At 67.2% G+C, this 56675-nt stretch carries 53 protein-coding genes, 2 tRNA genes and 3 pseudogenes (2 of these 58 running past the window's edge); 33 read left to right on the forward strand and 25 right to left on the reverse strand.

Annotated elements, in window-relative coordinates:
- The 5 genes from BJ982_RS10890 to BJ982_RS10910 all read right to left on the reverse strand — a co-directional run.
- Nucleotides 1–989: the 5' portion of a hypothetical protein gene (locus BJ982_RS10890; protein WP_221482295.1), read on the reverse strand. Its footprint begins 40 nt before the window's first position; only the first 989 of its 1029 coding nucleotides appear in the window; the start codon lies at nt 987–989; its stop codon lies off the left edge, out of view.
- An 80-nt stretch (nt 990–1069) separates the two neighbouring features.
- Nucleotides 1070–2665 (reverse strand): AAA family ATPase, encoded by a 1596-nt coding sequence (locus tag BJ982_RS10895; RefSeq protein WP_184879069.1) that lies wholly within the window; start codon nt 2663–2665, stop codon nt 1070–1072.
- 72 nt (nt 2666–2737) lie between these two features.
- Nucleotides 2738–4249: a class I SAM-dependent DNA methyltransferase gene (locus BJ982_RS10900; protein ID WP_184879071.1), complete on the reverse strand. Its 1512-nt coding sequence runs from the start codon at nt 4247–4249 to the stop codon at nt 2738–2740.
- Complete coding sequence (locus tag BJ982_RS10905; RefSeq protein ID WP_184879073.1) at nt 4246–5556, reverse strand: restriction endonuclease subunit S; 1311 nt, start codon at nt 5554–5556, stop codon at nt 4246–4248. The genes BJ982_RS10900 and BJ982_RS10905 overlap by 4 nt, the downstream gene beginning before the upstream one ends.
- A gap of 35 nt (nt 5557–5591) precedes the next feature.
- A complete protein-coding gene (locus BJ982_RS10910) occupies nt 5592–8654 on the reverse strand; it encodes a DEAD/DEAH box helicase family protein (protein WP_184879075.1) in 3063 nt (1020 codons plus the stop codon).
- A gap of 531 nt (nt 8655–9185) precedes the next feature.
- Between BJ982_RS10910 and BJ982_RS10915 the strand changes: the two genes are divergently transcribed.
- Nucleotides 9186–9395 carry a hypothetical protein gene (locus BJ982_RS10915; protein ID WP_184879077.1) on the forward strand — a complete coding sequence of 70 codons (210 nt, stop codon included), beginning with the start codon at nt 9186–9188 and terminating at the stop codon, nt 9393–9395.
- A 533-nt stretch (nt 9396–9928) separates the two neighbouring features.
- Here the strand turns inward: BJ982_RS10915 and BJ982_RS10920 are convergent.
- Together BJ982_RS10920 and BJ982_RS10925 are read right to left on the reverse strand one after the other, a co-directional pair.
- Nucleotides 9929–11380, reverse strand: coding sequence for a hypothetical protein (locus tag BJ982_RS10920; protein ID WP_184879079.1), 1452 nt, complete (start codon nt 11378–11380; stop codon nt 9929–9931).
- Between the two features lie 420 nt (nt 11381–11800).
- On the reverse strand, nt 11801–12085 hold the full coding sequence (locus BJ982_RS10925; RefSeq protein WP_184879083.1) for a hypothetical protein: 285 nt from the start codon (nt 12083–12085) through the stop codon (nt 11801–11803).
- On the opposite strand from BJ982_RS10925, the gene BJ982_RS10930 reads away from it, so the two are divergent.
- From BJ982_RS10930 to BJ982_RS10950, 5 genes are all read left to right on the forward strand, one after another.
- Nucleotides 12068–12268, forward strand: coding sequence for a hypothetical protein (locus BJ982_RS10930; RefSeq protein WP_184879086.1), 201 nt, complete (start codon nt 12068–12070; stop codon nt 12266–12268). The two genes, BJ982_RS10925 and BJ982_RS10930, sit on opposite strands and share 18 nt — an antisense overlap.
- A gap of 335 nt (nt 12269–12603) precedes the next feature.
- On the forward strand, nt 12604–13503 hold the full coding sequence (locus BJ982_RS10935) for an IS5 family transposase (protein ID WP_311772216.1): 900 nt from the start codon (nt 12604–12606) through the stop codon (nt 13501–13503).
- Nucleotides 13504–13726: 223 nt separating this feature from the next.
- Entirely contained in the window at nt 13727–14071 is a 345-nt protein-coding gene (locus BJ982_RS10940; RefSeq protein ID WP_184879089.1) for a hypothetical protein, read from the forward strand.
- Complete coding sequence (locus tag BJ982_RS10945; protein ID WP_239123796.1) at nt 14068–14583, forward strand: GntR family transcriptional regulator; 516 nt, start codon at nt 14068–14070, stop codon at nt 14581–14583. Before BJ982_RS10940 ends, BJ982_RS10945 begins: the two co-directional genes overlap by 4 nt.
- Before the next feature lie 74 nt (nt 14584–14657).
- The gene (locus tag BJ982_RS10950; protein WP_184888670.1) at nt 14658–15320 is read left to right on the forward strand and encodes an HD domain-containing protein; all 663 of its coding nucleotides are present in this window, start codon (nt 14658–14660) and stop codon (nt 15318–15320) included.
- Here the strand turns inward: BJ982_RS10950 and BJ982_RS10955 are convergent.
- Together BJ982_RS10955 and BJ982_RS10960 are read right to left on the reverse strand one after the other, a co-directional pair.
- A complete protein-coding gene (locus BJ982_RS10955) occupies nt 15204–15680 on the reverse strand; it encodes an NUDIX hydrolase (RefSeq protein ID WP_184879094.1) in 477 nt (158 codons plus the stop codon). The two genes, BJ982_RS10950 and BJ982_RS10955, sit on opposite strands and share 117 nt — an antisense overlap.
- Nucleotides 15681–15683: 3 nt before the next feature.
- Nucleotides 15684–16424: an XRE family transcriptional regulator gene (locus BJ982_RS10960; RefSeq protein WP_184879096.1), complete on the reverse strand. Its 741-nt coding sequence runs from the start codon at nt 16422–16424 to the stop codon at nt 15684–15686.
- Between the two features lie 150 nt (nt 16425–16574).
- On the opposite strand from BJ982_RS10960, the gene BJ982_RS10965 reads away from it, so the two are divergent.
- Nucleotides 16575–16853: a hypothetical protein gene (locus BJ982_RS10965; protein WP_184879099.1), complete on the forward strand. Its 279-nt coding sequence runs from the start codon at nt 16575–16577 to the stop codon at nt 16851–16853.
- A gap of 198 nt (nt 16854–17051) precedes the next feature.
- Here the strand turns inward: BJ982_RS10965 and BJ982_RS10970 are convergent, their stop codons facing one another.
- Nucleotides 17052–17429 carry a GntR family transcriptional regulator gene (locus BJ982_RS10970; protein WP_184879102.1) on the reverse strand — a complete coding sequence of 126 codons (378 nt, stop codon included), beginning with the start codon at nt 17427–17429 and terminating at the stop codon, nt 17052–17054.
- A 105-nt stretch (nt 17430–17534) separates the two neighbouring features.
- Between BJ982_RS10970 and BJ982_RS10975 the strand changes: the two genes are divergently transcribed.
- The 8 genes from BJ982_RS10975 to BJ982_RS11010 all read left to right on the forward strand — a co-directional run bounded on the left by BJ982_RS10975 (nt 17535) and on the right by BJ982_RS11010 (nt 23472).
- Nucleotides 17535–17864, forward strand: coding sequence for an SCO3933 family regulatory protein (locus BJ982_RS10975; protein WP_184879105.1), 330 nt, complete (start codon nt 17535–17537; stop codon nt 17862–17864).
- Nucleotides 17857–19218: an FtsK/SpoIIIE domain-containing protein gene (locus BJ982_RS10980; RefSeq protein WP_184879108.1), complete on the forward strand. Its 1362-nt coding sequence runs from the start codon at nt 17857–17859 to the stop codon at nt 19216–19218. The genes BJ982_RS10975 and BJ982_RS10980 overlap by 8 nt, the downstream gene beginning before the upstream one ends.
- A gap of 44 nt (nt 19219–19262) precedes the next feature.
- Nucleotides 19263–19955 (forward strand): DUF2637 domain-containing protein, encoded by a 693-nt coding sequence (locus tag BJ982_RS10985; protein WP_184879111.1) that lies wholly within the window; start codon nt 19263–19265, stop codon nt 19953–19955.
- Between the two features lie 24 nt (nt 19956–19979).
- Nucleotides 19980–20318 carry a hypothetical protein gene (locus tag BJ982_RS10990; RefSeq protein WP_184879114.1) on the forward strand — a complete coding sequence of 113 codons (339 nt, stop codon included), beginning with the start codon at nt 19980–19982 and terminating at the stop codon, nt 20316–20318.
- The gene (locus BJ982_RS10995) at nt 20311–20448 is read left to right on the forward strand and encodes a hypothetical protein (protein WP_184879117.1); all 138 of its coding nucleotides are present in this window, start codon (nt 20311–20313) and stop codon (nt 20446–20448) included. The genes BJ982_RS10990 and BJ982_RS10995 overlap by 8 nt, the downstream gene beginning before the upstream one ends.
- A gap of 95 nt (nt 20449–20543) precedes the next feature.
- Nucleotides 20544–21920 (forward strand): replication initiator, encoded by a 1377-nt coding sequence (locus tag BJ982_RS11000; protein ID WP_239123794.1) that lies wholly within the window; start codon nt 20544–20546, stop codon nt 21918–21920.
- Complete coding sequence (locus BJ982_RS11005; RefSeq protein ID WP_184879121.1) at nt 21917–22108, forward strand: helix-turn-helix transcriptional regulator; 192 nt, start codon at nt 21917–21919, stop codon at nt 22106–22108. Before BJ982_RS11000 ends, BJ982_RS11005 begins: the two co-directional genes overlap by 4 nt.
- Nucleotides 22105–23472: a tyrosine-type recombinase/integrase gene (locus BJ982_RS11010; protein ID WP_184879124.1), complete on the forward strand. Its 1368-nt coding sequence runs from the start codon at nt 22105–22107 to the stop codon at nt 23470–23472. Before BJ982_RS11005 ends, BJ982_RS11010 begins: the two co-directional genes overlap by 4 nt.
- Before the next feature lie 1696 nt (nt 23473–25168).
- Here the strand turns inward: BJ982_RS11010 and BJ982_RS11015 are convergent.
- A tRNA-Arg gene (locus tag BJ982_RS11015) sits at nt 25169–25241 on the reverse strand.
- A 1095-nt stretch (nt 25242–26336) separates the two neighbouring features.
- On the opposite strand from BJ982_RS11015, the gene BJ982_RS11020 reads away from it, so the two are divergent.
- Nucleotides 26337–27425 carry a D-alanyl-D-alanine carboxypeptidase family protein gene (locus BJ982_RS11020; RefSeq protein ID WP_239123792.1) on the forward strand — a complete coding sequence of 363 codons (1089 nt, stop codon included), beginning with the start codon at nt 26337–26339 and terminating at the stop codon, nt 27423–27425.
- A 202-nt stretch (nt 27426–27627) separates the two neighbouring features.
- Here BJ982_RS11020 and BJ982_RS11025 read toward each other — a convergent pair whose 3' ends face one another.
- The 4 genes from BJ982_RS11025 to BJ982_RS11040 all read right to left on the reverse strand — a co-directional run bounded on the left by BJ982_RS11025 (nt 27628) and on the right by BJ982_RS11040 (nt 31591).
- Complete coding sequence (locus BJ982_RS11025; protein ID WP_239123787.1) at nt 27628–28236, reverse strand: RcpC/CpaB family pilus assembly protein; 609 nt, start codon at nt 28234–28236, stop codon at nt 27628–27630.
- A gap of 241 nt (nt 28237–28477) precedes the next feature.
- On the reverse strand, nt 28478–29284 hold the full coding sequence (locus BJ982_RS11030; protein ID WP_184879131.1) for an S-methyl-5'-thioadenosine phosphorylase: 807 nt from the start codon (nt 29282–29284) through the stop codon (nt 28478–28480).
- 155 nt (nt 29285–29439) lie between these two features.
- A complete protein-coding gene (locus BJ982_RS11035) occupies nt 29440–29799 on the reverse strand; it encodes an FmdB family zinc ribbon protein (protein WP_184879133.1) in 360 nt (119 codons plus the stop codon).
- A 289-nt stretch (nt 29800–30088) separates the two neighbouring features.
- Nucleotides 30089–31591 (reverse strand): potassium/proton antiporter, encoded by a 1503-nt coding sequence (locus tag BJ982_RS11040; protein ID WP_203959501.1) that lies wholly within the window; start codon nt 31589–31591, stop codon nt 30089–30091.
- A gap of 129 nt (nt 31592–31720) precedes the next feature.
- Here BJ982_RS11040 and BJ982_RS11045 point away from each other — a divergent pair, with 129 nt between their 5' ends.
- On the forward strand, nt 31721–32806 hold the full coding sequence (locus tag BJ982_RS11045) for an LCP family protein (protein WP_184879137.1): 1086 nt from the start codon (nt 31721–31723) through the stop codon (nt 32804–32806).
- A gap of 19 nt (nt 32807–32825) precedes the next feature.
- Here BJ982_RS11045 and BJ982_RS11050 read toward each other — a convergent pair whose 3' ends face one another.
- The gene (locus BJ982_RS11050) at nt 32826–33395 is read right to left on the reverse strand and encodes a 5-formyltetrahydrofolate cyclo-ligase (RefSeq protein WP_239123785.1); all 570 of its coding nucleotides are present in this window, start codon (nt 33393–33395) and stop codon (nt 32826–32828) included.
- A gap of 24 nt (nt 33396–33419) precedes the next feature.
- On the opposite strand from BJ982_RS11050, the gene galU reads away from it, so the two are divergent.
- From galU to BJ982_RS11095, 9 genes and pseudogenes are all read left to right on the forward strand, one after another.
- Complete coding sequence (gene galU / locus BJ982_RS11055; protein WP_184611692.1) at nt 33420–34325, forward strand: UTP--glucose-1-phosphate uridylyltransferase GalU; 906 nt, start codon at nt 33420–33422, stop codon at nt 34323–34325.
- 19 nt (nt 34326–34344) lie between these two features.
- On the forward strand, nt 34345–35544 hold the full coding sequence (glp, locus tag BJ982_RS11060) for a molybdotransferase-like divisome protein Glp (protein WP_184879141.1): 1200 nt from the start codon (nt 34345–34347) through the stop codon (nt 35542–35544).
- Nucleotides 35541–36011 carry a cyclic pyranopterin monophosphate synthase MoaC gene (moaC, locus tag BJ982_RS11065; RefSeq protein WP_184879143.1) on the forward strand — a complete coding sequence of 157 codons (471 nt, stop codon included), beginning with the start codon at nt 35541–35543 and terminating at the stop codon, nt 36009–36011. The genes glp and moaC overlap by 4 nt, the downstream gene beginning before the upstream one ends.
- Nucleotides 35996–36487 carry a MogA/MoaB family molybdenum cofactor biosynthesis protein gene (locus BJ982_RS11070; protein WP_184888675.1) on the forward strand — a complete coding sequence of 164 codons (492 nt, stop codon included), beginning with the start codon at nt 35996–35998 and terminating at the stop codon, nt 36485–36487. The genes moaC and BJ982_RS11070 overlap by 16 nt, the downstream gene beginning before the upstream one ends.
- Before the next feature lie 52 nt (nt 36488–36539).
- Nucleotides 36540–37163, forward strand: a complete 624-nt coding sequence (locus BJ982_RS11075; RefSeq protein ID WP_184611701.1) for a GNAT family N-acetyltransferase — start codon at nt 36540–36542, stop codon at nt 37161–37163.
- Nucleotides 37164–37348: 185 nt separating this feature from the next.
- Complete coding sequence (locus BJ982_RS11080; RefSeq protein WP_184879145.1) at nt 37349–38272, forward strand: SepX/GlpR family protein; 924 nt, start codon at nt 37349–37351, stop codon at nt 38270–38272.
- Nucleotides 38273–38347: 75 nt separating this feature from the next.
- Nucleotides 38348–38421 (forward strand) — tRNA-Ala (locus BJ982_RS11085).
- A gap of 364 nt (nt 38422–38785) precedes the next feature.
- Nucleotides 38786–39477, forward strand: a pseudogene (locus BJ982_RS39230) (Mu transposase domain-containing protein); the annotation flags it as partial.
- Nucleotides 39474–39770 (forward strand): annotated as a pseudogene (locus BJ982_RS11095) (ATP-binding protein); the annotation flags it as partial. The pseudogenes BJ982_RS39230 and BJ982_RS11095, both read left to right, overlap by 4 nt.
- 1109 nt (nt 39771–40879) lie before the next feature.
- Here BJ982_RS11095 and BJ982_RS11105 read toward each other — a convergent pair.
- Nucleotides 40880–41283, reverse strand: a pseudogene (locus BJ982_RS11105) (transposase); the annotation flags it as partial.
- Between the two features lie 256 nt (nt 41284–41539).
- Between BJ982_RS11105 and BJ982_RS11110 the strand changes: the two are divergent.
- Both BJ982_RS11110 and BJ982_RS11115 read left to right on the forward strand, forming a co-directional pair.
- A complete protein-coding gene (locus BJ982_RS11110) occupies nt 41540–41728 on the forward strand; it encodes a helix-turn-helix domain-containing protein (protein ID WP_239123784.1) in 189 nt (62 codons plus the stop codon).
- A 488-nt stretch (nt 41729–42216) separates the two neighbouring features.
- A complete protein-coding gene (locus tag BJ982_RS11115; protein ID WP_184879153.1) occupies nt 42217–43356 on the forward strand; it encodes an NAD(P)/FAD-dependent oxidoreductase in 1140 nt (379 codons plus the stop codon).
- 55 nt (nt 43357–43411) lie between these two features.
- Here the strand turns inward: BJ982_RS11115 and BJ982_RS11120 are convergent, their stop codons facing one another.
- The 6 genes from BJ982_RS11120 to BJ982_RS11140 form a co-directional block, all read right to left on the reverse strand.
- Entirely contained in the window at nt 43412–43615 is a 204-nt protein-coding gene (locus BJ982_RS11120) for a hypothetical protein (protein ID WP_184611711.1), read from the reverse strand.
- A gap of 273 nt (nt 43616–43888) precedes the next feature.
- Nucleotides 43889–44356, reverse strand: a complete 468-nt coding sequence (locus BJ982_RS11125) for a hypothetical protein (protein ID WP_184879156.1) — start codon at nt 44354–44356, stop codon at nt 43889–43891.
- Nucleotides 44340–44801, reverse strand: a complete 462-nt coding sequence (locus BJ982_RS11130) for a Panacea domain-containing protein (RefSeq protein WP_184879159.1) — start codon at nt 44799–44801, stop codon at nt 44340–44342. Before BJ982_RS11130 ends, BJ982_RS11125 begins: the two co-directional genes overlap by 17 nt.
- 144 nt (nt 44802–44945) lie before the next feature.
- Complete coding sequence (locus BJ982_RS11135; RefSeq protein WP_184879161.1) at nt 44946–45140, reverse strand: hypothetical protein; 195 nt, start codon at nt 45138–45140, stop codon at nt 44946–44948.
- A gap of 17 nt (nt 45141–45157) precedes the next feature.
- Entirely contained in the window at nt 45158–45406 is a 249-nt protein-coding gene (locus BJ982_RS41085; RefSeq protein WP_445009399.1) for a BP74-related protein, read from the reverse strand.
- Nucleotides 45407–45492: 86 nt separating this feature from the next.
- Entirely contained in the window at nt 45493–46242 is a 750-nt protein-coding gene (locus BJ982_RS11140) for a TetR/AcrR family transcriptional regulator (RefSeq protein WP_184879165.1), read from the reverse strand.
- A 77-nt stretch (nt 46243–46319) separates the two neighbouring features.
- Between BJ982_RS11140 and BJ982_RS11145 the strand changes: the two genes are divergently transcribed.
- From BJ982_RS11145 to BJ982_RS11165, 5 genes are all read left to right on the forward strand, one after another.
- A complete protein-coding gene (locus tag BJ982_RS11145) occupies nt 46320–47891 on the forward strand; it encodes an FAD-dependent monooxygenase (RefSeq protein WP_184879168.1) in 1572 nt (523 codons plus the stop codon).
- A gap of 293 nt (nt 47892–48184) precedes the next feature.
- The gene (locus BJ982_RS11150; protein ID WP_239123783.1) at nt 48185–49018 is read left to right on the forward strand and encodes an NPP1 family protein; all 834 of its coding nucleotides are present in this window, start codon (nt 48185–48187) and stop codon (nt 49016–49018) included.
- Nucleotides 49019–49366: 348 nt separating this feature from the next.
- Nucleotides 49367–52441, forward strand: coding sequence for an amidohydrolase family protein (locus BJ982_RS11155; RefSeq protein WP_184879171.1), 3075 nt, complete (start codon nt 49367–49369; stop codon nt 52439–52441).
- A 208-nt stretch (nt 52442–52649) separates the two neighbouring features.
- Nucleotides 52650–53891 (forward strand): IS701 family transposase, encoded by a 1242-nt coding sequence (locus BJ982_RS11160; protein WP_184875953.1) that lies wholly within the window; start codon nt 52650–52652, stop codon nt 53889–53891.
- Between the two features lie 142 nt (nt 53892–54033).
- Nucleotides 54034–54945, forward strand: coding sequence for a TIGR03619 family F420-dependent LLM class oxidoreductase (locus tag BJ982_RS11165; RefSeq protein ID WP_184879174.1), 912 nt, complete (start codon nt 54034–54036; stop codon nt 54943–54945).
- Nucleotides 54946–55301: 356 nt separating this feature from the next.
- Here the strand turns inward: BJ982_RS11165 and BJ982_RS11170 are convergent, their stop codons facing one another.
- On the reverse strand, nt 55302–56471 hold the full coding sequence (locus tag BJ982_RS11170) for an endonuclease Q family protein (protein ID WP_239123810.1): 1170 nt from the start codon (nt 56469–56471) through the stop codon (nt 55302–55304).
- Nucleotides 56472–56649: 178 nt separating this feature from the next.
- Nucleotides 56650–56675, reverse strand: partial view of an HTTM domain-containing protein gene (locus tag BJ982_RS11175; protein WP_184879178.1) — the 3' end only. The gene runs 862 nt beyond the window's last position; 26 of the gene's 888 nt are visible here — the last part of the coding sequence; its start codon lies off the right edge, out of view; the stop codon is at nt 56650–56652.

Here is a 56675-nt window from a genome sequence, read left to right on the forward strand (position 1 = left end):
TCAACGCCGGCTGTGGTCAGTCGCCAGAAATCCCAGCCGTCGACGTCGTCGCTGCCGATGGCTACGCGGGCCGCGGAGGTAGGGGTGCCCCAGGTACGGCCCAGGACGTTGATCCGTCCGTCGCGTTGCAACACGGCCCGCACGTCCTTCTTGTAATGAATGGTCAGCGGAATGCCGGCTGCCAGTTCGGCCGGATCCAGATGTTCGAGCAGGTTCCGCAGGTCTACATTCGAACGATGCCGGTCGAAGACCGTCGTGGCGGAAAGCGCCGTCTCAGGCTGGGCGGCCGGGTCTGTTGGCAGGGCGCAAGCACGCTGCAGCGCCAGGGCGGCTGTGGCCGCTGAGCTCCATGGCGCCGTGGGATGCACCTTTCTCTCAATCCGTGCCTGGACGGTGGGCAGGCTCGATATCTGGGCGAGTTCCGCGATCTCTGTCATGAGCTCGCGCCGTTGCTCGGTGATTTGGGTGGCGTTGAGCGCAAGGATTCGGATGGTCTCGTCGGCGCGGCACACGCCGCTTTGCGCCTCGGCTGGTGAGTACGGGGCGTTGCTGCGCCGGGCATAGCCGTAGCTGTCGAACCCGAGCAAGTCGGGGTCGCCTTGCTGGGCCGGGTCGAGGAGCAGCGGCTGCTCAAGTCTCTCGTTCCCTGGTTGCCAGGCGCGCGGCCCGGCCAGGAGCGGGAAGCGACTACCTTTGGCACGACCTTCCGGCACGCCGTCGAACCTGGCCCCACCGCTGTTGCAGTGCTTGCACGTGATGCGGTAATTCTCAATTTCGTAGGCGAGCCACCAATAGCCGAGATGGCCAGGTTCATCAAGCACCTCGGACTTGGGCCGAAAGTGGTCGACGTTGACATCTGCGCGCTGGATTATGGTCTCGCAGTACCAGCATTTCTGTCCGATGAGTGCGAGCAGAGGGTCGCGTACTTCGTCATCGGTCCAGTGGGCTTTGAAGATGCGCTCTTTGTTCTCGGCCATCGCGGCCCGCACGACGTCCAAGGTGCGCCGAGTCCTGTTGGCCCAGGCCGTCGGGGTAGTGAGCCCCTTCATATCCACATGTCTCATCGTCGTCAGAGCACCGACGAGAAGTGCTCGTTGAAGAGTTCGGCGACCAAGGCCTCCAGCACTTCGGGGGACGGAGGGCTGGTACCCCGGGCGGCCTCGACGAGGGCGCGGCGCCTGCTGTGGAGTTCGGCGAGAAAGGCTGACACAAGCGGATCGCGGTTAGCGGTGGAAAAGCCCAGCGCATCGAGCTTGCCCGTGACCCGTCTGAGTTCTGCCTGCGCCACGGAATCGTGTGGCGCAGCTGCTAGTAGCTCGTACTGTTGATCGATTAGACCTTGCGTGTGTTCATCGAGTTGGGTGGGCAGTCCGAAGAGGTCGGTGGTTAGTAGACCGCCGGCACCCTGCCCGCGCGGGTCCGCCCTAGGAGTCACCGCCTTGGTCCGGCCCTCCTCGCCGGTGGAAACGACGCGGATCTGCTGGCGGGTCATATTGGCCACTAGGAGGGGTTCGTGGGTGGCCGCGATGAACTGCGAGTCATGGTGTTCCCCTAGCACGATGCGAACGGAGCTGTACCAGCGCCGGCTCCACTCGGGATGGAAGTGTGAGTCGGGTTCGTCGAGGAGGAAGAGTGACTCCTGAGCGCGCTGGAGGTGCAGCAGGCCCAGAATCGTCAGGATTTGCTGCTCTCCCGAGCTAAGGTCGTCGAGGTCGAGCGTAACTGTGCCGGTCCTCTGCAGCCGGATATCGACGGTGAGGTAGCCAGCGTCGAGCAGGGTAGCAAGCAGCCCGAACATCGACAGATCGGAGTCGAAGAGATTACGGAAGGCCTTGACGTCCTCGGTGGTACCCAGCACGATTCTGAATCCGTCTGCGGGGCTTCCGGCTCCATTCACGGGATCGGCATCGGGAATCAATCCGAACCGACCGGACTCGGCCGCCGCTGCGAACAGCGTGCGGGCAGGCCCACCCAGACCCCAGTACGGGAGCGCGGCCAACGGCATTTCCCGCGCGGCGCGGGGCGCTCTGACGCGCAGGACTGCCGAGGCCACGTGCTGGATGTATGACTGCTCACGCAGGTAGGCGCCGAATGAGTCGGACCAGTGGGTGGTCTGCGAGAGGAGCAGCAGAGGCAGGTGGGCGGGGGTGCAGAGGAAGATCGGGGTGTATAGGGGGCAGCTGATGGGCAGGGTGAGCTGTTCCGGCCACGAGTCTTCTAAAGTGTGGCTATCGAGCCACTCCTGAAGACCTTGTCGCCATTGCCTGCGCCAATCGCCGAGACGCTGCGCGGCGAAGCGGCGATGCTGGTCGAACTCCCCTGTCCAGGGAGCCCGAGGATGAGCCTGGTAGCCGAAAACGTGGTAAGGAAGATGTTCCGCCCAGTCTGCCCGGGGCACTCGCGTCGGCTCGCGGCCCGCCTGTGCCACAGTCATCCCGGGGGATGCATCGGGGGAAGCTTGGAGGACCCTGACGGTCTTGCCGCGCACCACGTAGTGGGCGTCGAAAGCGAATGCCGTACGGTGCTTCGGCCGATGGAGTGCACCGAAGATCTCAGCGAGCGCGTGTAGGACCCGCGACTTTCCGCCTCCGTTGGGGCCGATCAGTGTGGCGATGGCATGGCCGTCGTCCACCGCATCCTCGAGGTTTAGCTCGAAGTTGCGCATCCCCCGGTAGGAGGGGAGGCTCAGTCGGAGCAGCCGCATGCGGTCCTCCAGTCGTGGCAGGCGTGGTTGCGCTCACTTAGCGGAGTCCCGATCCGGACGGTCACGGTGGACGCCGTAGGGTCGGAGCGCCTCGGCGAGGGCGCTGAACTCGGCCAGCGCCGAGCGGAGTTCCCCGGTGATCTTCTCGGCCATGCGGTACAAGTCAGCCTCGGGCTCGCCGAGTGCAACGGGCTCATCCTGAGGTTCTCCGACCCGGAGGTCGAGGTTGGTGCGGTCTCTGGCGAGTAGTTCCTCCACACTGAAGGACCGGAACGGGGGTGACTCGATCCGCTCGTTCCGAGGCCGTCCCGGCCGGTAAGCGGATACGAAATCCTCGAAGTCGGCGCCGACCAGCGGTTTGGTCTTGGTTGGCGTCGGGCGGTGAGACCGCATGTCGTACACCCAGAGTTGCTTGGTCGATGGTCTGCCGTCTGGCCGTGGAGAGGGTTTCTCGAAGAACAGAACGTTGGTCTTTAGACCGCCTGCATAGAAGACTCCTGCCGGGAGCCGGAGCAGGGTGTGCAAGTCACAAGCGCTCAGGAGTCGTCGTCGGATCAGGTCACCGGCTCCACCTTCGAACAGCACGTTATCGGGAATCACGACGGCTGCTCGGCCGTTGGTCTCTAGCAGGCCGTAGACGTGCTGGATGAAGTTGAGCGCTCTGTTGCTGGTCTTCGTCCAGAAGTCGGGTCGGTAGTAAGTGTCGGCGTTGCCCATGGACCGCATCCCGAACGGGGGCGTGGTGAGGACCAGCGTCGCGTGCCGCGTCGGAAGGTGGGTGAGCGCGTCACCGACGGTGATACAGGGGTCGGTAGCGTCAGCCCTGGTCAGGCCGTGTAGGACGAGGTTCATCGTTGCGAGCCGCGCCGTGGCATCGACGAGTTCGGTGCCGAAGAACGCACCCGTGTTGAGTCGCGCGCGCTGAGCAGGGGTGACGCCTGGGGGGAAGTGGTTGACCAGGTACTCGAATGACTTGATCAGGAAGCCTCCAGTGCCGCAGGCAGGGTCGATGATCGTGTCGTCGACCCCCGGCTGGACACACTGAACGATCGCCTCGATCAGCGGCCGCGGGGTGAAGTACTGCCCGGCTCCGGTTCGGCTGTCGGAGGTAAATCGGGCCAGCAGTGCTTCGAAGACCGCGCCACGGCTGGTGCTTCCATCTCCTGACCAGTGGTGGAGGTCCACCAGGTCGATCACCTGGCTGAGCTTGGTCGGCTCCTGAATGCGGTTCTGCGCCTTCCTAAAGAGCAGGCCGAGGTTGCCCGGCCGAGACGCGAGGTGGTTGAGCATTTGCTCGTAGCGCCACGGCTGGTGCTGGACGTCAGTACGGCGAAGTTCTCCCCACGCGTCGTAGCCGAGCACGTCGAGCGGGTTGAGCGGGCGCTGGCTCTGTTCGTGGGCGAGCTTGAGAAAGATCAGGAAGGCCAGCTGCTCGACGTATTCTGAGACCGGGATCCCGTCCTCTCGCAGAAAGTCACTCAAGGACCAGAGGACCTTGGTGATGTCCTGGTCGCGCCCGGTATGGGGAGAAACAGGTGGGTTCAAAGCAGGGACTCCTGTTGCCCGAACGGATCGGCGGCGTTGGATAGCTGACCGCTGAAAGCCTGCTGCTGGAGGTTGTGTCGCAGCCGGTCGGCCATGACGAGTGCTCGTTCAGCCGCAGCGGAAGCGGTCTCGAGACTCACGGTGTGCGCCTGGACGAAATCGACCAACCGTTGCTGTTCAGCAGCGGGGGCAACGGGCACCGGCATCAGCCGGACCTTCCGCAAAGCGATGGACGCTAGCCCTGTGACCTGCGTGGCGTTGCGTTCGCACCACTGGCGGCCGAACCCGTTGGCGTGCCAGGCCAGGAGCTTGGGGTGCAGCAGCTGGTCCGTGATGCGGACTCGGAACACGTGATTCTGGTGGACGCAGTCGGGCAATTGGTCCTCCCAGATCCAGCCCCGGCCCAGCTTGTCATGGTCTCCGCCTCCGGTGAGGACCACGTCACCAGATCGAAGGCGGGCGGTCTCTGCTCGCTGTATAGGCAGCCGGACTGAGCGGACGTCGTCCAGGACCAATCGGCCGCGCTGAACGTTCGCCACCCGAAGGCAGGGAACTTCCACGTCAGTGGGCTCCCACTGCCGGCTGTTTTTGGTGATCCCGCGTGTCACATCGGCGATGGTCTCCAGGCGGGTCCATCGCCAGTCTGCGGGCAGGGATGGCAGGGCGCCGTCGTTTGTGCCTGCGGGGGCAAGGTTTCCTGGCGTGGCGAGCGTGTTGGAGAGCCGTCCCAGACAAGCCTGGGCGATCACGGAGCGTCTCAGCTCGTCCGCTTGGTCGACCGCTGTGCGGGTCCGAGTCTCTGCCGCGTCGATCTGGGCGAGGTGGTGTTCCAACAGGCTAATGATCCTGCGCTGTTCGGCAGGAGCCGGGAGCGGAAGCAAGATTTCTGCCAGGTCGCTCTGGCTGATCCGGTATATCCCCCCTCCGCCGTTACGCCGGGCGCGGGTCTCCAGCTGGCGACGTATGACCGGGGAGTTCCACAGATGAGCGAGGTACCTCGGGTTGACCAGGGTGGGGAGCACGCGCACGCGGATCATCGTGTCGGGGAAGGTCGTAGGCGTTGGTGGATCATCGACCAATGCGCCCTCACCGACCAGGGAGAGCGAGCCGCTGGCCCGGCTGACAAGCAGGTCACCGGGTTCGGCTAGAAGAGGGGCGATGTTACGGGCCGTCCAGTCACCGCCCTTCGTCTGGGTGAAATCCACCGTTACTGCGCGAAGTGCCGTCAGCCTCAGCACGGGGAAGCCGTCCTCCCGGGTGGGCAGGGAGCGGCCGTTGACCAACTGCTCGCTCAGTACGTCAGCCAATCGGACAGCAGTCCAGCCTGTGGGAAGGTCATTCTTCAAACGAGTGTCCTACCCAGTTCGTCCAAGAGGTCGATCGCGCCGTCGGTTCCAAATGCGCTGAGGAAGCCGTCCGTGCCGCCTCGTCCCGAGAAGGGGACGCCATCGAGGTCACTGGGATCGAATCGGGCGTCGGCGGTTGCAGTCGCCTCCGCGATGTTCTCGATCCACCACCACTGAGCTGGGGTGAAGGGCCCGGCCTGTTGCTTGAACGCTGCCAAACGGCGGTGCATGGTCTCGATGGCCGCAGTCTGCCCGCTGGGCTCCTCCAGGGCCAAGCTGGTTGGTCGGTCGTAGACGTCGAGCAGCAGCTTCCGGAGCGCAGGTAGCTCGGAGAGCGGAGCGACTGCATCCCTGACTTCGTCTTCGACAGCCTTCTCGCCGCCGGCTTCGCGGAGCTGCGTCACGTGGTCCGCATCGACGGTGTTGATGAGCCGGGCCACCAACTCCTCCAGGGAGAGGCCCGCCAGCTTCCGTACGGCAGCGCCATCCACGTCGGTCAGCACGGGGATGAGCCTGGCGAGCCGCACTCCGAGTTCAGCAGTCTCGTTAGGGGTCAGGCCGCCGTCTACCGTACAGTTCAGCAGGCGCTCCAGGGCGAGCCGCCCGGCGCGCCCGGCCGCATCGGTCACGTTGACGAGCTGTCGGTTGTGATGGCGCGAGGCCCCCACTGCGTCGATCACCACGAGCTGGGTCTTAGTGGACGCTCCTGGGGTGACGGCACGGAGCTCCGCCGGCGAAATGCGCTGGGCGCCTTGCGCCAGCAGCCGCTCGTAGTAGGCGCTGGACCGCACATCGCGCAGGAACAGCATGCACTCGACCGGCCGCATGTTGCTGGAGGCGGAGATGAGGTCCACCCCCACGGCGATCCGGAACTGTGGTGTCGTCCTGAAGTCCCTCAGGAGCTGGTCCGGGTTACCACTGCTACGGGTGATCTTCTGGCAGAAGGCATCGCCGACGCCAAATACCTCGCGGATGTGGTGGACGACGTCTTCCGCATGCGCATCGTTGACCGCGAAGACCACTGTCTTGGGGACCACCAGCCCGCCTTGGGCCATCCTCTCAGGGAACAGGGCGGGGAGTTCGTCACGGAAAGCCGTCAGAACCGCAGTCAGCCGTTCGGACCCGACGATCGATGGGCCACTGTCCGGTCCGGCGTGGGCTAGGTCCTCGTCCAGTTGCTCGTATCGGGTGCGGCGCGGGCGCTTGGCTTCGGAGGCAATGTGCTCGTCCAACGGCACGAGCTTTGCCCGTCGGGGCGACTCGAACCTTGTTTGGTAGACGGAGTAGTCCACAAGGAGGCCATCTGCGATGGCCTGCTCAAAGGGATACTCGCTGACCAGATTGCCGTTGAAGAAGCCGAAGACCGGGGCCACCGGAGTCGCGGTGAATCCCACTACAGGAGCATCGAAGTACTCAAGGACAGCACGCCCTCTTCCATAGACCCATTGGCGGCAATCCTCGACGATGACGAGATCGAAGAAATCAGTCGGCAGAGCCTCCGAGTAGATGACTTCGAGCGGCATGGCGTCGGAATGCGAAACCTGCTCGGCGGTCTCAGATGCCGACACGCGGACGGAACCGCTGTCCGGCTCTGATGCGCCTGCCAATAAGCCCGCCAGTCTCTGTGCCGTGGCCACGACGACTGATGCCGATGGAGTCGGGCCTGTCGAGGCCAGCTCTTCGACCTGGTACACGTCAGCGAGACTCCGCCCCTCATCCGGGGTACTGAACTGGCGGAGCAAGGCTGTCAGCTGATGCGCCAAAGCGACTCGATCGACCACGAAGAGAATGTGGGCAGCCTTGGCATACCTGAGCTGACGATACGCCGCGAAGACCTCAGCGTTGATCCGTCCCGTTCCGGTGGTCATCTGCACCAGGGCACGGCGCTGTCCGGCCGCGAGAGCTTGCTCGACGGCCAGTACTGCTCGCAGCTGCGGCGGACGAAGGTGCCCGGTCGCCGATGACCCCTCGTTCAGCCGTGGCAGGCGGGCGGTCAACCGGGCTCGGTAGGTCGGCGCCTCACTGTCCGCTTCTGCCTCACGCTGCCAACGGGCCAAAGTGGCGGGTCGGTGGAAGCCGCTGACGAGCCGGGCTCGTGGCTCCGGATCATTGGCGTCACAGAAAAGCAGACGCTGACCGTCGCTCACGTACCGATATGGCAGCGGTGAACGCCATACCGGCCACGGCGAGGCGTCGGTCAGTACTGCAGCCAGTACCTCCGCCTGTTCCATGGCAGCAGTGAGATCCGCGCCGCCCCTCTTGTATTCAATGATTCCGACCACTTGCCCACCGACCAACAGCAGCATGTCGGCCCGGCGGCCGCCGGGCAGGCGGGGGCCCAGCAACACGCAACCGAGTGAGCGATTCCGATCATCCTCCGCATCTCTGCCCAGAACGTCCCACCCTGCCTTGGTGAGGCTACGCTCCACCTCCGCCGCGATCGCCGCTTCTGCCAGTGGCTCATAGGCTGCGTCACGAGCGCGGACGATCAAGTGCTCGCGCTCTGAAGCCGGCAGGGATGTCGACCCCACCCGGAGGTCGATTTCCCGGCGCAACCAGGGCAGGGCTGCTTCCAGTGGCTCCACTCGCTCCGCTAGAGCATGTAGGGCGGACGAGTCTGTGTGAACAAAGGACATCGGCTCCTGGTCGGATGTCTGGAGCCGGAAGAACCAGACGGCGAGCTGAAAACAGCGCTGGACCAGGTGCGACGCTACGGCCTCTGTCGGGTCGGGCTCACCGCCCGCGAAGTTGTGAAGGTCTTCGAACGCGGCGAGGACTCGTGCGGGGAGTAGCCCAGCCCGGGTGAGCACTTGCAGACGAGACGACTGGTCGGTCGTCGGCGGTTGCACGCCTGCCATATGGCTGAGTTTGGTGGCAAGAACCTCACCGAACTGGTGCGCCGCCACCACCGAGTCAGTTGGGTCAGTGGACATACGGGCCTCGGATGAAGCGCCGTAGAGCACTAGGAGTGGTTCGTAGGGGAGGAGGAACCCGAAATTGGCTGAGGCGAGGGCCAGGTTCGTGAACTGGCTTCCAAGCTCGCCCGGCTCTCGAGCCACGTCAGCCCTCCCTACCTGCCCTGCTTGGTGATGTGGTCAGTGCCGTGGGATCCGCTACAGACCGATCTCCTACCCTACCGTCCGCCACCTTCGTGCAACGTGGAGGTTTGGCCCGGGTGCTGGCGCCGACGGCCCCTTGCGAGTCCTCCTGCTGGGGGCGACGACGGATGGAGGGCTGCGCATCGGCCGCGAGCAGACGCGGATCCGCGCGGCCGTCAACGCCGCCCTCCACCGGGACGCCGTCGAGTTGGATCCGCGGCCGGCCGCGACCACGGCCGATCTGCTGGACGGCCTCTCAAAGTTCAAGCCGCACGTCGTGCACTTCTCGGGGCACAGCGATGAGAACTTCATCGTCCTGGAGGAGGACATCGACGAGGAGCACGAGTTCGGGGTGGACGTCGCCGCTGGCACCTTCGCCCGTGCAATGCGGCACCGGACGAGCCACCGCTGCTGGTCATGTTCAATTCCTGCACGTCGGCCCCACTGGCCGAGGCGCTCGTGGCTGCTGGCGTGGTACCTTCCGCCATTGGCATGTCCGACGAGATCGAAGACACGGACGCGATCGCGTACGCGGCGCAGTTCTACGCGGCCATCACCGACGGCAACTCGATTCAGAGCGCGCACGACCTCGCCGTAGTCGGCCTTGAGTTAAGCGGCTTGGCGGGCGTTGACTTGCCACATATGGCATGCGCGCCCGATGTCAATCCCGCGCAGACCTTCTTAGTCAGGAAGCTGACGTAGATCAACGCTCTCGGCGCTGGCCGGATCGGGGGTCGCGGTCAGGCGGCGACCCGTGGACCACCCTTGGCCAGCGCCTCCACCGGAACGGTCCACTCCTACGGGGTCGAGCCGTGACTTCCTAATTGCAAACGAGCGCCAGCGACGACGTAGAGAGCTCCTGACCCTGCTCAAGCGGCAGATGGCGACTGGTGACGTGTGATCGCTTAGGCAGCGTTGCTGTACCCGCTGCTGTACACAGCGCTCTGGCCGGCGGCCAGCCCAAGTCACCCGATGGCAGGGGACCCGTACCGCAGGGCCACCAAGCCCGAGGAACGGAAGCCCCGCGGCAGCATCAAGCTGCGGTTGAACGACGAGGTGCGCAGCCCTCTACGCCCGCCGGCCACATGGGTAACCCTGGGTTGCCTTACTCCTCACTCTTCCTATCCAAAGACCCGCATCGTCTAGTTTCGATGCCCGCGAATCAAATTGGTAGGGCTGTTAGGCCTGAAACAGAAATACGGTGAAATCAAACAATATCATCCGAGTATCCAGATTTAACCATCTCCAGAATTCGGCTGGTCGTCAAATGGAGCAACCGTGCGGCCGGTGATTATCGAGGGCTTACTATAGTCATATCTATAGCATGAAAGGATCGCATCAACCTGGCCACCTTCAGTCGTGGGCGAGAATATGATTAGGCGTTCAAGTAGTACGCTGACATCCGCGATTCCAAAAATCTCTAACACTTCACGAGGAATCTCAATGTGTACAGTTTTTGCATCGTCTAAGCCTACTTCTAGATAGATCGCATTGGGACTGTATATTACCTCAACTACTACGCCCACGCGCCAGTCGGTTGGATCAGGAAGCTTGGGTTGCAGAACGTGGTCAGGATTAATGCATCCATCCTGTAGGCACTGATATACAAGCTCAGCACCTAGGCGAATATCCCGTTCGCCAAAGTAGAATGCGCATCGATGCGCATCTGCAATGCGTTCGTCGGTGATGTCGAACGTGAACGGGTTTGCCCATCGAATCTCATCTTCCTGGATCCGCTCTTGCGTCTCCTTTAGTGTGGCGCGTGCCTGATTAGGGGAAAGATAGACTTCAAAATCGTCAAGGACAATGCAGTCACCCTCCGGCTTGGGTCGCCTCCCTTCCTCGTTGGATGGACTTTGATGCTCCTCTTGGATGGGTAACATGTCGGTCTGGTGACATACTGAACAGGATCTAAATATGGTTTCTTCTTCCCCGCTAACCTCCACATCCAGTTGATATGAGCCGCACGCCGAACATCTTGGCGGGCTCCCGATACGCCATCTCGCCACCGTCATAAGCATGATTTCCATGAGGTCAGATGTGGCTGTGTAAGCAATCTGCCCGTCTAGTGGTGTCGCATTCCGGGCATGAGTTAGCCAGTTAACGTAGCCCCACGTCTTCTCAGAAGACGCTTTCAGCAACGCGCGCAAATGCTCTGCAGATGCTCCCGCTGCAAAGTTACTTGCAGCGAGTTCTGCCCATCCCTTGAAATCGCTCGCTTTAGGCCGATCTGTTGCGTTGACGGTATCTAAAAGGGAGGCGATGCCATTGGCGACGCTGACCAGCGCTTCCCTGAGGCGCATTCCAACGGCTTGAAAATCTTCTCTTTCTTTTGCGTTTTCTAAACGTTCATGTGCAACTGTAAGCCTACGCATAGAATCAAGCGCCCAATCATGCTGCTCTCCCGCGTGAGGTGTCGCAGCTTTGGACATAACTCTACTCGTTAACCCAATATGAAAGGAAAGGGCAACATCCATACTTTTAATTGTTTCCTGGTTGTACAGGTTCATGGGATTCGTAACGACCCACCAGCGGCCTTCGTTAGTGTGCGCATCCCACACGTCATACTCACGCCCCAGCACGTACTCCTGGGCAATCTTTTCAACGTGTAGAACTCGAAAGTCTTCTCCAGACTGGGAGCGAAGATATCTTTCGACTTGCAGGCGTTCGTTTATGGGGGTGTCCAACGAAGCTCCAGAGCGCACGGTTAGGCTGTCCGACCTTTACTGATCTAGGTACTCATCGTGCCTATTATTGTGCAACATGTCATTGCCGACCAGTAGTCGTCCATTTTGTGTCGAAAACTGACTAGAAGTGGCGTCTACGTAGATCCGGCCCAGTGATTGGATGGCAAGTGAACCCGAGCGTAGGGCTGCCAGCCAAAGCACTGTAAGCCGCGCAGCAGTCGACCAGTCTGACCACGTACCGAAGTGTGGATGGGCACGGCTTTACTGGTGACTCCTGCCGGCCTCTCGGCGCGCGGGGCGGTGCGTGCCCGGACCGGCCGAAGAGCCGCAGCCGGGCACGCAGACCGACCAGCGCGCCCGGCGGGCCGCGGAGCGGGCCGCCCTTGATAGACGTACAGATAGGTTACTTTCTGATCTTGATCAGGTGCCCGCGTCGCTGGCCTGCGCGAGTGGGATGGCGCTGGTCCAGGTGTTGTCCAAGCTAGTGAGGTAGGTCGTTGCGGTGCTGGTGTCGTCACCGGCGTGGATGTGCATGACGGGGGCTTGGGCGGCGGGGGTGGCGTAGGCGTGGAGGTTGACGAGGAGGTTGTCGTCTGCTCGGTAGATGGAGTTGTAGAGGACGGTGCGGTGTAGGCGGATCTCTACGCCCTCGACGTCCTGGAGCGGCTCGTAGAGTTTGATGGCGTTGTGGATGCGGGCGGTCATGAGGTCGGGGCCGATGCCTTCGTCTGTTCCGCGGGCGGCGACGTGGGGGCTTTCCGGGTTGCCGAGCATGATGCGGACCTGGGCGCCGGCTTGGGCTCGTTCGGTGATGAGTTGGAGGATGCCGGTGTTCTCGGCGAGGAAGAGGCCGCTGTAGACGAGGATGTCGATGTGGTGGTGGGCTGAGGCGAAGAGTTGGCGCCAGAGGGCTTGGGGGACGGTCCAGCGGTGGGGGTAGACGGCTTTGATGTCGCGGCCGATGGGGCGGTGTGGTTTGGCGGCGTCGGGCCAGAGGTCGGCTTCGTCGACGTGGAGGAGGTCGGCGACGGCCCAGCGGTGGCGGGGGTGGGGGATGCGGCCTTTGAGCCAGCGGTCGACGGTTTTGGGGTCGACGGCTAGGGCCTGTTTCGAAGTCCGCTGTGTGACGGCGTGTCATGTCCGGACATGCAGTGAGGTCTCCGATAGAAGGTTGATCGACCAAGAAGAACCTTCACACCGGAGACCTCGTGGCCACCTTAGCGGTGACGAGGCGGTTTGACCTGACCGATGCGCAATGGGCACGCCTGGAGCCGCTGCTGCCCGCGCCAAGGAGATCAGGACGGCCGTCGAAGTGGAGCAAGCGGCAGCTCATCGATGGGATCCGCTGGCGGGCACGGGTGGGAGCGCCCTGGCGGGATGTGCCGGAGTGTTACGGCTCCTGGCAGGCGGTGTACGGGTTGTTTCGCCGCTGGCAGCGTTCCGGCGCCTGGTACGGCATCGTGACCGGCCTGCAGGCGATGGCCGATGCCGCACAGCTGATCGGCTGGCAGGTCGGGGTGGACTCCACGATCGTGCGTGCGCACCAGCACGCGGCCGGTGCTCGCAAGGATGCGACGTTGCAGGCCGAACCGCCTGGCGGGGTGCGGACCGAGCCGGCCGATCACGCTCTGGGGCGCTCGCGGGGCGGGTTGTCGACCAAGCTGCACCTGGCGTGTGAGCGGGGCCGAAGGTTGCTGTCGCTGGTGGTGACGGCCGGGCAACGCGGGGATGCACCGCAGTTCGACGCGGTCATGGCCGGGATCGGCGTGTCCCGGCCGGGACCGGGGCGGCCTCGTACCCGGCCCGATGTGGTGCTGGCCGACAAGGCGTACTCATCGCGGGCGATCCGTGCTCACTTGCGCCGGCGCCGGATCGGGTGCGTCATCCCTGAGCCTGCCGACCGGATCGCCGCCCGGCTGCGGCGCGGCAGCCGCGGCGGCCGTCCTCCACAGTTCGACCCGGCGCTCTACCGCGCCCGCCACGCCGTGGAATGCGGCATCAACCTGCTCAAACGCAACCGTGCCATCGCAACCAGGTACGACAAACTCGCCGTCCGCTACGAGGCCACCGCCCACATCGCCGCCATCAACGACTGGCTCACCTGTCTTCGAAACACGCCCTAGGTGGGTGGCGATGTCGACGGTTCGCATGCGGGCTTGGGTGAGTGCGTGGCGGAGGTTGTCGTTCATGCGGTTCCTCCTTGGCGGATGCACCGGCATCGCGAAGCTAGCATAAGACGTCCCTAGACGTCCCTGACTGTGGTGTAGAAGTTCCAGGCCGGGGAGCAGGCTCGTTGGCACGCAGCGTGATCGCGATGGGGCGGCGCGCGGGAGCGGAAGGGTGCCAATGGGCAAGTTCAACGAGAAAGAGCGGCCGTACATGGACCGGCTGCTCCTGGGGCTACGTGACCGCCTGGTCCACTTGGGCGTGGAGGTCCATCACCTGTCCGACCAGAACGACCGGCCCTGTCTGGAGGTGTTCGACGGCCATCTCCGTGCACGCCGGGTGTACGCACATCTGGCCTTCATGTGGTTCTTCTGGGGGTCACTCAACGACGAGCGCACCTCGTGCCACGACCTCGACGGCGCGGCGGAGGTCATCGCGGCAGCGGCGCAGGCCGGATGGCCTGCGGAGGAACAGGGGCATCTCGGGCCGGACCTTCAGAAGATCCTGGACGCCTACCAGTCGTGAGCGACTCAGAAGACGGCGGATCGGCCGAAGGCAGCACTCTGCGCAACTGGCTGACCGGGTGGCGGGTCTACTTGCAGCTCGCCGACCGGCTACGGGACCGGATCACCACGGGGCTGTATCCGGCAGGCAGCTACCTTCCATCGGAAGCGTCGTTGAGCCAGGAGTTTCGCGTGGCTCGGAATACGGTCCGGCGGGCGCTGCGCGTCCTGGTGGAGGAGAACTTGGTGGCATCAGTCCGCTCCAAGGGGCATCTGGTGTTGCGTGAAGAGGTTCGCCACCTGGATCGGGAGTACCTGTATCAGGCGATCGCGGCTGAACTGCGCGAGCAGATCGAGTCCGGGCGGTTGCCGCCGGCAGGCAAGGTGACCAGTGAGCGAGATCTGCGCCTGCACTATGCGGCCTCCCGGACGACGGTACGTCAGGCGCTTCAGGTCCTGGAGAGCGATGGGCTGATCGTGGCGGTCCACGGGAAGGGCCGGTTCGTCCGTCCTGACGGGGAAGCACGTCCATAGACGTCTTGGACGTCTCAAGACGTCTAAGACAGATCCCTGGATCGGGACGGAAGGGGCCTGCGATCGTGAACACCATGAGGGACAAAAGCATCGCCTGGGCCCGTGAGCTGGCACGAAAGACACTGCAAGACGCGCTCCCGCGTCGGTGGGAGCATTCGTTCGGGGTCGGCCGGCGGGCTGAGCAGCTCGCCCCGATCCTGGGCAAGGATGCTGAACTGCTGATCATGTCGGCGTACCTGCATGACATCGGGTATGCCCCGGACCTGGTGGACACCGGGTTTCATCCTATTGACGGCGGGCGCTACCTGCGGGATGTCCATGGGGCTGATGAGCTGCTGTGCAAGCTGGTCGCGCACCATACATGCGCGGAGATCGAGGCCGACGGCCGCGGCCTGCTGGACATCCTGCGCAGTGAGTTCCCAAAGCAGCGGCCGGACTTGGTGGAGGCGCTGACCTACTGCGACATGACCACCAGCCCGGATGGCGTGCCGGTTGAGGCGGTGGACCGGCTGGCCGAGATCCGGCAGCGCTACGGCCCGGACGACCTGGTCACCGCCACCATCATCAAGGCCACCCCGTGCATCATGTCGGCCGTGCGCGCCATAGAGGGACGGCTGGCGCTAGCCGATGTACGGCCCGCCGACACCGCTGAGGTAGTGCCCCATGCGCAGTCGCATCGAGCGATCCATCCGAAGCTGTTCAACCTGGTCCCGGCTTATCCAGCGCACTTCGCGTGACTCGTCGCTGGGTGTTGGCTCGCCGCTGACGGCGCGGGCGGTCAGAACGATGGAGAACTCTTGCCGGACCTCGCCGTTGCTGGTGTAGAGGATCACGTGCTTGGGGTCGCTGTAGGTGCCAACAATCCCGGTGATCTCACACTCGATGCCGGTCTCTTCGCGGGTCTCGCGTACGGCGGCCTGGGGGATGGACTCGCCCAGATCGATGGCTCCGCCGGGGACGGCCCAGTTGTCGTTGTCGGAGCGGCGGATCATCAGGATCTCGCTGGCCTGGTTGGTGACCACGACGTTGACCGAGGGAACGAGGCTGTTGGCCGCGGGTGCCTGCGGGTCGTCGTAGAAGTCGATGCGGCGGGCCATGATCTAAGACTCTACCGGGGTGGCCTGCTCCCATACCCGTTCGAAGCTGGCCGCGTAGGTGGCCACCATGTCGCCGCCGATCACCTTCTTCAGGTGCAGGACGGGGGCGTTGGCGGCGGGCTGGCCGTACACATGCGGGTTGACCAGGACCTGATCATCGGCGCGGTAGATCGAGTTGTACAAGATGGTGCCGTGTAGCCGGATCTCCACGCCTGCGATGTCGCGGATGGGTCGGTAGAGGACCAGGGCGTTGCGGGTCTTGGCGGCCATCGCCCCGCCGATGCCCTCGTCCGCGCCCCGCTGAGCTACCTGCGGTGAGTGCGGGTCGCCGAGCAGGATGCGAACCCGGACTCCGCTGTCGGCCTTGTCGCCGAGAAGTTTGACCATGCCGGGGTCGTCGGCAAGGAACATGCCGCTGTAGACCAGGATGCCGATCTCCCGCTGGGCTTCGGCGAACAGCCGTCCCCAGATGTCCCGGGGGACGGCCCAGCGGTGCGGGTAGATGTGAACGATCTCGCTCTCGCCGGCCGCGGTGACCTGCTCAGGGGTGAGGGCATCCGGCCACAGGTATGCCTCGTCCACCTGCAAGAAGGTGGCGATGACGTAGCGGTGTTTGCGGTAAGGGCGGCGTGCCTGGGTGATCCACCGCTCGACGGTCTTGGGGTCCACGGAGGTGGCAACGGCCAGGTCGCCGATCGATACGCCGCGTTCCAGCAGCGCTGCGCGCAACCTCTCGTTGCCCATATCACCTGCTCGCAAGGACGTCCAAGGACGCCAAAACCCTAGTCGGGACGTCTTGCACACGTCCAGTCGTGTACTGATCTCGTCCCTACGTTGCGTCGCATTCTCGTCTCGCACCGCGAAACCGACCGTGAGATGAGAGGAGAACCGCAGATGACCGACGAGATCCCCCCGCTGGATGAGACCCCGCCGTGCGCGTGCGGCGCCCGGATGCCCAAGGGAGCCGACGCCTGCCGTAAATGCGCGGCCGTGTTGCGCTGGCACCGCCGTCAGGCCAGATGGCGCAAGGGCAGAGGCGGCAGCACCCGCCCGGCCGGACGTCCCCGTCGCCCCGGCTCCAACGGTCCGGGCGCTGCGGCGGCCATCGTCCTGGCGATAACCATCACCGGACTGGCGCTGGCCGCGCAGAGCGCTGGGGTGATCTGGTCATGACCACGCTGCTCCCCCTGGCCGTGATCGCGCTCGGCGTAGCCGGGATCTTCGCCTTCGTCATCGTGCTGGTCGGCGTCCGCCAGGAGGACCGGCGGATGCGCCTACCGGTCACCCCGGAGACCAGCTCGGCGGCGTTCGCCCGGCGGGTCATCGGTGTTCACGTCCGCGACAACCGCCCCGGACGAGGGGATGCGGATGTCAGCCTCGCGGCGACCGGCGGGGCTTGCCAGACTGCGGGGGCGACAGTTGTGACTCCACGCGTTCGAGCCGCTCAGTGAGCTCCTTGATGCTCGCGCGGATCTCCGCCACCTCATCGGCGGTCGCGGCAGGGGAGTCGCCGGCCGTGGTGCCGATCTCGCGGACGTACACGCCCTTGCCCTGCTGGCCGATGACCAGTCCTTCGTTTCGCAGGATGCCGACGGCCATCTTCACCACCGACAGTGACGCGTCGAACTGCTCGGAGAGCCGGTTCGTGGAGGGCAACAGATCGCCCGGCGCCAGCGTCCCGCGGCGGATCTGCTCGCGCAGTTCGTCGGCGATCTGAAGGTACCCGGGACGGCCGGTCTTCTTGACCATTCCCCAAGTTCAGCACACTCGCCCGACCAAGCCAACCACGATGTCATTGACAACCGAGCCAACTAGGTTAACTATGTTGGCTAAGACAGATAAGGAGGTTCGCTCATGCGCAACATCCCGATCCCCGTCGACATCAACAAGCTGAGCTTCACCTGCGTGAAGGCGCCCCGGCCCCGCCTGGTCAACTCCGACACCGGCGAGATCAAGAAGGACAAGGACGGCCAGATCGTCCACGAGGTCGTCCTGCTGGTCGAGGACGAGACCGGCCGGATCGAGCTGGTCAAGGTCGGCGTGTCTGGCGACTCCCCGATCTCTCCTGGGAATGAGGTGATACCGGTCGGCCTGGTCGGCTACGTCTGGGAGATCGGCCAGCGGTGGGGCATCTCCTACCGCGCCGCCGCCTTCACCCCGGCGGGGGCGGGCGCCCATGCCTGACCTGCTGCACCTGCTACTCGGGATACTGGCCTACCTGGCCGCCCTGCTCACTGCGGCCTGGACCTGGCGGCACTGGCACTACCGGTCGTACTGGCTGACCATCGGCTACACGCTCACCGCGATCGGTGTGCGAGTCACCTGGCGCAAGGTCGCCCTGGGCTGCGGGCTGACCAAGAAGCAACACCGCTGGTGGTTCACCGTCGTTCCGCGCGCCGTCGTCTCCACCGGGCTCGTCAAGGTCCGCCGTCGCGTGCAGCGGGTCGCCGTCGACGTCAAGCCATGGATGTGGCTTCCCCTGCCGACCCGGTACGGCTGGCGCGTCACCGTCCGCCTGTTAGAGGGCCAGGTCCCGGGCGACTACGCCGATGCCGCCGAACGGCTGGCGCACTCCTGGGGCGTTCACGCGGTCCGGGTGTCCTCCCCTCGGCCGGGGCGGGTCGTGCTGGCCGTGACGATCCGCGACCCGCTGGTCCGGCTGGACACCTTGCCGGCCTCCGGTGAGCTGCTGACGGTCATCGTCGGCAAACTGGAGACCGGCGGGCCGTGGGTCATCGACTTCCGTACTGTTCCGCACTGGCTCAACGCGGGCGCCACTCAATCCGGCAAGTCGAACCTGGCCAACGTGCTGATCGTCGGGCTGGCGCCGCAACCGGTCGCCCTGGTCGGCTTCGACCTCAAAGGCGGTGTCGAGTTCGCTTCGTATGGGCCGCGGCTCTCAGCGCTGGCCACCGATCGGGCCGAGTCGCTGGCGCTGCTGGATGACCTGGTCGCGATGATGCTCGATCGGATGGGCCTGTGCCGTGCGCATGGTGCTCGCAACATCTGGCAGCTCCCGGCGGGGCTGCGGCCGGTGCCGGTCGTGGTCCTGGTCGACGAACTCGCCGAGTTGTACCTGATGGCCGGCAAGTCCGAGAAAGACGAGGTCGCCCGTACCTCCACGGCTCTGCTGCGCATCGCTCAGCTCGGCCGCGCGTTCGGTATCTACCTGTTCCTGTGCGGGCAGCGCATTGGCTCCGACCTCGGCCCGGGTGTCACCGCGCTGCGCGCTCAGTGCTCCGGGCGCATCTGCCACCGGGTCAACGACCCCGAAACCGCGACCATGACCCTCGGCGACCTCGACCCCGCCGCGCTGCTATCCGCTCGCGCGATCCCCGCCGAGACGCCGGGGGTGGCCATCGTCGCCTCGCAAGACGGCCAGTGGTACCGGGCGCGCTCGTTCTACGTCGCTGAGCACATCGCCGAACACGCCGCCCGTATCTATGCCCACCTGACTCCGTCCTGGGCCGATCTCACCACTGGCGCGCACCGCGGGGAGGTGACCGAGACCGATATCCCCGTCCTGCTCGACGCCTGACCGGCTTACTCGTCACCGCTGCCGCTGATCAGAAAGGGGAAACGATGCGACGCTTCGCCGCCTGGCTGGCCGACTCCGGACCGGTCATCATCCTGGCCGCCATCGCCGGCGCCGGATCGTTCACCCACATCCGCGACACCGCCACCGCCCACGGACAACACGGCTGGATGGCCTGGGCCATCGCGATATGCATCGATTTGACCTGCGTCATGGCGGCGCGCGAACGCCAACGCGACAAGAAGACCGGACATCCCCGGACCGGTTGGGCGTCCTGGCCGACTCTGGTCCTGACCGGCGGCGTCGTGCTGTCCCTGGCCGCCAACCTGGACCAAGCCCAACCAACGGCCTGGGGCTGGATCGTCGCCGCCACCCCCGCCGGCGCGTTCCTCGTCGCCGTGTCGATGCTCGAACGCCGCTTCTCCGCACCCCGTCCCACGCCGTCCCCGGACCCGTCCTCGGTGACGGTCACCCCGTCCCCGGCCTCACCGGAACCCGTCCCGCCGTCCTCAACCGCCCCGGCGCTCGTCCCCGGTAACCAGGACGACAAGGACGGCCAGGACGAGGCGTCAGGACCATCCCCGGAACTGCTCGACTACGCCCGCAAAGTCGCCACCGACTACCACACCCAGCACCACAAACCGATCAGCCGCGACGCCCTGCGCGCCCGACTCGGCGTGTCCAACCAGCTCGCCTCCGACCTGCTACGCCACCTGCGAACCGCATCCGACCCCATCTGATCACTCGACGAAAGGAGAACCTGGATGACCAACGACCGGATCGCCTGCATCTCCGGCCTTCGCGACCTGGCCGACTTCCTCGACACCAACCCTGATATCCCCACCCCGTGTCAGGACATCACCGCCTACTACCTGCCCGAGCGGGCCACGGACTCCCAAATGTGCGAGGAGATCGACAAGATCGCCGCCTATCTGGGCAGCGAGATCGACCCCGACGGGCTGCCGGGCGGCCACTACCGCACCTCGCTCCGATTCGGCCCGGTCGAGTACCGCGCCGCCGCCATCCTGGCCAGTGCTCGCGCCCGCTTCACAGCCGAAATGAGCTACGCCGGCTGCGTAACACCCGACAGTCCGCATGAGTGAGACCGACCCCGCGGACGAGGTGATCGTCATCCGCTACCGCTGCTGCACCTGCAACGGCACCGGACTCGACACCCACGGCGCCACCTGTGGCGACTGCTCCGGCGTCGGCATCGACAACCACGGGGCATAGCCCCGGCGCCCCCGGCCTGGCCGCACATCCGCCAAGACACACGCCAGGTCGGGGGCCATCCCTCCACCCGAAACGAGCGAAAGGAGGACACCATCTTGCCCGCATCCACCATCAACCCGCACGCGATCGCCGCCATGGTCGCTCGTCTCGACGATCCCAGCTACGACCGGTGGGCCGCACAGATCCGCCGCACCGGCGGGTGCCGCCAACCCATCAACATGCGCGGCACCGTCCTGCACATCGACCCCGCCACCGGCCGGCGCCTGCACACCTACACCACCCACACCGAACCCGGCGGCGTCCTGCGCCTGCCCTGCAAGACCCGGCGGGCGAGCCGCTGCCCCGCCTGCGCCAAGACCTACCGCGCCGACACCTACCAACTCATCCGCGCCGGCCTGACCGGCGGCAAAGGCGTCCCGGCCTCCGTCAGCGAACACCCGTGCCTATTCGTCACCCTGACCGCACCCTCCTTCGGCCCGGTGCACACCAGACGAGAGCAGGGCGGCAAAGTCTCGCTCTGCCATCCTCGGCGCGACGCCAGCCCATGCCCACACGGCCGCGTCATCTCCTGCACCGCCCGCCACACCGCCGACGACCCGCAACTCGGCGAACCGCTGTGCCCGGACTGCTACGACTACACCGGCTCGGTGCTGTTCAACGCCTCCGCCTCCCTGCTGTGGGCACGCTTCGCCGACGCCCTACGCCGCCGACTCGCCACAGCCGGCGGACTCAGCCTGCGCGAACTCCCCGGGCACCTGGTCCTCTCCTTCGCCAAGGTCGCCGAATACCAGCGCCGCGGCGTCGTCCACCTGCACGCCGTGATCCGCCTCGACGGCCCCAACGGGCCAACCTCCCCGCCTCCGGCCTGGGCCACCACCGACCTTCTGCCCACGGCCGTACAAGGCGCCGCCCCGGCCGTCTCCGTCCGCATCTCCACCACTCAAGACGAGCCCGTACGAATCCTCCGCTGGGGCCGACAGCTCAACATCCGCCCCATCACCGCTGGCGGCCTGTCTGAACAGAGCGTCGCCGCTTACATCGCCAAGTACGCCACCCAAGCCGCCGAATGCGTCGGCACCCTCGACCGCCCCATCCGCCCCCTGGAGAACCTCGACGCCCTCGGCCTACGAGACCATCCCTGCCGACTGATCGCCGAATGCTTCCGCCTCGGCGCCCTGCCCCGCCTGGCCGAACTCCGCCTCACCCACTGGGCCCACATGCTCGGCTACCGCGGCCACTTTTCCACTCGCAGCCGCCGCTACTCCCTCACCCTTGGCCGACTTCGCACCATCCGCATCGACTACGCCCGACAGCGCGAGATCACCACCGGTCGGCTTCCCATCCTCCCTGAGGACGAGCCGGTCACCGTCGCCCGCTGGGCCTACGCCGGTCACGGCCTGACTCCTGGGGAACAACTCCTTGCCGCTGCGCTGGTCGGTGACCCCGGGCTCGGCCTGGATGGCGCCCGATGACGCGCAGGGATGAGCTGCTAACGCTGCCCGAGGTGCTCGACGAACTCGGCGGGGTCTCCCGCCGGACCTTCTATCGCTGGCGCGAACTGGGCCGTGCCCCGGTCTGCCTCCAGCTCCCGAACGACGAACTCCGCGTTTGGCGGAGCGACCTGATGGCCTGGCTCGACTCGCTGCGGAGAGCTTCGTGAACACCAGCTATGACGTGAAGTTCTGGGAGATTCAGCGCAAGGCGGACCGGAAAACGGTGTCCTTCGTCGTGCGCTGGACCGTAGCGCGCAAGACCAAGTCCAAGAGCTTCCGGACCAAGGGCTTGGCCGAGAACTTTATGTCGGACCTCCGGCAGGCGGCCAAGGCGGGGGAAGCCTTCGACATCACCACCGGATTGCCGGTGTCGATGCTCGCCCCTGAGCCGCCCTCTGGGCCGACGCTTCTGCAGTTCGCACAGTCCTTCGTGGTGAGCCGGTGGCGTGGTTCAGCGGCCCGGACCCGCGAAACAGATGTCTATGGCCTGTTGTCGCTGATCCCGGCGCTGGTGGCCGAGGTACCAGACAGGCCGAGAGACGCGGACCTGCGCGCGGTCCTGCGGGAACATGTCTTGCTGCCCCTCGATCGGCGCTCTGAGGTGCCACGCCACCTCCTGCCGGTGCTGAACTGGCTGGAGAAGGCGTCATTGCCCCTGGTCGACCTGCATGATCCGCGCGTCGCCCGGACCGCGCTCGATGCCATCTCGGTGACCTTCGCCGGCAAGGACGCTGCTGCCAACACGGTGCGTCGCAAGCGGGAAGTCCTTCACCACCTTCTTGAACTCGCCGTAGAGCAGAAACAGCTCGCGGCCAACCCGTTGCACGCGATCAAGTGGGCACCGCCAAAGGCCACCGGCACCGTTGACCCGCGCACCGTCGTCAACCCCGAACAGGCCAGCGCCCTGCTGGCGGCCGTACAGACGATCGGCCGGACCCGTGGCAAGCGCCTGCATGGCATGTTCGCCTGCATGTACTACGCCGCTCTTCGTCCCGAGGAAGCAGCGGGCCTGCGGCGCCAGAACTGCCACCTTCCGGAAGAGGGTTGGGGGCTGCTCATCGTGGAGAAGGCGCGTCCACAGGCCAACAAGAGATGGACCAATTCGGGCGAGACCCACGATTTCCGGGGCCTGAAGCACCGGGCCAAGGACGATACCCGCGAGATTCCCATCCCGCACGTCCTGGTCGTCATCCTCCGGGCGCACATCGAGCTGTACGGCGTCGCCGAGGACGGCAGACTGTTCCGCACCTCCAAGGGGAAGCCGTTCTCCTCCTCCGCGTACTCGGGCGTCTGGCAGCAGGCAAGGCGGCTGGCGTTCACGCCGGAGCAGATGGCATCGCCCTTGGCGGCTCGGCCGTACGATCTGCGCCATGCCGCCGTCTCGCTGTGGCTCAACGCCGGCGTGCCCGCAACTGAGGTTGCCGCGCGAGCTGGTCACAGCGTTGAAGTGCTGCTGAAGGTGTACGTCAAGTGCATTGAGGGACAGCAGACCCACGCCAACAACAAGATCATGGACGCGCTCAGCGGATGAGGCATGCTGGTCAGTGGTTTACCCTCCCAAGGAAGCAAACATCGGATGTTTGCTCTCCCTGCATATGTGCGTAGGTAGTGCTCCTTGTGCCCTGTAGCTCCTTGTTAAAGCCGACATATCCTTCATTTGTGGCAAAGTGGGAGGAATCGGACTTGCTGAGATGGCGCTAGGCGGCCGAACAGCGGGCGCTGGTAGTGATTAGCCATAGCAGCACAGGCGTACCTCTACGAGCGACTCAGCGCCGGCGCCCTCGTGGCGGGTGCAGTCGATCTTCGTTGTCGGCCGAGCTTCGTCCTCTGGGGCAAGATGAGGCTTTGTCCCCACACTACTGCGGTTGATGCCTGAGTCTTCCAGTAGCTAAAGGTGTCCGCCACCTATGTGACGGACACCTTTAGCTACTGCTTTCTACTTCGGATGTCGATCTAAGAGACTGCTCTATCGAAGGATAAGTGTAATCTCGACACCGGAACGAACGAGGATAATCACCGTCAGGATGCTAGCGGCTAACAATCCAATGCGCTTAACGTTTCCGGATAAGACTTTGCCAATCAAGTCTCTAATGGATCGGTTCTTCTTTGGCCGCTTCTTCCTGGGTTGCTTAGCTGGAGGATTTCCTTCTTCGGGTTGGTTCTCCATTTTGCTCCTTTGGTATTCGACTTAGGAGCTAAGGGGAACCAGGCTTTGGGAAATTTACTGTCGTTCGAGCTAATGACTTCCACTCGGATGAGATACACTGAAGTAGCTGGTTTAGGATCTCGGTGCCAGATCATCCCTGGTTGCTGGTTCCAGTGAAGGGCCTGGAGTCTCTGCAGGAGTCCGGGCCCTTCACCTTTCCTTAGCCGATGTTTATCGTAGCCCCTTCTTCTGGCCACATGGTGCCATGTTGGGCGAGCGAATTCGGCTGCTGTCACGCCTTTCTCCCCCTAGCTGCGGAAACGCGCGGTGGCGTCGGGGAAAACTTTTTCGGGCCGAGCGGAGAGGCTCAAGATATCAAGATCGGCTAGGTTGGTTGCGGCGGTGTGGAGGCGTATCGGCCTTCCTCTTAGTGGTGGGCCGCTGGCCTCGCAGATAGGCCAGTCTTCGTGAGTCAGGCCGTCCCCTGGGTCGCTTGTTATCCAACGAGAGGCGGATTTCTTCAGAAAGCGGACATTTCCTACTGGCTGGCTATCGGAGTGTGGAATCCGCCTACATTGGACAATCGTGTACACGTACGCGATTGTCCGAAGATGGGTCGTCGTGCCGTATGGCGCGGCCGGTGTGGGCCTACGGATGTGCAGCCCTCGCCGAGGGCTCGCCGTGCCGGCTGCCAGGGGAGAGATTGATCGGATGAATCTCTTGATCGGGCGAAAGGAGGCGGCGCGAGTGCACCTTGCCGCGCGCGGGAGTCTCCTGGACATCGAGGGTCTTCACCGCTGTGGGCAGGCAGACTAGATGGCTCGTGCGGGGGTGCGGCTTAAGCAGTACAGGCCGAGGCTTGTGCCTACAAGGAAGGTGACGCTTTCTGGTGCTGTCTTCGTCCTCGACGGACGCGCTGGGCTGAAGCACGCGCTGGGCTGCGCAACAGCCTCAAGATCGTATCGTGCATGTATCGCGATCATCGGCCTACGGCTGCATACGATGGCGCACGGCTGCCCTTGATCATCTACTGTCAAGGAAAGAAAGCCCTGATGATGGGCGTGATGGCTGGTCGGATGAGTGCCCCCGGCAGGATTCGAACCTGCGGCACCCGCTTTAGGAGAGCGGTGCTCTATCCCCTGAGCTACGGAGGCGGGATCTGGTGTAAGCGTACCGAAAGGTGGGGGGGTTGTGTGACGTGGTGGGGCTTGGGTCTTGGTGGAGGAGGCCATGGGTGGGCTGAGCTGCGGTAAAGGGGGGACATGGGGGAGTTGGCGGTTGCGGTGGGTGACTATGGTCGCGGAGCGTGACTGGGGGGTGTGTGGGTGGTGCTGGGCGTACGAGGGGTAGCTGTAGCGGTGATCTTGGGGTGGATGGCCTCTGCGTGGACGTAGGGGGTGGGGGACTTGCTGGGCGATCAGGTGCCTGTGGTTATGAGGTGGGTTGTGAGTTGCGGTCGGGGGGCTTGCGGGGGCGGAAGGTTCGGCTTGGGGTGTTGATAGGGGCTCTGGTCGTGCCTGTGGTGATCGCGGTGGGGCTTATGGTTGCGGCGCTTAGTGGGTAAGAGGAGCAGTTGGCTCGGGCGGTAAGAGGAGCAGTTGCTCGGGCGGTGAGGGGAGCGGGTGCGGTCGGCGTTGGCGTCGTCATAAGCGGCAAGGTGGTCAAGGCCAGCACTCTGAAGAACCGGATCGGAGCCTGTAGCACCGCCCGAAGCAGCATCGCCACCGATGGTGGCGGTATCGCCTGGTGCTCTGCCAATGCCGGCATCGGCTCCGTCACTGATCCTGTCACTGGTTCTGTCGCCGGTCCCATCGTCCGCCGGTCCCATCGTCGGCTCCATCACTGGTGCCCTTATCGGCGCTGTCACTGCTGACGGTAGTGGCGTCTGCGGTGACGGCTGGGCCTTGCGAGGAGGCCTGGCGGCTGTCCTGGGGAACGTCGCGGCAGTCGTCGCTCAGAGGGCGTGGTCGCCCGGTGGCGGGAAGGACGTGGCTGCCGTTGCCTGCGGTCGAGGTGAGCGCGTTGTGTGGCGTTGGTGTGGGCAACTTGGGGCGCTGGTAGGGCGATGGTGGGCTTTGCTGGGGTGGGTGGGGGATTCGTGAGAGTGCGTCAAGTTTGGGGGGTGGGGGCGGTATAAATGCCATGATCCGTGCATAACGGGTCTTGTGGCTTGGGTTCGGGGACTTGGCTGGCTGTAGTAACGTGCGTGCCGGGCTGAGGTCACAAGTTCGCAACTGGAGGGGTCCGACGTGCCATCTCCTCGATCGGCGAGCCTGGTCGCGGTCTTCATGGCGTTGGCTTCCGTGCTCGTGCTCGCGTCGTCGGGGACGGCGCAGGCGAAGCTCGTCACGCTGGAGGAGGTCGACCGGGAGCCGGGGCCGGGGAATCTGACGGAGCTGCGGCGGGAGGCCGAGAAGTCGTCGCAGGCGCTGGCGGAGGCGACGAAGGCGCTGGAGCAGCGGCAGGCGACGCTGGCGAAGGCCGACACCGAGCTGAAGGCCAAGCTGGAGCAGCTCCGCACGGCCACCGCGCAGTTGTCGCGGGTGCGCAAGCCGCTCGCCGACCTCGTCCAGTCGCTCTACCAGTCCCCGTCGGGCGGGGACATGTCTCCGTTCCTCTCCGGTGAGGAGGACGTCGACCAGCTGCGCGCCCTCAGTGACATGACGTACCTGGTGTCCGGACGGGACGAGGTGCTGGCCGACGCCGGGCGGCTCTACCAGCAGCAGCAGCGGCTGGCGGCCGAGGCGCAGGATCTCCGGGCGACCAAGCTACTGGTCGAGGCGCAGCTCAGCGTGGAGATCGATACCTTGCGGAAGCGTTCGGCCGCGACTGTCAAGTCCTTGTCGCAGGCGCTGGTGAAGCTCGGCGTACGCGTCAACCAGGGGGGTCGGTCCGGTGCCGCGTGCGACCCCACGCGGGTGAGCTCGGCCGCGCAGTATCCGAACGGCCTGCTGCCCAAGAGCGTGCTGTGCCCACTCCAGCAGCCGGGGCGCGAGTTGCGCGCGGACGCGGCGATCGCGTTCGTGGCGCTCAACGAGGCGTACAAGCGGCGCTTCGGCAGGTCGATATGTGTGACGGACAGTTATCGCAGCCTGGGGGCGCAGCAGGCGGTCTACTACCGCCGGCCTGGGTTCGCCGCCGTGCCGGGGCGGAGCAACCACGGGCTGGGGCTGGCCGTGGACCTGTGTGGCGGGGTGGAGTCGTTCCGTTCGGCGCAGTTCAACTGGCTTGAGGCGAACGGCAAGCAGTTCGGGTGGATTCACCCCGCTTGGGCGTATAGCAGTCCCTTTGAGCCCTGGCACTGGGAGTATGACCCCAAGCTAGGGTCTGCGCTGTAGCGGAAGCCGATCTTATCCACATGCTGTGGATAAGTGTGTGCGCCGAAGGTCGCGTCGAACGCTTTCCCGGACCGCGCGCGTTCGGGGTGAGTGGCGGGATGTCTCCCAGGGCGGCTTGCTCTTCGCGGCTTGAGGTTACGGATCGTCATAGGATTCGGACGTGGTCGCCGCGTTACGGTGAGTGACGTTCCTGGGATGGCGGCTATCGCCGGTGGCCGTGGATCGCGATGGACAGGCGTGAGCCGGTGGCGGCTTGGGCGAGGCGGGTGGCCTGGTCGGGGGTGGCGGCGAGGACGACCAGGGCGCCGGTGTCGCCCATGGCGTCGGTGGTGCGGGTCGCGGCGGGCGGGGCGATGACGGTCACCGCCTGGGCCACCGTCGCCGTCGGGGGTGCGACCGCGTCGTCCCACTTGGGGGCGGCGGCGATGACGTCGATGACGTCGCCGGAGCGCAGAAGGTGTGCCGACGAGGCGTCCGTGATGCGCACGGGCGCGGCGAGGAGGCCCGGGCCGTAGGCGTCGACGAGGGATGGGCCGAGCAGGCGTACGTCCGTCAGCGGCTCGCCGCGGCGGGCGGGCGAGGTCAGGACGCGGCCGTCGACCGGGGCCGCAGGGGGGAGGGCTCCGTCGGGCACGGTGCCCTCGGGAAGCCTGATCACGGTGACGTCCGCGGGGGAGAGCGCACCTCCAGGGAGGTCGCGGGCCGCGGCGAGGACCTCGGCGGTGGCGGCGGGACGGATGGCGAGACCGAGGCAGGTCATGGCCATCGCCGCCAGCACGGCGGCCAGGAGCCGCCGCCGTCGGTTGACCATTCGAGCGGCACGAGACAGCGCCCCACGAGACAGTGCGCCACGAGATGGTGCTCCAGAAGATGGTGCGGTGCGCATGGTGATCGCTCCTGATGGGCGACGTCGGCCGTTCGCTGGATGGCCGAGGGACTCGGGAACGGTCGGCGGGTAGCGCGGACCACAGAGGGGCGTTGTCACGCGGCCGCGGGGGTCATCACCGCGCCGTACGGTGCCGTCGGCCGCGGTGATGACGGGCGGGCTGGGGTCAGGGGAGAGCGAAGGGGAGTTTGATGCCGTTCAGGGCGGTGGGGCAGGGGCAGGCGCGGTCCAGGGGGAGGGATTCGGCGACCGTGGCGACGAGCGTGCGCATGCGTTCGCTGTTGGCGGCGAAGAAGGCGAAGACCTCTTCCTGGGTGACGCCTTCGCCGGCCTCGACGCCGGCGTCGTGGTCGGTGACGAGGGCCAGCGTGGTGTAGCAGAGGGCGAGTTCGCGGGCGAGGGCGGCCTCGGGGTAGCCGGTCATGCCGATGATGGACCAGCCGTTGGAGCTGAACCAGCGGGACTCGGCGCGGGAGGAGAAGCGCGGGCCCTCGATGACGACGAGGGTGCCGCCGTCCACGGCCTCCCACCCCTCGGCGCTCGCGGTGGTGTGGGCCAGGGCGCGGCCCACCGGGCAGTAGGGGTCGGCGAAGGGGACGTGGACCGCGCCCCCCTCGTCGTAGTAGGTGTGGACGCGGCCGGAGGTGCGGTCGACGAGCTGGTCGGGGATGACGAGCGTGCCCGGGCCGTACTCGACCCGCAGCGACCCCACGGCGCTCGGCGCCAGCACCTGCCGGACGCCCAGCGAGCGCAGCGCCCACAGGTTGGCCCGGTAGGGAATGCGGTGGGGAGGGTGGCGGTGGTCGCGGCCGTGACGGGGCACGAACGCGACGGTTCGCGAGCCGATGCGCCCGACGGTGACGGGATCGCTCGGCGGGCCGTACGGCGTGGTGACCTCGACCTCTTCGGCGTCGTCGAGGAGGGAGTAGAAGCCTGAGCCGCCGATGACTCCGATGTCCGCTCTGGTGACCATGGCGACGACACTAGCGCGCCACGCCGGGCCCGTCGGCGGCGAAATCGCGGCCTGTGGAAAACCGCCTCAGCCGCTCGTACGAGCCTGATTCCGCGGGGCCAGGAGCGGAAGAGGGTTGTACGGCGTCAGAGGCGGCCGTACAACCCGCGACGGCGTCAGGAGGTGGAGGAGCCAGAGGAGCTGGAGGAAGTGGACGAGCTCGCGGCGGCGGGTTCCTTCTTGCCCGAGCCCGACTCCGAGCCGGACTTGGAAGACCCCGAGTCGGAGGAACCGGACCCCGAGGAGCCGTTGGACTCGGACTTGGCCGACGGCGAGGTCGTGGAGGCGGAGGAGCCGGACGAACGGTTGTCGGTACGGTAGAAGCCCGACCCCTTGAACACGATGCCCACGGCGGAGAAGACCTTGCGCAGCTTGCCGGAGCAGCTCGGGCACGTCGTCAGCGGATCGTCGGTGAAGCGCTGAGTCACTTCGAGACCTTCACCGCAAGCGGTACAGGCGTACTGGTAGGTGGGCACGCGGTCCTCCTCATATGGCTCACGCAGATTGGCACTCTACCGATGCGACTGCTAATGGTACGCAGCCGATTAGGCTAAACGCCACCCAGCCGGGTTCTAATCCCCTCCACAAGATCTCCCCGCCGAGGTCACAGGCCTCTATGAGGATGCCTTGTCCTGGTATGCCGCAGAGGCGGGGGAGGACGCGAGTGGCAGTGGGGAAGATCACGGGCAGAGGGATCTGTGGCCGCGCGGGCTGAGGTGCTGGGGTCCCGCGGCGACGTCATAAGGGCCTCCCAAGGGGAAGCCCTCAGTCGCCGCGCTCGCCGTACCATCCGGCCAGCTTGCCACGCCGGCTGACCGCCCGCAGGCGCCGCTCGACCGTCTGCCGGCAGGCCGCGGTCGTGACGACCAGGAGCTGGTCCTCCGCCCGGAGCCGGGTCGAGAGCTCGGGGACGAACGACCGTCCCTCCCGAACGACCATGGTGACGGCGGCGTCGGACGGCAGGCGGAGCTCGAAGATCTCCACTCCGTGCAGTCCCGAGCCGGGAGGGATCGTGACCTGGAGCAGGTCGGCGTCGAGCTCTTCCAGGGGCGCGGCCTCGACGCCGAGGTCGCGGGCCTCGCCGGGCGCGCCGATGCCGAGGACGCGCGCCAGGTACGGCAACGTGGGCCCCTGCACCATCGTGAAGACGATCACGATGACGAAGACCTCGTTGAACAGGCCCTTCGCCCCGATGATCCCCGCGGCCCAGGGGATGGTGGCCAGGACGATCGGCACGGCACCGCGCAGACCCGCCCAGGACAGGAAGAGCTGGTCCCGCCAGGACAGCGAGTCGACGCCCGCGACGCGGACGATCAGGGCGGAGGCCACGACGGACGCGGGCCGGGCGAGCAGCAGCAGCGCGAGCCCGGCGATCAGGCCGGGGACGATGGTCGTGGGCAGCTCGGAGGGGCTGGCCAGGATGCCGAGCATGACGAACAGCCCGATCTGGGCGAGCCAGGCGGCTCCTTCGGCGAAGCCGCGGGTGGCGGGCCGATGCGGCAGGCGCGTGTTGCCGAGGACGAGCGTGGCCAGGTAGACGGAGAGGAACCCGCTGCCGTGCAGCAGCGCCGCGCCGCTGTAGGCGACGAACGCGAGGGCGAGCACGGCGATCGGGTACAGGCCCGAGGACGGCAGCGCGACGCGACGCAGCGCGTAGCCGCCGAGCGGTCCGACGGCGAGGCCGACCGCGGCGCCGACGCCGAGTTCGAGGGCGGCCTCGCCCATGACGTGGGCCAGGTCGGGCAGGGGCGTGCCGAGCCGGCTGAGCATGACGACGACGATGACCGTGGGCGCGTCGTTGAAGCCGGACTCGGCCTCCAGGATGCCCGCGAGCCGCCGTGGCAGCGGCAGACGGCGCAGGACGGAGAACACCGCCGCCGCGTCGGTGGAGGCGAGGATCGCGCCGAGCAGCAGCGCCATGCGCCAGTCCATGCCGAGCAGCCAGTGCACGGACCCCGCGAGCACGATGATGCTGACGCCGACGCCGATGGTGGCGAGGGCGAGCGCGGTCGGCACGCCCTGGCGTACGTGCGTCCATTGGGTGGTCAGGCCGCCTTCGGCGAGGATCACGGCGAGCGCGGCGAGGCCGATCTGCTGGGCCAGGCCCGCGTTCTCGAACTGGACGCCCAGCCCGGCCTCGCCGAGCAGCAGGCCGATGCCCAGGTAGATGAGCAGGGTGGGCAGGCCCGTGCGGTGGGCGATCCGTACGGAGGCGATGGCGGCGATCACCACGACGGACGCGAGGAGTAGCCAGATATTCAGATTCACCGGCCCTCCCCGTCGTACTTTTCCGTCCATTGTGGCGTATTGGTATGGTCCTCTACCACGATGAACTACTTTGAGCTACCGTCACACGCGACACGGATGAGAGATCAACGGATTTATGGGTGAACGGTAGTGACGGACGAGTCTTCCCCGTACCTGAAGAGCCCGGCGGTTCTTGACGGTCTGAGGAAGGACGACTCCGCCGGTGACGGCGACGACGTCCGTGAGGCGCCTCCGAAGAAGCGGCGGTTATGGCGCCGTGTCCTGATCGTCGTCGCGCTCGTCCTCGCCGTGGTGCTGGCGGCCGGCTTCGCGCTGGTGATGGAGCGTCAGATCACCCTGAACGGCAACATCGAGCGCATCACTGGAGCGTTCCCCGAAGAGGCGGGGCGGCCCGCGAAGACCGTGGGCGAGGCGCAGAACTGGCTGCTCATCGGGTCGGACAAACGGCCGGGCGAGGCGGGCTCCCAGCGGGCCGACACGATCATGATCGTCCACGTCCCGGCCGCCCGTGATCGGCTCACCCTCATCGGCATCCCCCGCGACTCTTATGTCCGCATCCCCGGGCGCGGAAACAACAAGATCAACGCCGCGTACGCCTTCGGCGGGCCGAAGCTGCTGATCAGGACGGTCGAGGACCTCACCAAGATCCGCATCGACCACTTCGCCGCGCTGGACTTCCGAGGCTTCGTCGCGATGACCGAGGTGATCGGCGGCGTCGACGTCTACGTGTCGCGCAAGGTGTACGACCCGATGAACAAGGTCACCTGGCCGCAGGGCATGGTGCACCTGGAGGGCGAGAAGGCCCTGCTGTTCGTCCGGCAGAGGTACAACCTGCCCGGCGGCGACTTCGACCGCATCAAGCGGCAGCAGGCGTTCGTCCGCGCGATGGGTCACAAGATCATCAGCAGGGACCTGCTGACCGACCCGCTGAAGCTCAACGCCTTCCTGGAGGCGCTCACCCGCGCGGTCAGCGTGGACTCGGGCGTCTCGCTCGGCACCCTGCGCGACCTGGCCCTTGAGCTGCGCGATATCCGCCCCGACACGGTCGATTCCACGACGATCCCCACCGCCGGCACCGCCACGATCAAGGGCGCGAGCGTCGTCCGTGTCGACAGGAAGACCGGCGCGCGATTCTTCACCGCGGTCCGCGACGACAAGCTGCAGGAATACTTCGACGACAATGGCGGTCTCGAGGATCTTCAAATCGTCTCGTGACGAAAAACCGTGACGAAAATCACATCCGTCCGAGCGTGACGATGCCCGACGGAAGCGCCGCCATCGAAACCGCCATGTCGTGGGGTTCCGCGGGAATTCCCTCGATCAGCTCGCCGTCGTGCAGCAGCGCGATCGTCGGCACGTTCGGCCCGACCCGGGCGAGCGCGCGGTCGTAGGAGCCGCCCCCGCGCCCGAGCCTGACGCCATTGGACGGGTCGACGGCCAGCGCGGGCACGATGACCAGGGCCGCCGTACGGATGGCGTCCACGCCGCGCCGCGTGTCCACCGGCTCCATCATGCCGCGCGGGCCCGGCTCCACCGACCCCGGACCGTCGTAGACGGCCCAGTCGAGGTCGTCGTCCGGCCGCAGGACGGGAAGGATGACGGTGGCGCCGTGCTTCCAGAGCGCGAAAATCAGGCCGTGCGTCGACGGTTCCGTGCCCATCGACCAATAACACGCGACGAGCCCGGCCATTTGCACCCAGGGCCGGTCGAGTAGCGTTTCCCTGATCGCGGTCGCCGAGCCGCGCGGATCGGCGAGCCTTGTGCGAGCGGCCACGATCCTCCGGCGCAGCTCCGCTTTGTCCACTCGGCCCTCCATTAAGGTGCATCCATGGCTGACTACGATCCAGTGACGAAAGTCGTCATTCCCGCCGCCGGCCTCGGGACCCGCTTCCTTCCGGCGACCAAGGCGACCCCGAAAGAGATGCTGCCGATCGTCGACAAGCCGGCCATCCAGTATGTCGTCGAAGAGGCGGTGTCCGTCGGACTCCTCGACCTCCTCATGGTGACAGGCCGGAACAAGCGCTCCATAGAGGACCACTTCGACCGCGCCTACGAGCTGGAGGAGGTGCTGGCGGCCAAGGGCGACTCCGAGCGTCTGTCCCAGGTTCTCGAACCCGTCGAGATCGCCACCTTCCACTACGTACGCCAGGGGGAGCCCAAGGGCCTGGGCCACGCCGTCCTGTGCGCCAAGCAGCACGTCGGCAACCACCCGTTCGCCTGCCTGCTGGGCGACGACATGATCGACCACCGTGACCACCTGCTCAAGCGCATGATCGAAGTGCGCGACACCTACGGCGGCAGCGTGGTCGCCCTCATGGAGGTCCCCAGGGAGCAGGTCTCGCTGTACGGCTGCGCCGAGATCCAGCCCACCTCCGAGGACGACGTGGTCCGCGTGACGGGCCTCGTCGAGAAGCCCCCCGCGGACGAGGCGCCGTCCAACTGGGCGGTCATCGGCCGTTACGTCATCGACCCCGCCGTCTTCGAGGTCCTGGAGAACACCCCGCCGGGACGCGGCGGCGAGATCCAGCTCACCGACGCCCTGCTCGAACTGGCCGGGCGCACCAACGAGGACGGCGGCCCCGTCCACGGCGTGCTGTTCCGCGGCCGCCGCTACGACACCGGCAACAAGCTCGACTACCTGCGCACGGTCGTCCAGTTCGCCGCCGAGCGTCCCGATCTCGCCCCCGACTTCATCCCCTGGCTTCGCGAGTTCCTCGACCGGCATTCCGGGTGATGATCAGATCATGGTCGCGATGAAATCGGTCGACGCACACCTCGCCGAGATCCTCGCCGCCGTGCGCCCGCTCGCCCCCGTCGTCCTCGGCCTGGACGCGGCGCTCGGCGCCACCCTGGCCGAGGACGTCGAGGCCCCCGTCCCGCTGCCGCCGTTCGACAACTCCGCCATGGACGGGTACGCCGTGCGGGCCGCCGACGTCGCGACGGCGAGCGAGGACCACCCCGTCGTGCTCCCGGTGACGCTCGACGTCGCGGCCGGCGACGTCGCCCCGCGCACGGTCGCCTCCGGGCACGTCACGCGGATCATGACAGGCGCGCCGGTGCCCGAGGGCGCCGACGCCGTGGTGCCGGTCGAGTGGACCGACGGCGGCGTGTCCGAGGTCCTCATCCGCAGGCCCGCGCCCGCGGGCAACGCGATCCGCAGGTCCGGTGAGGACGTCCGGCCCGGGGACGTCGTCCTCGCCTCGGGCGCCGTGCTCGGGCCCGCCCAGCTCGGCATCCTCGCCGGGGTGGGCAGGAGCGCCGTCCGGGTCCGCCCGCGGCCCCGCGTGCTCGTGCTGTCCACGGGCGCCGAGCTGGCCGAGCCGGGCACTCCTCTCGCCCACGGGCAGATCTGGGAGTCCAACAGCTTCACGCTCGTCGCCGCCGTCCGCCAGGCGGGCGGGGAGGCCGTCCGCAGGCGCGCCGTCGGCGACGACCCCGCCGAGTTCAAGGACACGCTCGACGCGCTGCTCGGCGAGGCCGACGCCGTGATCACCAGCGGCGGCATCTCCATGGGCGCCTACGAGCCGGTCAAGGAGGCCCTGGCGCCGCTCGGCACGGTCCGCTTCGAGAAGGTCGCCATGCAGCCGGGCATGCCCCAGGGGTTCGGGCTCCTCGGCGAGCGGCAGGTCCCGATCTTCACGCTTCCCGGCAACCCCGTCTCGTCGTACGTCTCGTTCGTCCTGTTCGTGAAGCCCGCGCTGGCCGTGCTGCGCGGGCTGCCCGCCGCGCCCGCGTCCACCGTCACGGCGACGCTCACGTCCGCGGCGCGGTCCCCGGCGGGCCGGCGGTCGTTCCTGCGGGGGGTGCTCGGGACGGACGGCACCGTCGCCCCCGTGCACGGGCAGGGGTCCCACCAGCTCGCCGCCCTGGCCTCGGCCAACGCGCTCATCGTCGTGCCCGAGGACGTGACCGGGCTGCCGGAGGGGAAGGTCGTGGAGGTGATCCCGCTGTGAGCGAGCTCAGCCACATCGACGAGTCGGGCGCGGCGCGCATGGTGGACGTGTCGGCCAAGGACGTCGGCGTCCGCACGGCCCGCGCCACCGGCAGGGTGCTGCTGTCGCCCGAGGCCGTGGCCGTCCTGCGGTCCGGCGACGTGCCCAAGGGCGACGCGATCGGGGTGGCCCGTATCGCCGGCATCATGGGGGCGAAGCGGACGCCCGACCTCGTCCCGTTGTGCCATCCCATCGCGCTGCACGGCGTCAAGGTCGAGATCGTCGTCGTGGACGCGGGCGTCGAGATCACGGCGCGCGTGAAGACCGCCGACCGTACGGGCGTCGAGATGGAGGCGTTGACGGCCGTCTCGGTCGCGGCGCTGGCCATGGTGGACATGATCAAGGCGGTGGACCCCGCCGCGGTGATCGGCGATGTCCGGGTCGAGGAGAAGACCGGCGGCAAGACCGGCGTCTGGACCCGGCCGTGAGGGCGCTGGTCGTCACGGCCTCCACCCGGGCAGCCGCAGGCGTTTATCCCGATAAATCGGGACAACTGCTGGTGCAGCTTCTCGCCGAGGCCGGCTGCGAGCGGGTGGACGGCCCCCGCGTCGTCCCCGACGGCGACCCGGTCGAGGCCGCGCTGCGCGAAGGCGTCCGCGCCGGATACGACGTGATCGTCACCACCGGTGGCACCGGCCTCACCCCCACCGACCTCACGCCCGAGATGACCCGCCGCGTCATCGACCGCGAGATCCCCGGCATCGCCGAGGCCGTGCGCCAGGCCAACCGCGACAAGGTCCCCGCGTCCGTCCTCTCCCGCGGCCTCGCGGGCCAGGCGGGGACGACCCTCGTCGTCAACCTGCCCGGGTCCTCCGGGGGCGTGCGGGACGGCATGGCCGTCCTCGCCCCCGTCCTGCGGCACGCGGTCGACCAGATCAGAGGCGGAGACCATCCCAATCCCTGAGGTAAGCAGGCCGCAATGGCGAACTCATGCTCCGGGAGGGGATGATTGACCCGTGGATCGACTTCGCGGCTGGCCGGCCACCCTCAAAGAGGGGCCGGTAGGACTCCGGCCGCTGCGGCTGCGCGACGTGGGCGTCTGGCGCGAGACGCGGCTGCGCAACGCCGACTGGCTCCGCCCCTGGGAGCCGAGCAACCCTGAGACCCCGCTGTTCCGCACCGGCCTCGGCCCCTACATCTCGATGGTCGGCACCCTGCGCCGCGAGGCACGGCAAGGGCTCGCGCTGCCCTGGGTCGTCACCTGGCGCGGGGCCTTCGCCGGCCAGCTCACCGTCGGCGCGATCGTCTGGGGCTCGGCGCGCTCCGCCCAGGTCGGTTACTGGATCAGCGGCTCCCTCGCCGGGCGCGGCATCATCCCCACGGCGCTCGCCATGGCCGTCGACCACTGCTTCTTCCGGGTCGGCCTGCACCGCCTGGAGGCCAACATCCGCCCCGAGAACCACGCCAGCCGCAGGGTCGTCGAGAAACTCGGCTTCCGCGAGGAGGGCATCCGCCGCCGCCAGCTCCACATCGACGGCGCCTGGCGCGACCACATCTGCTACGCCCTCACCCTTGAGGACGTCCCGCGTGGACTGCTGTCGCAGTGGAGGCAGACCTGGGAGAAGACGGCCCGCGACTGACCGCCCGGGTACCGGACGATGGATACGTTTGACGTATCCGTGGGGATAAACAGGTTGACGATCTCGCGACACACCGCACTGAATACTCGTCAACCAGTGACACGCGGTCCTACGGTGCGTCACGTGAACACATTTGCGACGGCGCCCGGGTCCCGTGCCGTGTTCACGCTGCCCGGAGGTGGGCGATGAGCAGCGCCTTCCTCTACCTCGGCATCGTCCTCATGTGGCTGTGCGTCCTCGTGCCCATGTGGCTGCGCCGCGACCGCCACTCGATCGATGTCATCGAGCCCTTCGGCGTCCACGAGGACCGCTCCGACCCCCAGGAGCCGAACGGCGACACCCTCACCGACGTCCCGGTCTCCGACCTCCCCGGTACGACCTCGTCCGACGACGACGAGATCACCGTAGAACTCGACAACCCCGCCACTCCCCGCGGCCAATCCTCCACGGGGCCGCTCCGAGCCCGCCCGTCTTCGCCCACCGACCTCGTCCGGGGCCGCCCCTCCTCGTCCACCGACCTCGTCCGGGGAGGACCGTCCCAGTCAGCCGAGCTTGCCAGGGGAGGACCGTCCCAGTCGGCTGAGTTCGTGCGAGGAGGGCCATCCCGGTCCGCCGAGTTCGTGCGAGGAGGACCGTCCAAGCCCGACGCGGACCCCATCCGCGGAGAGCGGCTTTCCGCCTCCGAGGATTCAGCGGACGCCGCCCCCGTCTCCGAGCTCACCGCCGCCGAGGAGTCCGCACGGGACGAACGGCGCCGCCGCGCCCGCGTGGTGGCCCGCCGCCGGCGCTGGCTCCTGTGCATCGCCCTGCTCCACATCGCCTCACTCGTCACGGCCGCCGTCGGCGTGGCCCCCTGGTGGAGCGTGGCCCCCTCCGCCGTCCTGCTGGTGGCCTACCTCTCCGTGCTCCGCGTCGCGGTAGCCGTGGACCGCGAACGCCACCTCGCCGCCGCCGAGGCCTACGCCGACCACCAGCGCAGGCAACGCGAGCACCGCCACGCCCGCGAACTCGCCGCCCAGCGCGCCGAGGCCGAGATCATCGAGTTCCGCAAGCCCACCGAGCCCTTTGACCAGCACGCCGACCACACCCGCCGCGCCGTCGGCGACTGACTGACCCCCACCAACGATCACCCCCTCCGGATGGCGCGGAGGGCCCCCAAAGTTTGCTAATCTGGTCGAGTCCTTGGGGCTGTAGCGCAGTCCGGTAGCGCACTTCGTTCGCATCGAAGGGGTCAGGGGTTCGAATCCCCTCAGCTCCACCCAGGTCAAAGGCCGTTTCCTCCGGGAAGCGGCCTTTTTTGATCTAGCCAATGTCCGATTTCGGGAGCAATCTGGGAGCGGGCCTCGCGCGGGGTTTCTCTGGAGCCGTCCCGACCTGGCCGCCTCCAGCCGCGGAACGTTGCGGAACGGCTCCAGCAGCTCGTTGACGATCCCGACCGGTGAACGCCGCGGGATGCCCGCCTCGTCCCAGCGCCGCCCGAGATCGGCCCGCCCCTGGAGAGTCTCACCCCACCGCCGCTGCAACGCCTCGACGAGCTCCTCACGCATCTGATCGGTCACATGCGTCTAGTGACCCCGCATCGACCCGTCGCCGACGTGGCCCATCGGCTCGTCCCGAAGGTTGTCGGGGCCGGGCAGACGGCAAGCCCGCCGGTGCTCGTGATGGTCTGTGGGTACTCGCGCTGGCTGATGGCGCAGATGCTGCCGTCTCGGGCAGCCGGTGACCTGTTCGCTGGGATGTGGGCGCTGCTACGCGCGCTGGGCGCCACGCCGAAGACGCTGGTGTGGGACAACGAGAGCGCGATCGGGCAGTGGAGGGGCGGCCGGCCGCAGCTGACCGGTGAGCGAACGCGTTCCGCGGCACCCTGGGAGTGCGGATCCTGCAGTGCAAACTGGGTGACCCCGAGGCCAAGGGTTTGGTCGAGCGGGCCAACGGCTATCTGGAAACCTCGTTCTTGCCCGGCCGGGTATTCACCGGTCCGCAGGACTTCAACGCCCAGCTGGACGGTTGGCTGGCACATCGGGCCGACACCCGCCATCACCGGCGGATCGAGTGCAGGCCCGCGGACCGCATCGTGGTCGACCGGGCCGCGATGGTGCCGCTGCCGCCGGTTGCGCCGGCGGTCGGGTGGCGCAGCGCGATCCGCTTGGCCCGCGACCACTACGTGCGCGTCGCGTCCAACGACTACTCGGTGCATCCGTCGGTGGTCGGCCGGCTGGTGGAGGTGGTGGCCGATCCGCAGCAGGTGACCGTCACCTGCGCCGGGCAGGTGGTGGCCCGCCATCAGCGGTGCTGGGCTGGCCATCAGACCGTATTCCTGTCCTGATCGTCGATGAGGTGGGCTACATCCCCTTCGAGCCCGAGGCCGCGAATTTGTTCTTCCAGCTGGTCTCCAGCCGTTACGAACGCGCCTCGCTGATCGTCCCCTCCAACAAGCCGTTCGGCCGCTGGGGTGAGGTCTTCGGCGATGACGTCGCCGCCGCCGCGATGATCGACCGCCTCGTCCACCATGCCGAGGTCATCAGCCTGAAGGGAGACAGCTACCGGCTCAAGAACCGAGGTCTCGGCCGTGTTCCCCCAGCCGAGACCAGCACCGACCATCAGTAACAAACCGCAGCAAACATCAACGCCAGGCGGTCAACTTTCAGACGACGATAGGGGGTCTGTTTTCGAGCGTCGTTGACACGAGCGAGCGCCTCGCGGATGATCCGCCTCGTAGAGCACCCACCAGGGTGCCGGTGCGAGAAGGCTGCCGCTCGGGAGGCAGCGCAGCGGAGTGCGGAGTGGCTGTATCTGCTGACGCGGATGTCCTGATCGTCCAGGTACTCGGTCCAGCTCTGAGAGGGGACTCGCGGAGCCGGACCGTTTCATGTCCACGATCTTCGGCCTGGTCTACTGCCGTCCACGGGAGACCGGGCCGACTAAGACCGTCTTCCACGCTGGGATGTGTGTGCGATCGAAAGCCTCGGGACGCCGTTGGCGAGTAGGTCGTCGAGGTTGGATGTTCGTCCGGACGGCTCCGACTGCCGGGGTTCGAGTCCCCGGGGATGCCCACTTGGGCTCGGCTGTCCGTTTGTGCGTGGGGGGTCGGGCCGAGACAATGTAGCCTCTCGTGCCGGCCTGATTTCTCGCGGAGACGGAGATAAGCGTCTCCGACGTCGTAGGTGTGGTGACGTTGTCGTGCCTCCACACCTACGACGCTTGGCACGCTCTGGGCGCCCGGTGTCGACCTTAGAACAGGTCATCCACCCCGTACCGGTTTGAGGTGAATACGATCGTTCTGCCATCAAACGAAAGATCCGGTTCGAATTCCTCCGCGTCCGTCGTGAGCGGCAAGAGTGGCAGGAGCGGCAAGTTGTATACAGGGCCGTACGTTTCCTGATCGCCCGCAGGCCGACCGGGTGCCTCCTGCTCGACGGCTGAGTCGTCCCAGGACTGGGCGGATGCGGCAGCCGGGGCTGTCACGAGTAGAAACCCCGCTGCGACAGCGATGAGGCCGAAGCGAGTGGTTCTCGTCATCGCTCACCTTCCTTGAAGAGCCGAATATCTGCTCGTGGATACCCCGCGCCTTTGTCGGTAGTGCGCCGACACGCCATTTATGACCGATTTCATGCCGAGAGAGGGCATATTTCGGATACGGCCCTCCCGGACTCGCCCTGAGCGGCGATAAGGCGTCCGGCTGGCAGTCGGCGGCCGGCCTGGCGCCCTGACCAACCAATCTTCATGCCGTGCTCGGTCAGGACACGGCAGATCGGCTCGACGCCGAACAGGTGCCGGTGTTCGTCGATGAAGGTCACGAGTGGGTGTGTGGCCGGTCGAGCTCGGCCGCGAAGAAAGCCGAGGCGGCCTTCAGGATCTCGTTCGCTCGACGTGGTTCGGCGTTCTCTCGGCGCAGCCGTTTCAGCTCGGCTGACTCATCCGTGGTGCGGCCGGGCCGGCTGCCCTCGTCGATCTGTGCCTGGCGGATCCAGGTGCGCAGTGTTTCGGCGGTGCCGATGCCGAGCCTGGTCGCCACCGCGTTGATCGTGGCCCACTCGGTGGGGTAGTCCGGCCGCACCTCGGCGACCATGCGAACCGCTCGACGGCGCAACTCGGCTGGGTAGGGAGACTTGCCTGGCATGGACTCGACCTCTCAAGAGATCAAGTCTCCACCGAAACCGGGGCGATTCAATTGAAGAACGCGATCCCGCGAGCCGAGCACCAGTACGAGGTTTATTTGGTGGAGCGGCGTAAGGAGATGAACCAGTGAGCAGCTACCGAAAGTGGCGCGACAGCAATCACCTGGAGCGGGCCATCGAAACCCAGGGGGGCCTGAGCGGTTCGAGGACGGAGTCCGACAGCTGGGCGAGGAGTCGCAAGGATGGCGACTCGCCGAGATGCGCAAGCGCCGTGGGCTCAACCAGTTGCAGGTCGCTGAGCGCATGGGTATCTCTGTGGCACGCGTCTCCCAGATCGAGAAGGGTGACGTGTCCACCCGCGAGGTCCTGGACCGCTACGTCGCGGCCCTTGGCGGCGTTCTGAAACTGGTTGCGGACTTTGGTGACGAGCAGCTGAAGGTCAGCTGACCAAGCCCGATCACCTACTGCTGTAACTCGGTGGCGACTCGGTGTGGGTGAGTGACCAACCGGGTGACAATCGTCCCGTACAAGCCCGGACGGCTCCGGACATCCGCGCACGATTACTGCAGGTGGTGGCGTGGTCTGCAGCGTTTAGGACCCTCATCGGGGTTGCTTCGCATAGAAGGGGTCAGGGGTTCGAATCCCCTCAGCTCCACCCAGGGCCGTTCTTGATTTGGCTCAAGAACGCTTGATGAGGTCCCGTCCGATCGCTTGATCGGGCGGGACCTCGTCGTTTCCGAGGTTTTGTGGCCGCTGGACGGGCTGATTGTGGCTTGTGTGGTGTTCCTTGGTGCAGGCTCCGAGGAGCATGACGCCGGTTCTGCAGCCACATCTCGGCAGAGGAGCAATCCGAGTGTGGCGACGGTGTGGAGGTATGCGGCGGGTAGCGTGCAAAGCATCCTGCGGATGAGGTATCGCCCTTACCGTCGCAAAGTATGCAGACAGTGGATGTACTGGTCGTAGGTGCGGGCCTGGCCGGCCTGCGCACGGCCCGGCTGCTCGCGCGACGGGAACTGAACGTGATGGTGGTCGACCGTCGCAGGTCGCTGTCCACGGGCATCCGCACGACGGGGATCTTCGTACGCCGCACCCTCGATGACTTCGACGTGCCGGATCACCTGCTCGGGCCGGGTGTCCGGGATGTGCTGCTGTATCCGCCGTCGCGGCGGGCACCGATCAGGCTCACCAGCGACCGGGACGAGTTCCGCGTGGCCGACATGGCGGGTGTCTACGAGCACGCGCATCGCGCGGCGGAGTCAGCCGGGGCACGGGTCCTCTTGGGCGTACGGTATGTCGGCGCGTCGATGGGCGTTGTGCAGCTCGCGGGTGCGGAACCGGTGAGGGCCCGGTTCATCGTCGGCGCGGACGGCGCCCGCTCCCGAGTGGCTCGTGATCTCGGCCTTGATGTCAACCGCCGCTTTCTCGTCGGTGCCGAGATCGTCCACCCGATCGCGCCGGGCACGAGCCGCCCGGCGTTCCACTGCGTACTCGACCCCCGGATCGCTCCGGGGTACCTGGGATGGGTCATCGACGACGGCCGGCACGCGCATGTCGGCGTCGCGGGATATCCGAACGCGATGCGCACCGGCGTCCGCCACCTGCTGGACGCCTTCGCCGCGGATGCGCCCGGCAGTACACCGTCGGCCGGGCCGGTCGAGCGCCGAGGTGGTCCGATCCCGGTCGGCGGTGTGCTGCGACGGCTGGCGTGCCCCGCCGGACTGCTCGTCGGAGACGCGGCGGGCGCGGTGTCGCCGCTGACGGCCGGTGGGTTGGATCCCTGTTTACGCATGTCCGAACTGGCCGCGGCGGTCATCGCCGGGTATCTGCGTACCGGCGACCAACGCATGCTGAGCCGGTACGACGGGGACGCGTTGCGGAGCCGGTTCCGAGGCCGGCTGTTGTTGCGCCGCGTGTTCGCCGGCATCCGATCCCCCGCTGCGGCGGAGGCGGCGGTGGCTGTGCTGCGCGGTCGTGCCGGTCGGGCCCTGGCGGCGCGGATCCTGTTCGGCGACGGCTCGTTTCCCGAAGTCGACCCACGGCTCGCGGATCTGGCGATCGACCACTCTTACCGGTGACGCCGACCGGCTCCCCTGTGACGGGGCGGGCATGCGCCGGAGGGCTGTGGGTGGGTCAGGAGAGGCCCTTGATGATTCCGGCGGCGAACTCGGAGATCCAGGCGCCGATGGTGCGGCCCCAGGTGGTGGTGCCGAAGAACATGCCGAACAGGCAGGCGGTGATGAAGGTGGGCCACTGGCGTCCCTTGAGCATGAACGTGCAGACGGCGATCACACCGAAGATCAGGGTGAGGACAGCCTGCATGGCGGCCGCGGTCATGGGGCGACTCCTGGAGTGGGGGACGGCCGGATGCCGGCCTGCGGAGGGGAGTGGGCACGTGCTCGGAGGCTCTCAGCGGTCGATCGGGGCGCGGCCGGAGACGTTCCGTTCAGGGACGGCTTGGGGGCTCAGCACGCGGGGTGGTCGCGATCGGGTCGGCGGCCGGTCGCGAGGTGACGGGATCCCGCGGTCGTCGAGGACCACCCTGCGGCGATCATGACAGGGAGACAGATGATCACCAGCACTATCAGTATCTTCCATTCGGTTCGCAGGTCAGGTGTTTCGCTTATGGCTGGGCCAGATCTCGTGATCCGGGTCCCACCAGATGATGTGGAAGCAGTTCTCCTGCAAGAAGCCGTACAGGCGTAGGGTCCCGCCGAGGCGCAGGCGGGAGATCTTGGTCATGTCCGTCAGGTGGAGTTCCGCGAGCCGGTCGCGGGATGTCGGGTTGGGCAGGTTGGCCACGTCGTAGTGTTTGCCGGGCTCTTCTCCGTGGTTGAAGATCTCGTTGACGGTCATGGTCTCGAAGTGCGCCAGCTTGTCCAGCACATCGTGCATGGTCACGGCGTCCACCTTGTCGAAGCCCCACGGCCCGTCGCGGTCGACGTGGCAGAACCGCCACGAGAGGCGCTTGTCCGAGGTGTCCTCGCCGGGCAGCACCACTGCGGATCGCACGAAGGGCTTCGCGCCCTTGGCCGGTGTGGTGTGCTGCGCGGCGACCTGCTTACGCTTGCCGGCCATCGGCGGCGACCAGAGCGTCGAAGAAGGTGTAGATCTCCTCGTCGTCGATCGTCTCGTCACATCGGTCGAGCGGCCCCACCCGGGCGCGGGTGCGCGCGTTGATCCAGGGCGGCTCCTGATGGGTCATGGTCGACAGGTCGTGCGCCGACAGGCCGCCGAGGTTGGACAGGACGATGTCCACTGACTCGCGTTCGCCGTCGTCCAGCACGTCCGGGTCTCCGGTGATCTGCCCGTCGTCGAGCTCGAACCGGTCGCGGTGCCTGGCGTACAGGTCCGGGGACACGGGGCCGTTCGCCCATGCCTCGAACCGTTCCGGGAACAGCCGGCGACCCTCCCAGGCGAGGTGATAGCCGTAGGCGTAGTAGCAGAGCTTCTGCAGCTTCATCGCCGTCATCGGGCCGATCCTGGCCAGGATGTACGCCGCGACGTCGTTGACATGCGCCATGCCGCCTCCCCCTCTCGCCGCTTCCTCGATTATGTGCCCGTCGAAGGGGAAGCGGCACGGCGCCGGACATATGAGATCCGGCGCCGTGCCAGGGGCATGCGCGCGAGCGGTGCCACGGCCCGGTGTGCCCCGGAGGCCGTCCGCTCACTGGGTGTGGATCACGCCGTCATTGTTCGGTGAAACTCCCGAGCCCTGGATGCCGTCGTACGACGGGGCGGCGGCGATGAGCCCGTACTCGATGGCCGTCGCCGCGCCCGCGGCCGGCGCGAGGGCAGTGCCGACGATCGCGAGCGCGGCCGCGGCCGCGACCGACGCACAAACCATCCGAATGATCTTCATGGGACTCCTTTCGTGGTTCACGGCGCAGGTGATTCGCCCACCAACTCCGAACACCACCGGCGAGCCGCCGTCCTCGTCCAGATGCTCCTCGACGCGGGGATCGTGGCGTCGCATACTTCGACGGCGAAGTCGAAGAAGTCGACCGTGGCTGGCGAATAGTGGCAGTTCCAACCTGGATTGTACGTCGCGAGAGAGGGGATCATCGTGAAATCCCTAGGCCGCTTAGATGGCACGCTCTGAATCGATACTTGTGAACGCGAAGTCATATTCGGTCAAACCGGTCCGCATTTACACGGGAATTCTGCAGCGGTGCCGTGGGGTGGCGTGGCCCGGTTTCGTCATGTCACCGGTCTCAGTGGTCGGGCGAAGGTAGGTGCAGTTTCTGGGCCGCGCCGGTCAGGAGGGTGGTGAGGCCGTCCTGGAAGCGGGCTTGTTCGGATCTGTGGCCGAGGAGGGTGGGGAACACCTCGTGAGGGTCGTTGTCGCCGAACAGGGCTTGCATGTGGGGGAAGCGTCCGCTCAAGTACTGGGTTTCGGCGAAGCGTAGGGCCGCTTGGGCCGTTTCGTCGTCAGGAGGGTTCGGGTCCGCCGGGTGTGTCCCGGCGGAGCGCAGCACGTTGCCGTGGACGTAGTCGTCGACCATGGACAGCAGCGCGAACTTCTCGGGCGGGTCCAGGTCGGTGCCGGCGAGGGCGGCCAGAGACTGTTCGAAGTGGCGCATGGCGTTGGGGCCGACCGCTGCCTGCTGCAGGGAGTGCAGCGCCCAGGAGTGGCGCATCAGCACGGTCCAGGTGCGGGTGGCGATCGCGGTGAGCGCGTCGTACCAGTGGGCCGGGAGCTCGTCGTCGGGGATCAGCACCTTGCCCATGAGCGCGTCGTCCATCAGCGCGATCAGCTCGTCCTTGGTGCGGACGTAGTGGTACAGCGTCATGGTGCCGGCGCCCAGTTCGGTGGCGATCCGGCGCATCGACACCGCGGCGAACCCCTCGGTGTCGGCGATCGCCAGCGCGGTCGACGCGATCTGGTCGCGGGTGAACCGCGGACGGCGGCTGCCGGGCTCCGGCCGGGTCCAGATCAGTGCCGAATCCTCACCACTTGCCACTCGTACACTGTACCGCTAGCGTTGTTCGTACGTCGTACTATTATTTGGTACGTCGTACGGATAAGGGGGAGAGTGACATGACGGACGTCGACGTGCTGGTGGTGGGGGCCGGGCCGACCGGGCTGACGCTGGCCTGTGAACTCGCCGTGCGGGGCGTCCGGTTCCGCCTCGTCGATCGGGCGGACCGGTTCTTCGGCGGCTCCCGCGCCGACGGCATCCAGCCGCGGACCATGGAGGTCTTCGCCGACCTCGGAATACTCGATCCGATCCTGGCCGCCGGCGATCTCGGCATGGTGATGCGCGCCTATCAGGGCGACACGGTGGTCTGGGAAGGACGGATGAGCAGCCCCACCGCGCCGACACCGTCCGTGCCGTACCCGAACATCTGGTTCGTGCCCCAGTTCCGCACCGAGGAGATCCTGCGCGAACGGCTCGCCGAACTCGGCGGGCGGGTGGAGCCGTCCACCGAACTGGTCGACCTCACCCAGGACGCGGACGGCGTGACGGGCGTCCTGGTCCGTGGCGGGACGCATGAGACCGTACGCGCCAGGTACCTGGTCGGCGCGGACGGCGGGCGCAGCACCGTGCGCAAACGGCTCGGCATCCCCTTTCCGGGAACGACCGATGAGAACACCGCGATGCTGTTCGCGGACGCCCGGGTGGACGGCATCGGCCGGGACCACGGCCGGATCTGGCAGACCGGCGACGGCCTCGTCTCCGTGACGCCCTTGGCCGGAAGCGACCTGTTCGTGGTCGTCGCGCCGCCGTCAGGGGACGAGGGTGAGCCGATCCGTGACCACCTCCAGCGGCAGATCACCGAGGCGTCCGGGCGTGGCGACATCGTGGTGCGTGAGGTGACCTGGCACACCACGTGGCGGGCGAACACGCGGCTGGCCGAGCGCTTCCGGGAGGGCCGCGTGTTCCTGGCCGGCGACGCCGGGCACGTGCATCCGCCGACCGGCGGTCAGGGCATGAACACCGGCATCCAGGACGGCTACAACCTGGGCTGGAAGCTCGCCGCCACGCTTGCCGGGGCCCCGGACCTCCTCCTGGACAGTTACGAACCCGAGCGGACGGCGGCGGCGCGTGCCGCGCTGGACATCAGCACGAGGCTGCTGGAGAAGCACAAGCGGGGTGACGACGACGCGCATGCGCGCGGGGCCGAGGTGCACGGGCTCACGTTGAACTATCGCGGCGGCCCCCTCTCCCGCGGCGATGGCGATCCCCTCCGCGGTGGCGATCACGCCGGCTCCGGGACGGTCGCCGCCGGGGACCGGGCGCCTGACGCGCCCGCGACCACGGCCGATCACCGTCCGATCCGGTTGTTCGACCTGTTCCGCGGTCCGAACTGGACGCTGCTCGCTTTCGGCGCGGCGCACACGAGCACGGTGTCCGTCCTCAATGACCGCTACGGCCCCGCCCTGCGCGCGCATGCCGTGGTCCGTCCCGGCGAGCCGACCGGCGAGGACACTGTGGTGGACGGCGACGGGCACGTGCGGGGCGGGTACGGCGTGGCCGACGGCGCCCTGGTGCTGGTCCGCCCTGACGGCTATATCGGCTTCATGGCGAGCTCCGGAACCATCGGTCAGGTGGCCGAATACTGGACGGCGCTGCACGCCGCGACCGGAACCGTCCCTATCTGGAGATGACCGGCCACGCCGCGCCTCTCCCGCGACGAGGACGTTCTCAGGCCGGTACGGCAGGAGAGCAGGCCGGTGCCACGCCACACGACTGATCGCCGGCAGGAAACGGCCGCCGTCGCGACATAAAGGGCATCAAGGGCAAAAGAGTTTCCGTGCATTCGGCGGCGCCGATATGTGACCAGCCCTTTTTTGTGACGGCGACCGGATTTCGTTCGATCTATTGTTGATCGCCTTTTCGCATGCCAACCTCTGGAGGGGACATTCGTCCCTGCGGCGGCGAGTCGAAAAGGGGCGCCTGAATGGCCGATTACTTGATGACCGGTCGGCTCGGCGAATCGAAGGCCCGGGGACGTGTGAGACGGTGGGGGACGGTGCTCGGGGGCCTGCTCGGCGTCCTCGCGATCGTCCTCGCCGTGGTGAATCCGGCGCTGGGCGACGTCATTCCGAAACTGCCGCAGAACGCCGACGGCCTGGAGCAGACGTTCTCCCCGGCGTACGACTACGACAGGGACGGCTGCTACGCCACCGCGGCCATCACCTCCTCCGGGTACGTCAACCCCGGCCTGCACCTGGGCGGCGCCGTGAACGGGCACTGCCGCGACCTCGCGCAGTTACAGGAGTCCAACACCTACGCGCGCGCGAAGTGCAACAACGGCTGGTGCGCGATCATGTACGCCAGTTACTTCGAGAAGGACCAGACGGTGGACGGCTGCAGCACCGAGCCGGGCTGCGGACACCGTCACGACTTCGAGCACGTCGTCGTATGGGTGCAGAACAACCAGGTGCAGTACGTCTCGCATTCGCGGCACGACTGGTGGGAGACCTACGGCCGCTCCAGCGTGCGTTTCGACCCGAGCGGCACGCACCCGAAAATCGTCTATCACAAGGACGGCGGCCTGACGCACTGCTTCCGCATCGCCAACAGCGGCGACGAGGCGGTGGAGAATCACACGGGCGGCTGGTTCTATCCGCGCCTGGTCGGCTGGAACGGATATCCCAGCGTCGCGTTCAGGAACCAGTTCATTTACCACACCGATTTCGGCCACGCCTCGATCAAGCTCGGCACCGAGGTCATGAAGGGCCAGCTCGCGGCGGCCAAGCCGGCGGGCATCCCGTTCGACCCCTACGCCTGACGGCCCGCACGCCGCGTCCCTCCGGGCACGGGAGCGAGCGCCCGCCCCGGGAGACCTTCAGAACCTCTGCGGCCCCGGGGCGCGACCTAGATGATCTACCGTTCACCGCGCCCAGATGGCCGCTCGGCGCGCGGGTCTACCGTTCATCCCGTTCCAAACGACCACCTTCTTGGCGCTGTGAGGGCCCTCGCTTACGTTGCGGGAAACTTGTCCAGCGAGTGTCACGTTTGAGGAGTTCGCTACCTGGAGTCACGTTAGAGGGATTCGTCTCCCTCTGGCGGGATCTTCGGGCGGCGGCTGCCTCGGCGGGGGCTCGCTGGCCCGGCCAGCCGTTCAGGAGGGACAGGCATGGGTCGAAGAAGCCGGGGACGGTTCACCGCGGCGTCCGTCGCGAGCGTGGCGGCGTTGCTCACCGTCACCACCGCGACACCCGCGAGTGGCGCGAATCCGACGGCCGACAGATCACATGGCAGCAAGACGATCAAAGTAACGGTGACCGAGGGCACCAGCATGGCGGTCACCGCCACCTCCGGCGGAGAAACCATCGTGATGGACCTTCAGGGAAGGCTCCACACCCTCGCGGGTTCCGGAGGGACCGCCCACGCCTTGGGGGATCCTTTCCTTGATCCATTCTGGCCGCGTCTGTCGCCGGACGGGCGTGATGTCGCCGTCCAGTCGTTCGCGGATGGCATGTTCCACATTTGGACGGTCTCCCTGAAGACCGGCGCCGCCAAGCAGATCACGAGCGGGGAGTATGACGACCTGCAGCCCGCGTGGTCGCCCGACGGCAGCAAGATCGCGTTCTCGTCGGACCGGCAGGGCGGCGCCGACATCTGGACCGTGGACGTCGCCACCGGCCGGGTGAACCGGGTCACCACGGCGACCACCCAGGAGTCCCAGCCGACCTGGTCGCCCGACGGGAAGAGCATCGCCTACGTCCGCGACAACACCGTCGAGAGCGTCGACCTGGCCACCGGCGCGCTCACCACGCTCGTCCCGAACAGGACCGGCGCCCTGGCCGCCCCCTCCTGGTCACCGGACGGCGGCAGGATCGCGTTCCTGCGCACCGAGTCCGGAGCCCGCAGGCTGAAGGTCGCCGCCACGTCCGGCCAGGAGACGGCCGTCGGCGACCTCACCGACGTCTTCCCCTTCCCCCCCTCGTGGATCTCCGCCGACGAGCTGCTGTACGCGGGCAACGGCAAGATCGTCGTCTCGAAGGCGGCCACCGGCGAGACCCGCCAGGTGCCGTTCTCCGCGACGTTCACCCTCAACCGGCCGGTCTACGACCGCAAGGACTACGACTTCGACTCCAGCCGCCGCCGCCCGGTGCGCGGCATCGTCGGGCCCGCCCTGTCGCCCGACGGCCGTACCGTGCTCTACAAGGCGCTCAACGACCTGTGGGTACAGCCGGTGAACAGCGGCCACGCCAAGAAGCTGACCGACGACTCCTTCTACGAGATCGACCCCGTGTGGTCGCGCGACGGGAAGAAGATCGCCTACGCCTCCGACAAGGCCGGCACGATGGACATCTGGGTGCGCGACGTCGCCGGCGGCCAGGAGCGCAGGGTCACCTCGCTCGCGGGCGCCGAGATCGCGCCCGCGTGGTCGCCGGACGGGAAGCGCCTCGCCTTCCAGGACCAGGGCGGCAAGACGTACGTCGTCGCGGCGGACGGCGGCGCCCCGGCCGAGGTCCTCGGCACCCGCAGCGCCCCCGGACGGCCGAGCTGGTCGGCCGACGGACGCACGCTCGCCCTCGCCGTCACCGCCGCGTCGCGCAACCAGATCGAGCTGGTGGACGTCGAGGCGCGGACCAGCAAGGTCGTCGAGACCGCGCCCTGGCGTTCCATCTCGGTCCGCGGCGACGACGGCCCCGCCTGGTCGCCGGACGGCAAGTGGTTCGCCTTCATCATGGAGACCACCCTGTGGGTGCTGCCGGTCAACCCCGACGGCACGCCCGCCGGCCCGGCCAGGCAGCTCACCCGCAAGCCGAGCGACGCCCCCTCGTGGAGCGGCGACTCCAAGACCCTGCTCTACCTGGAGAACGGCGAGCTGCGCACGATCTCCCGGGACGGCGGCTCCTCACGCGCGATCCAGACCGGTGTGAGCTACTCGCCCGAGCAGCCCAAGGACCGGGTCGTCATCCACGCGGGCAGGCTGTGGGACGGCAAGAGCGACAGCCTGCGCCGCGACGTGGACGTCACCATCGTCCGCAACCGGATCGTCGACGTCAGGCCGCACCGCGGTCAGCACCCGCGCGGCTGGAAGGTGATCGACGCCTCGGACCAGACGGTCATGCCCGGCCTCATCGACATCCACTACCACCAGCAGCTCCAGTCCAAGTTCTACGGCGACCGCCAGGGCAGGCTGCTGCTGTCGTACGGCATCACCACCACCCGGTCCACGGGCGACCAGGCGTACCGGGCGGTCGAGGACCGCGAGGCGGCGCAGGCGGGCGCACGGATCGGCCCGCGTCACTTCCTCACCGGCGAGATGCTCGAAGGCACGCGCTTCTCGTGGGAGTTCTCCCGGCCCGTGATGAACGAGCGGCAGCTCGACCTGGAGTTCTCCCGCGCCAAGGCGCTGGACTTCGACCTGATGAAGACGTACATGCGCTTCCCCCACCGGCTGCAGGCCGAGGTCGCCGAGCGCGGGCACCGGCTCGGCGTCCCGACGACCTCGCACTACCTCAACCCGGGCATCGCGTTCGGCGTCGACATGCAGGAGCACCTGTCCGGGCCGTCCCGCTGGGGCTTCTCGTTCTCGCGCAACGCCTCCCAGGGCGTCATGTACGACGACGTGGTCAAGCTCCTCGGCCAGGGCGGGTTCCCGCTCTCGACGACGATCTTCGCATCCAGCGCCCTGCTGGCCGACGACCCGGCCATGGTCGAGGACCCGCGTATCAAGGCCCTCTACACCGGCTGGGAGCAGGACAACATCGTCGCCGAGCTGAAGTGCGCCCAGGGCACCGGTCCGTGCGGCTTCCTCGCGGGCAGCGCCGCGGGGGCCAAGCTCGCGGTGGAGCAGCTCAAGAAGGTGCTGGCGGCGGGCGGAACCGTGCTCGCCGGCACGGACGGACCGATCGACAACCCGGCGGTCAGCCTGCACATGAACCTCCGAACCATGGTCAAGTACGGCATCTCGCCCGTGAAGACCCTGCAGAGCGCCACCCTGCTCAACGCCAGGGCCCTCGGGATCGAGCGCGATCTCGGCAGCGTCGAGCGCGGCAAGCTCGCCGACCTGATGTTCATCGACGGCGACCCGCTGGCGGACATCTCCACCCTCGCCAACGTGCGCGGCGTCATGACCAACGGCACCGTGCACTACGTGACGGACCTGCTCAAGCCGTTCTCCGGCATGCCGGCGGCGGCCTCCCCGAGCAAGCTCGCCGCGCCCGAGCCCTCCGAGGAGCACCACACCCACTGACGCACTGATCCCCTGGGGGCGGAGGCCGGCGCGGCCTCCGCCCCCTCAAGCTTTCTCGGCGCGGGACGTCGAGAGTTCGGCGGCGGCTCCGACTCCTTCTGGACGGCACGTCTCACCGGGCGCGCCGTCGCCCGACCACTCCTAGTAGTGCTTTGTTAGGTCGGCGTGTCGCGGGGTGCTGTGGCGGTGCGGGTAGTTTCATGCTGCGGTGACCCCTCATGAGCTTTCGGTTGTGCGGCAACGTCTTGAGGCGTTCGCGGCGGAGATGTTCGCGCCTTTGGCCCGCTCGGATCAGCGGGCCAAGGGGCTGACGTATGTGCGTGGGTTGCTGCTGGAGGGGCGGCGTAAGTCGATGCAGCCGATGGCCGAGCGGCTGGGGGTGGATCACCAAGGGTTGCAGCAGTTCGTGACCACCTCGACGTGGGACACCGGGGCGGTGCGGGCCAGGGTGGCCCGCCGGGCGGTCGAGGTGGTGGGACCGGTGGCGTGGGTGGTCGACGACACGGGTTTCCCTAAGGACGGCACGGGCTCGCCGTGTGTGGCCCGGCAGTACTCCGGCACGTTGGGGAAGGTGGCGAACTGCCAGATCGGGGTGAGTGTCCACGCGGTCACCGACACCGCCTCCTGCCCGCTGGATTGGCGGCTGTTCGTTCCGGCGTCATGGGATGACCAGGCCGCCGGCGCCGAAACCCGTCCGCAGGTCCTCGCCCGGCGGGGCCGTTGCGGGATTGCCGAGGATGAGCATCACCGTCCCAAGTGGATGATGGCGGTGGAGATGCTCGATGCCCTGGCCGAAGCGGGGGTGCGGCCACCGCTGGTGGCCGCGGACGCCGGCTACGGCGACAACAGCCGGTTCCGCAGCGCCTTGGACGAACGCGGGATCGGGTACGTCGTGCAGGTCAAGGGTGACGCTCTGGCCCACGCTGCTGAGGTGGTGCCGGTCGAGCGGGTCTGGCCGGGGCGTGGCCGGCCCCCGGTCCGGACCGGCCTGCGTTACCCGGGTACCGCGGTGAGCCTGGCCGAGCACGTCCAGGCCGCCGGCCGGGCCGCTACGGTGCCGATCACCTGGCGGGAGGGCTCCAAAGGGATCATGAGCTCTGAGTTCGTCTTTCTGCGGGTGCGCCCGGCCGGGCACCGGGTCGCCCGTGACAGCGACGGCACTCTGCCGGAGCGGTGGCTGATCGCCCAGTGGCCCGAACAGGAGGACGAGCCGGTCAAGTACTGGCTGTCCAGTCTGCCCGCCGGCACCGATCTGGCCGACCTGGTCCGGCTGGGAAAGATCCGCTGGCGGATCGAACACGACTACCGCGAACTCAAGACCGGCCTTGGACTCGACCACTTCGAGGGCCGCTCCTGGACCGGCTGGCACCGCCACGTCACCCTGGTCACCGCCGCACACCTGTTCATCACCATGCTGCGCCTGGACCCAAAAGCGGCTGCGCCGGCCTGACCCTCTACAAGGTCATCCGCGAGCTGCAGCTACTGCTCGCGACCTGGACCGGCGCATGCCCCACCTGCCACCGCTCACTGAAACGATTACGCCGCAACAGCCATCAACAGACCTAACAAAGCACTACTAGGGGAGGAAACGAATGAGTCTTCCGCGCATCGGCGTCAGCCTGCCGCACTTCGGTTCCAACGCCGGTCCCGAGGCCGTCGTCGCGGTGGCCCAGGCCACCGAACGGCTCGGCTTCCACGCCGTGTCCGCCACCGATCGGCTGCTCATCCCCGCCGGACCCCACTGGAACAACGACGCGGGCCTGCCCCAGTCGCACGTGTGGGACCCGCTGGAGATGCTCACCTGGGCGGCCGCGCACACCCGGCGGATCCGCGTGTGCACGGGCATCCTGAACTCGATCTTCCAGTCGCCCGTGATCCTGGCCCGCAAGCTCGCCACGCTCGACCGGTTGTCCCTCGGCCGGCTCGACGTCGGCATCGGCCAGGGCGGCGGCACCATGCTGCCGCCGTTCTACATCCCCGAGGAGTTCGTCGCGGCCGGGGTCCCGGCCGAGCGCAGGGGCGCCGGGTTCGTCGAGCACATCGCCGCGATGCGGGCCTGCTGGGGTCCCGACCCCGTCGAGTTCCACGGCGAGTGGTACGAGGTCCCGCTGTCCCTGGTCGGCCCCAAGCCGCACGGCGACCGCATCCCGCTGTTCCTCGGCGCGATCACCCGGCACACCATCGAACGCGCGGCCCGCATCGGGGACGGTTTCATCACCGTCGCCGTCAACTGGGACGACACCCGCACCCAGGTCCGCTGGTATCGAGAGGCCGGCGGCACGGGCACCGTCGTGGTCGCCGTCATCCCGGCCCCCCTGCAAGGCAAGGTCTCGGCCTCCGTCTTCACCGACGCCGCCCTGCGAGACCTGGACCACGCAGCGGAGTCCGGCGCCGACGAGGTCCACATCGCCCTCAACCTCCTCCCCACAACCCCCGACCACCAAATAGAACTCTTGGAAGCCCTCGCCGCCCGTCTCGCGCTGCCGGCCCCCACCGCCGTGTAGCGCCTCACGTCCTCCACCACCCCGGGGTGAATGTTCGTTGTGTATATATTGCCGGTATTTCCAATTGCCTTATCTCGGGCGTATTTTCTGGAGAGACGGCGAACTCCGGGGTGGGTAGGGGCGTCTGACATACGGGACCGTGGGGCGCGGGGGCGTCCCTGGTCGGGGGGTGGGGATCGCGGGGGTTCCGGGGCATGGGGAGGGGCGATATGGGTGGCCGAAAACATTCGCGTATGCGGGTGATATTCGCGGCTATATGGCTTATAACGGGGATTTTTGCGGCGTGCTGCGAGAACGAGAGCACCGCGCGGGAGGCGGCCGTGCCGTCGCGGGACGTGGGGGCGCCGCATCCTGGGTCAGAAGAGGGCGGGGGGTGGGGGTGAAAGGTTCGGTGTCGGCGGGGTGAAGAGGTGGATGGAGCCGTATTCGCCGTCGTAGCCGGGGTGCTTGGTGACCTGGCCGCGGCGGAGGCGGTCGACGGCCTCGCCCAGTTGTGGGGAGTGGACGGCGATGGCCTCCACGGGGAGCTCTTCCAGGATGGCGAGTTCGGGGCCCAGGGCGGCGGTGAGGCGGTCGATCTCGGTGCGCACCTTCTTGGTCTTCGGGCCGACGCCGAGGAGTTCGCCGACGACCTCCGGCAGGGGCACGAGGTTCCGGAATCCGGCGGCTCCGCCGGGGCGCACGCCGGCGGGGCGGTCGGCCAGGTCGTCGACGCGGCTCAGCACGCCGACCGTGAGCTTCTTGCCACAGACGGGGCACCGGCCGCCGTGCCGCCGGGTCTCCTCGGGTTCCATGCGGACGCCGCACTTGCGGTGGCCGTCGACGTGGTACTTGCCCTCCTCGGGGAAGAACTCGACGGTCCCGGCGAGCCCGTCGCCGGTGCGCAGCGCGTCCCGGATCGCGAAGTAGTCCAGCGCGGTCTCGAACACCGTGGTCTCGCGGCCGACGATCGGCGGGGAGTGCGCGTCGGAGTAGCTGACCAGCCGGTAGCGGTCGAGGCCGGAGACCCGCCAGTTCATGGCGGGGTCGCTGGACAGGCCGGTCTCCAGCGCGAAGATGTGGCCGGTGAGGTCGCCGTAGCACTCTTCCAGCGTGTCGAAGCCGGACTTGGAGCCGAACACGCCGAACCACGGGGTCCACACGTGGGCGGGGACGAGGTAGGCGCCCTCGCCGCAGGCGAGCGTCGTCTCCAGCAGGTCGCGGGAGCTCATGCCGATCGTCGGACGGCCGTCGGAACCGAGGTCGGCGACCCGGCCGAGGTGCCGGTTGAACTCCTCGGCGGCGGCGAGGTCGGGCAGGTACACCAGGTGGTGGATCTTGCGGGAGCGCCCGTCCTGGGGGTAGACGGTGGAGATCTCGACGGAGAGCATGAACCGGACGGGAGCGGCCGCGAGGCGGTCGGGAAGGGCCGAGCCGATCTCGCGGTCGACGTCCTCGCGGAGCCGGAACAGGCCGGGTTCGGCCGGGACCAGGTTCTCGCGCAGCTCGTCGAACCACTTCGGATGCGTGAAGTCGCCCGTGCCCATTAACGTGACGCCTTTTCGCCGTGCCCACCAGGCCAAATGCTTCAGGTCGCTGTCCTTGCTGCAGGCGCGCGAGTACTTCGAATGCATATGGAGGTCGGCATGGAAACGCATCGCGACATTGTGTCACAGCCGAATACGCGCGGTGCCGGGCTCGCGGGGCGGCCGGGTGCGGTGCGACCTATCGAATGGGCTCGGTCCGCGTTT

Origin of the sequence: Sphaerisporangium siamense, from assembly GCF_014205275.1 — a bacterium.
Lineage (GTDB): Bacteria > Actinomycetota > Actinomycetes > Streptosporangiales > Streptosporangiaceae > Sphaerisporangium > Sphaerisporangium siamense.

Bases quoted from the DNA above. Each gene is read 5' to 3' on its own strand.
- BJ982_RS10915 (WP_184879077.1), top strand. From the start codon at position 9,186: ATGTCCGACGAGATCGAAGACACGGACGCGATCGCGTACGCGGCGCAG.
- BJ982_RS10975 (WP_184879105.1), top strand. From the start codon at position 17,535: ATGCGCAACATCCCGATCCCCGTCGACATCAACAAGCTGAGCTTCACC.
- BJ982_RS10970 (WP_184879102.1), bottom strand. From the start codon at position 17,429: ATGGTCAAGAAGACCGGCCGTCCCGGGTACCTTCAGATCGCCGACGAA.
- BJ982_RS11145 (WP_184879168.1), top strand. From the start codon at position 46,320: ATGACGGACGTCGACGTGCTGGTGGTGGGGGCCGGGCCGACCGGGCTG.
- BJ982_RS11150 (WP_239123783.1), top strand. From the start codon at position 48,185: ATGGCCGATTACTTGATGACCGGTCGGCTCGGCGAATCGAAGGCCCGG.
- BJ982_RS10985 (WP_184879111.1), top strand. From the start codon at position 19,263: ATGCGACGCTTCGCCGCCTGGCTGGCCGACTCCGGACCGGTCATCATC.
- BJ982_RS11130 (WP_184879159.1), bottom strand. From the start codon at position 44,801: ATGGCGCATGTCAACGACGTCGCGGCGTACATCCTGGCCAGGATCGGC.
- BJ982_RS11125 (WP_184879156.1), bottom strand. From the start codon at position 44,356: ATGGCCGGCAAGCGTAAGCAGGTCGCCGCGCAGCACACCACACCGGCC.
- BJ982_RS10925 (WP_184879083.1), bottom strand. From the start codon at position 12,085: ATGACCGCCCGCATCCACAACGCCATCAAACTCTACGAGCCGCTCCAG.
- BJ982_RS10895 (WP_184879069.1), bottom strand. From the start codon at position 2,665: ATGCGCAACTTCGAGCTAAACCTCGAGGATGCGGTGGACGACGGCCAT.
- BJ982_RS11110 (WP_239123784.1), top strand. From the start codon at position 41,540: ATGCGCAAGCGCCGTGGGCTCAACCAGTTGCAGGTCGCTGAGCGCATG.
- glp (WP_184879141.1), top strand. From the start codon at position 34,345: ATGAAATCGGTCGACGCACACCTCGCCGAGATCCTCGCCGCCGTGCGC.
- BJ982_RS41085 (WP_445009399.1), bottom strand. From the start codon at position 45,406: ATGACTTCGCGTTCACAAGTATCGATTCAGAGCGTGCCATCTAAGCGG.
- BJ982_RS10950 (WP_184888670.1), top strand. From the start codon at position 14,658: ATGAGGGACAAAAGCATCGCCTGGGCCCGTGAGCTGGCACGAAAGACA.
- BJ982_RS11120 (WP_184611711.1), bottom strand. From the start codon at position 43,615: ATGACCGCGGCCGCCATGCAGGCTGTCCTCACCCTGATCTTCGGTGTG.
- BJ982_RS11080 (WP_184879145.1), top strand. From the start codon at position 37,349: ATGAGCAGCGCCTTCCTCTACCTCGGCATCGTCCTCATGTGGCTGTGC.
- BJ982_RS11165 (WP_184879174.1), top strand. From the start codon at position 54,034: ATGAGTCTTCCGCGCATCGGCGTCAGCCTGCCGCACTTCGGTTCCAAC.
- BJ982_RS11155 (WP_184879171.1), top strand. From the start codon at position 49,367: ATGGGTCGAAGAAGCCGGGGACGGTTCACCGCGGCGTCCGTCGCGAGC.
- BJ982_RS10960 (WP_184879096.1), bottom strand. From the start codon at position 16,424: ATGGGCAACGAGAGGTTGCGCGCAGCGCTGCTGGAACGCGGCGTATCG.
- BJ982_RS10995 (WP_184879117.1), top strand. From the start codon at position 20,311: ATGAGTGAGACCGACCCCGCGGACGAGGTGATCGTCATCCGCTACCGC.
- BJ982_RS10965 (WP_184879099.1), top strand. From the start codon at position 16,575: ATGACCGACGAGATCCCCCCGCTGGATGAGACCCCGCCGTGCGCGTGC.
- BJ982_RS11005 (WP_184879121.1), top strand. From the start codon at position 21,917: ATGACGCGCAGGGATGAGCTGCTAACGCTGCCCGAGGTGCTCGACGAA.
- BJ982_RS11170 (WP_239123810.1), bottom strand. From the start codon at position 56,471: ATGGGCACGGGCGACTTCACGCATCCGAAGTGGTTCGACGAGCTGCGC.
- BJ982_RS11135 (WP_184879161.1), bottom strand. From the start codon at position 45,140: ATGAAGATCATTCGGATGGTTTGTGCGTCGGTCGCGGCCGCGGCCGCG.
- galU (WP_184611692.1), top strand. From the start codon at position 33,420: ATGGCTGACTACGATCCAGTGACGAAAGTCGTCATTCCCGCCGCCGGC.
- BJ982_RS10990 (WP_184879114.1), top strand. From the start codon at position 19,980: ATGACCAACGACCGGATCGCCTGCATCTCCGGCCTTCGCGACCTGGCC.
- BJ982_RS11025 (WP_239123787.1), bottom strand. From the start codon at position 28,236: ATGGTCAACCGACGGCGGCGGCTCCTGGCCGCCGTGCTGGCGGCGATG.
- BJ982_RS11030 (WP_184879131.1), bottom strand. From the start codon at position 29,284: ATGGTCACCAGAGCGGACATCGGAGTCATCGGCGGCTCAGGCTTCTAC.
- BJ982_RS10940 (WP_184879089.1), top strand. From the start codon at position 13,727: ATGGGCAAGTTCAACGAGAAAGAGCGGCCGTACATGGACCGGCTGCTC.
- BJ982_RS10955 (WP_184879094.1), bottom strand. From the start codon at position 15,680: ATGGCCCGCCGCATCGACTTCTACGACGACCCGCAGGCACCCGCGGCC.
- BJ982_RS11115 (WP_184879153.1), top strand. From the start codon at position 42,217: ATGCAGACAGTGGATGTACTGGTCGTAGGTGCGGGCCTGGCCGGCCTG.
- BJ982_RS10980 (WP_184879108.1), top strand. From the start codon at position 17,857: ATGCCTGACCTGCTGCACCTGCTACTCGGGATACTGGCCTACCTGGCC.